At 65.2% G+C, this 43,090-nt stretch carries 41 protein-coding genes; 35 read left to right on the top strand and 6 right to left on the bottom strand.

Features of this window, described 5'->3' with window-relative positions:
- The 9 genes from Q0602_RS16770 to sthA all read left to right on the top strand — a co-directional run.
- Positions 1 to 1,157: Na(+)-translocating NADH-quinone reductase subunit A (locus Q0602_RS16770; RefSeq protein ID WP_298845703.1), on the top strand; the 1,157-nt coding region annotated here is incomplete at its 5' end.
- 2 nt (positions 1,158 to 1,159) lie between these two features.
- Positions 1,160 to 2,398: an NADH:ubiquinone reductase (Na(+)-transporting) subunit B gene (locus tag Q0602_RS16765; RefSeq protein WP_298845701.1), complete on the top strand. Its 1,239-nt coding sequence runs from the start codon at positions 1,160 to 1,162 to the stop codon at positions 2,396 to 2,398.
- The gene (locus Q0602_RS16760; protein WP_298845705.1) at positions 2,395 to 3,174 is read left to right on the top strand and encodes a Na(+)-translocating NADH-quinone reductase subunit C; all 780 of its coding nucleotides are present in this window, start codon (positions 2,395 to 2,397) and stop codon (positions 3,172 to 3,174) included. The genes Q0602_RS16765 and Q0602_RS16760 overlap by 4 nt, the downstream gene beginning before the upstream one ends.
- 2 nt (positions 3,175 to 3,176) lie before the next feature.
- The gene (locus Q0602_RS16755; protein WP_295036077.1) at positions 3,177 to 3,857 is read left to right on the top strand and encodes an NADH:ubiquinone reductase (Na(+)-transporting) subunit D; all 681 of its coding nucleotides are present in this window, start codon (positions 3,177 to 3,179) and stop codon (positions 3,855 to 3,857) included.
- Positions 3,850 to 4,470 (top strand): NADH:ubiquinone reductase (Na(+)-transporting) subunit E, encoded by a 621-nt coding sequence (gene nqrE / locus Q0602_RS16750; protein ID WP_110600158.1) that lies wholly within the window; start codon positions 3,850 to 3,852, stop codon positions 4,468 to 4,470. Before Q0602_RS16755 ends, nqrE begins: the two co-directional genes overlap by 8 nt.
- 63 nt (positions 4,471 to 4,533) lie before the next feature.
- Positions 4,534 to 5,766 (top strand): NADH:ubiquinone reductase (Na(+)-transporting) subunit F, encoded by a 1,233-nt coding sequence (gene nqrF / locus Q0602_RS16745; protein ID WP_298845698.1) that lies wholly within the window; start codon positions 4,534 to 4,536, stop codon positions 5,764 to 5,766.
- Complete coding sequence (locus tag Q0602_RS16740) at positions 5,763 to 6,803, top strand: FAD:protein FMN transferase (RefSeq protein WP_298845695.1); 1,041 nt, start codon at positions 5,763 to 5,765, stop codon at positions 6,801 to 6,803. The genes nqrF and Q0602_RS16740 overlap by 4 nt, the downstream gene beginning before the upstream one ends.
- An 11-nt stretch (positions 6,804 to 6,814) precedes the next feature.
- Entirely contained in the window at positions 6,815 to 7,072 is a 258-nt protein-coding gene (gene nqrM / locus Q0602_RS16735; protein ID WP_110600152.1) for a (Na+)-NQR maturation NqrM, read from the top strand.
- Between the two features lie 74 nt (positions 7,073 to 7,146).
- A complete protein-coding gene (gene sthA / locus Q0602_RS16730; protein ID WP_110600150.1) occupies positions 7,147 to 8,538 on the top strand; it encodes a Si-specific NAD(P)(+) transhydrogenase in 1,392 nt (463 codons plus the stop codon).
- Positions 8,539 to 8,602: 64 nt separating this feature from the next.
- On the opposite strand, the gene Q0602_RS16725 is transcribed toward sthA, so the two are convergent.
- From Q0602_RS16725 to Q0602_RS16715, 3 genes are all read right to left on the bottom strand, one after another.
- On the bottom strand, positions 8,603 to 9,514 hold the full coding sequence (locus Q0602_RS16725; RefSeq protein ID WP_298845689.1) for a DNA replication terminus site-binding protein: 912 nt from the start codon (positions 9,512 to 9,514) through the stop codon (positions 8,603 to 8,605).
- A gap of 146 nt (positions 9,515 to 9,660) precedes the next feature.
- Positions 9,661 to 10,560, bottom strand: coding sequence for a carbon-nitrogen hydrolase (locus Q0602_RS16720; RefSeq protein WP_298845687.1), 900 nt, complete (start codon positions 10,558 to 10,560; stop codon positions 9,661 to 9,663).
- Between the two features lie 9 nt (positions 10,561 to 10,569).
- Positions 10,570 to 11,622, bottom strand: coding sequence for an agmatine/peptidylarginine deiminase (locus tag Q0602_RS16715; protein WP_298845686.1), 1,053 nt, complete (start codon positions 11,620 to 11,622; stop codon positions 10,570 to 10,572).
- Between the two features lie 273 nt (positions 11,623 to 11,895).
- Here Q0602_RS16715 and Q0602_RS16710 point away from each other — a divergent pair, with 273 nt between their 5' ends.
- Together Q0602_RS16710 and Q0602_RS16705 are read left to right on the top strand one after the other, a co-directional pair.
- Positions 11,896 to 13,137, top strand: coding sequence for a lipoprotein-releasing ABC transporter permease subunit (locus Q0602_RS16710; RefSeq protein ID WP_295036084.1), 1,242 nt, complete (start codon positions 11,896 to 11,898; stop codon positions 13,135 to 13,137).
- Positions 13,130 to 13,846 (top strand): ABC transporter ATP-binding protein, encoded by a 717-nt coding sequence (locus Q0602_RS16705; RefSeq protein ID WP_295036085.1) that lies wholly within the window; start codon positions 13,130 to 13,132, stop codon positions 13,844 to 13,846. Before Q0602_RS16710 ends, Q0602_RS16705 begins: the two co-directional genes overlap by 8 nt.
- A gap of 109 nt (positions 13,847 to 13,955) precedes the next feature.
- Here the strand turns inward: Q0602_RS16705 and Q0602_RS16700 are convergent, their stop codons facing one another.
- Positions 13,956 to 14,486, bottom strand: coding sequence for a DUF2062 domain-containing protein (locus Q0602_RS16700; RefSeq protein WP_298845685.1), 531 nt, complete (start codon positions 14,484 to 14,486; stop codon positions 13,956 to 13,958).
- An 81-nt stretch (positions 14,487 to 14,567) separates the two neighbouring features.
- On the opposite strand from Q0602_RS16700, the gene Q0602_RS16695 reads away from it, so the two are divergent.
- From Q0602_RS16695 to murB, 7 genes are all read left to right on the top strand, one after another.
- Entirely contained in the window at positions 14,568 to 16,940 is a 2,373-nt protein-coding gene (locus tag Q0602_RS16695; RefSeq protein ID WP_298845683.1) for a DNA internalization-related competence protein ComEC/Rec2, read from the top strand.
- Positions 16,941 to 17,062: 122 nt separating this feature from the next.
- Positions 17,063 to 18,802, top strand: a complete 1,740-nt coding sequence (gene msbA / locus Q0602_RS16690; RefSeq protein ID WP_298845681.1) for a lipid A export permease/ATP-binding protein MsbA — start codon at positions 17,063 to 17,065, stop codon at positions 18,800 to 18,802.
- On the top strand, positions 18,799 to 19,812 hold the full coding sequence (gene lpxK, locus Q0602_RS16685) for a tetraacyldisaccharide 4'-kinase (protein WP_298845679.1): 1,014 nt from the start codon (positions 18,799 to 18,801) through the stop codon (positions 19,810 to 19,812). The genes msbA and lpxK overlap by 4 nt, the downstream gene beginning before the upstream one ends.
- A gap of 174 nt (positions 19,813 to 19,986) precedes the next feature.
- Positions 19,987 to 20,187 (top strand): Trm112 family protein, encoded by a 201-nt coding sequence (locus Q0602_RS16680; RefSeq protein WP_187775931.1) that lies wholly within the window; start codon positions 19,987 to 19,989, stop codon positions 20,185 to 20,187.
- Entirely contained in the window at positions 20,184 to 20,957 is a 774-nt protein-coding gene (kdsB, locus tag Q0602_RS16675) for a 3-deoxy-manno-octulosonate cytidylyltransferase (RefSeq protein WP_149434704.1), read from the top strand. Before Q0602_RS16680 ends, kdsB begins: the two co-directional genes overlap by 4 nt.
- Complete coding sequence (locus tag Q0602_RS16670; RefSeq protein WP_298845675.1) at positions 20,954 to 21,448, top strand: low molecular weight protein-tyrosine-phosphatase; 495 nt, start codon at positions 20,954 to 20,956, stop codon at positions 21,446 to 21,448. The genes kdsB and Q0602_RS16670 overlap by 4 nt, the downstream gene beginning before the upstream one ends.
- Positions 21,449 to 21,468: 20 nt before the next feature.
- A complete protein-coding gene (murB, locus tag Q0602_RS16665; RefSeq protein ID WP_298845673.1) occupies positions 21,469 to 22,482 on the top strand; it encodes a UDP-N-acetylmuramate dehydrogenase in 1,014 nt (337 codons plus the stop codon).
- 118 nt (positions 22,483 to 22,600) lie between these two features.
- Here murB and rne read toward each other — a convergent pair whose 3' ends face one another.
- Positions 22,601 to 26,077, bottom strand: coding sequence for a ribonuclease E (gene rne / locus Q0602_RS16660; protein ID WP_298845671.1), 3,477 nt, complete (start codon positions 26,075 to 26,077; stop codon positions 22,601 to 22,603).
- A gap of 776 nt (positions 26,078 to 26,853) precedes the next feature.
- On the opposite strand from rne, the gene Q0602_RS16655 reads away from it, so the two are divergent.
- Genes Q0602_RS16655 through sppA form a run of 3 tightly spaced genes read left to right on the top strand, consistent with a single transcriptional unit; the run spans position 26,854 to position 29,584 of the window.
- Complete coding sequence (locus Q0602_RS16655; RefSeq protein WP_149434708.1) at positions 26,854 to 27,801, top strand: RluA family pseudouridine synthase; 948 nt, start codon at positions 26,854 to 26,856, stop codon at positions 27,799 to 27,801.
- A complete protein-coding gene (locus Q0602_RS16650; RefSeq protein ID WP_298845669.1) occupies positions 27,791 to 28,483 on the top strand; it encodes an HAD-IA family hydrolase in 693 nt (230 codons plus the stop codon). The genes Q0602_RS16655 and Q0602_RS16650 overlap by 11 nt, the downstream gene beginning before the upstream one ends.
- A 36-nt stretch (positions 28,484 to 28,519) precedes the next feature.
- Complete coding sequence (gene sppA, locus Q0602_RS16645) at positions 28,520 to 29,584, top strand: signal peptide peptidase SppA (protein WP_298845667.1); 1,065 nt, start codon at positions 28,520 to 28,522, stop codon at positions 29,582 to 29,584.
- Here the strand turns inward: sppA and Q0602_RS16640 are convergent.
- Positions 29,572 to 30,180, bottom strand: a complete 609-nt coding sequence (locus tag Q0602_RS16640) for a nucleoside triphosphate pyrophosphatase (RefSeq protein ID WP_298845665.1) — start codon at positions 30,178 to 30,180, stop codon at positions 29,572 to 29,574. The genes sppA and Q0602_RS16640 overlap by 13 nt on opposite strands.
- Positions 30,181 to 30,336: 156 nt before the next feature.
- Here Q0602_RS16640 and Q0602_RS16635 point away from each other — a divergent pair, with 156 nt between their 5' ends.
- The 14 genes from Q0602_RS16635 to Q0602_RS16570 form a co-directional block, all read left to right on the top strand.
- Positions 30,337 to 30,864 carry a YceD family protein gene (locus Q0602_RS16635; protein ID WP_298845663.1) on the top strand — a complete coding sequence of 176 codons (528 nt, stop codon included), beginning with the start codon at positions 30,337 to 30,339 and terminating at the stop codon, positions 30,862 to 30,864.
- A gap of 30 nt (positions 30,865 to 30,894) precedes the next feature.
- On the top strand, positions 30,895 to 31,065 hold the full coding sequence (rpmF, locus tag Q0602_RS16630) for a 50S ribosomal protein L32 (protein ID WP_087719813.1): 171 nt from the start codon (positions 30,895 to 30,897) through the stop codon (positions 31,063 to 31,065).
- 26 nt (positions 31,066 to 31,091) lie between these two features.
- Positions 31,092 to 32,210 carry a phosphate acyltransferase PlsX gene (gene plsX, locus Q0602_RS16625; RefSeq protein WP_295040379.1) on the top strand — a complete coding sequence of 373 codons (1,119 nt, stop codon included), beginning with the start codon at positions 31,092 to 31,094 and terminating at the stop codon, positions 32,208 to 32,210.
- Between the two features lie 5 nt (positions 32,211 to 32,215).
- Positions 32,216 to 33,178 carry an ACP S-malonyltransferase gene (gene fabD / locus Q0602_RS16620; protein WP_298845660.1) on the top strand — a complete coding sequence of 321 codons (963 nt, stop codon included), beginning with the start codon at positions 32,216 to 32,218 and terminating at the stop codon, positions 33,176 to 33,178.
- 11 nt (positions 33,179 to 33,189) lie between these two features.
- Positions 33,190 to 33,930, top strand: coding sequence for a 3-oxoacyl-ACP reductase FabG (fabG, locus tag Q0602_RS16615; protein ID WP_295040375.1), 741 nt, complete (start codon positions 33,190 to 33,192; stop codon positions 33,928 to 33,930).
- 96 nt (positions 33,931 to 34,026) lie between these two features.
- Positions 34,027 to 34,260, top strand: coding sequence for an acyl carrier protein (gene acpP, locus Q0602_RS16610; protein ID WP_110600108.1), 234 nt, complete (start codon positions 34,027 to 34,029; stop codon positions 34,258 to 34,260).
- A gap of 357 nt (positions 34,261 to 34,617) precedes the next feature.
- A complete protein-coding gene (gene fabF, locus Q0602_RS16605) occupies positions 34,618 to 35,856 on the top strand; it encodes a beta-ketoacyl-ACP synthase II (RefSeq protein ID WP_295040372.1) in 1,239 nt (412 codons plus the stop codon).
- 3 nt (positions 35,857 to 35,859) lie between these two features.
- The gene (gene pabC / locus Q0602_RS16600) at positions 35,860 to 36,666 is read left to right on the top strand and encodes an aminodeoxychorismate lyase (protein ID WP_298845657.1); all 807 of its coding nucleotides are present in this window, start codon (positions 35,860 to 35,862) and stop codon (positions 36,664 to 36,666) included.
- A gap of 57 nt (positions 36,667 to 36,723) precedes the next feature.
- The gene (mltG, locus tag Q0602_RS16595) at positions 36,724 to 37,728 is read left to right on the top strand and encodes an endolytic transglycosylase MltG (RefSeq protein ID WP_298845655.1); all 1,005 of its coding nucleotides are present in this window, start codon (positions 36,724 to 36,726) and stop codon (positions 37,726 to 37,728) included.
- Positions 37,729 to 37,762: 34 nt separating this feature from the next.
- Positions 37,763 to 38,419, top strand: a complete 657-nt coding sequence (gene tmk, locus Q0602_RS16590) for a dTMP kinase (RefSeq protein WP_298845653.1) — start codon at positions 37,763 to 37,765, stop codon at positions 38,417 to 38,419.
- On the top strand, positions 38,410 to 39,393 hold the full coding sequence (locus tag Q0602_RS16585) for a DNA polymerase III subunit delta' (RefSeq protein ID WP_298845651.1): 984 nt from the start codon (positions 38,410 to 38,412) through the stop codon (positions 39,391 to 39,393). Before tmk ends, Q0602_RS16585 begins: the two co-directional genes overlap by 10 nt.
- Before the next feature lie 67 nt (positions 39,394 to 39,460).
- On the top strand, positions 39,461 to 40,267 hold the full coding sequence (locus tag Q0602_RS16580; RefSeq protein ID WP_298845649.1) for a TatD family hydrolase: 807 nt from the start codon (positions 39,461 to 39,463) through the stop codon (positions 40,265 to 40,267).
- A gap of 59 nt (positions 40,268 to 40,326) precedes the next feature.
- Entirely contained in the window at positions 40,327 to 40,860 is a 534-nt protein-coding gene (locus Q0602_RS16575; RefSeq protein WP_149434721.1) for a DUF1285 domain-containing protein, read from the top strand.
- Positions 40,857 to 43,090, top strand: a 2,234-nt coding sequence (locus Q0602_RS16570) for an ATP-dependent helicase (RefSeq protein ID WP_298845647.1), incomplete at its 3' end; no start/stop codon positions are given. The genes Q0602_RS16575 and Q0602_RS16570, both read left to right, overlap by 4 nt.

Below are 43,090 nucleotides of genomic sequence, written 5' to 3'. Positions count from 1 at the left end.
GGGTGCGCTATACCGCTCCCGGCGCCGGCGAAGTGGTTGCCATCAATCGTGGTGAGAAGCGTCGCCTGTTGTCGGTCGTCATCAAGCTCGACGAAGAAGAAGAGAGCGAAACGTTCACCGCGCATGGCGTGGACGGGTTGGCCTCGCTGACACGCCAGCAGGTGGTCGATCAACTGGTCGACTCCGGCCTGTGGACGGCGCTGCGCACCCGGCCGTTTTCCCGGGTCCCGGCGCTCGATGCGGTGCCGGCGGACATCTTCGTGACGGCCATCGACACGCATCCGCTGGCGGCAGATCCCAAGCTGATCATCGACGCCGACAGCGATGCCTTCCGCCACGGGCTGGCGGTGATCCGGCATCTGACACCCGGAAAACTGTTCGTGTGCCGCCGTGGCGACACCCCCTTGCCGGGAGATGACCTCGACGGCGTCGACGCCCAGGGCTTCGACGGGTTGCATCCCGCCGGGCTGGTGGGTACGCATATCCACTACCTGTCGCCGGTCGGCCTGCAGCGTCAGGTGTGGCATCTCGACTGCCAGGACGTGATCGCCATCGGCAAGCTGTTCGTCGAGGGGCAGCTCGACCCGACCCGCGTCGTCGCCATCGGCGGCCCGCGGGCCAAGAATCCCCGCCTGGTCCGGACGCGGCTGGGAGCGAGCAGCGAGGAGCTGCTCCAGGGCGAGATCGAGCAGCCGGAGGACACGCGGGTCATCTCGGGATCGATCTTCGGTGGCGCGCAGTGCGAGGGAAGCCGTCAGTTCCTGGGGCGCTTCCATCGCCAGTTCTCGCTGCTGGAAGAGGGCAACAAGCGGGCCTTCATGGGCTGGCTATCGCCCGGTCGCAATCGCCATTCGGTGATGGGGATCTACGTCTCCCAGTTCCTGGGTCTGCCCAACTACGCGCCCAACACCTCGACCAACGGCTCCGAGCGCGCCATGGTTCCGATCGGTGCCTATGAAAAAGTGATGCCGCTGGACATCATGCCGACCCAGTTGCTGCGCTCGCTGATCGTTGGCGACATCGAATCGGCCATGCAACTCGGCTGCCTGGAGCTGGATGAGGAAGACCTCTCGCTGTGCACCTATGTGTGCCCCGGCAAGTACGAGTATGGTCCCATCCTGCGCGACAACCTGACCATGATCGAGAAAGAGGCCTGACGATGGGGATTCGCAATACGCTCGACAAGCTGGAGCCTCATTTCGAGAAGGGCGGCAGGTACGAGAAGTTCTACGCCCTCTACGAGGCGGTCGATACGATTTTCTATTCGCCGCCCAGCGTCACCAAGAGCATGACTCACGTGCGCGACGGGATCGACCTGAAGCGCATCATGATCACGGTCTGGGCCTGTACTTTCCCGGCCATGTTCTTCGGCATGTACAACGCCGGCTACCAGGCCAACATGGCGATCGCCGATGGCTTCGGCGCGATCGGTGGCTGGCGCGAGACGTTGACCATGGCGCTGGCGGGCAGCCACGATCCGGCTAGCATCTGGGCGAACTTCGTCCTCGGCGCAACCTACTTCCTTCCCATCTACCTGGTCACGTTCGTGGTGGGCGGCTTCTGGGAAGTGCTGTTCGCGGTCAAACGTGGCCACGAGGTCAACGAAGGGTTCTTCGTCACCTCCGTGCTGTTCGCGCTGACGCTGCCGGCCACCATCCCGCTGTGGCAAGTGGCACTGGGCATCACCTTCGGTGTGGTGATCGGCAAGGAGATCTTCGGCGGCACCGGCAAGAACTTCCTCAACCCGGCACTGACCGGGCGTGCCTTCCTCTACTTCGCCTATCCGGCCCAGATCTCCGGCGACAGCGTGTGGGTGCCGGCCGACGGCTATACCGGCGCCACGGCGCTCTCCAACGCCGCGCTCAATGGCATGGAGGGCCTGCATCAGCAGTACAGCTGGTGGGATGCCTTCTTCGGCTTCATCCAGGGCTCGGTGGGAGAGACCTCGACACTGGCGATTCTGATCGGCGCGGCGGTGCTGCTGCTGACGCGCATTGCCTCCTGGCGCATCATGGCCGGCGTCATGCTCGGCATGATCCTGACCTCCACGCTGTTCAACTTCGTCGGCTCCGACAGCAATCCGATGTTCGCGATGCCGTGGTACTGGCACCTGGTGCTGGGCGGGTTCGCCTTCGGCATGGTGTTCATGGCCACCGACCCGGTGTCGGCATCCATGACCGACCGCGGCAAGCTGATCTTCGGTGCGCTGATCGGGGTGATGACGGTGCTGATCCGCGTGGTCAACCCGGCCTTCCCCGAGGGCATCATGCTGGCGATCCTGTTCGCCAACCTGTTCGCGCCCCTCATCGATCACTACTTCGTGCAGGCCAACATCCGGCGACGCCAGAAACGGCTCGCGAGCCTGGCGCCGGTGCCCACCGAGAAGGAGGCTGTCTGATGGCGAGCAACAACTCGATCAAGAAGACGCTGATCGTCGCATTCTCACTTTGCGTCATCTGCTCGGTGGTCGTCTCTTCCGCAGCCGTGGTTCTCAAGCCGAAGCAGGTTCAGAACCAGGAGCTGGATCGCAAGAGCAACATCCTCCAGGTGACCCAGCTCTACAAGCCGGGCGACGATGTCGAGGAGAAGTACGCTGAACTGATCACCCCGCGTGTGGTCGATCTCAAGACCGGCGAGTACTCCGACGACCTGGACCCGGACAGCTACGACCAGTTCGATGCCGCCAAGGATCCGGCGACCTCCCGCACGCTGTCGGGCGAGGACGACATCGCCGGGATCGGCCGTCAGGAGAACTACTCCACGGTCTACCTGGTGGGCGATCCCGACGATCCGGAGCAGATCGTCATGCCGATCCGGGGCCAGGGGCTGTGGGGCCTGATGGAAGGTTTCTTGTCCGTGCGCGGCGACGGCAATACCATCGTGGGGCTATCCTACTACGACCAGTCGGAGACGCCGGGCCTCGGCGGTGAAGTCGACAACCCGCGCTGGAAGGCCCAGTGGGACGGCAAGAAAATCTATGAGGGCGGTGATTTCCAGGACCCTCAGATTCAACTCGTGAAAGGCGGCGCCAGCGGCGAATACGAAGTCGACGCGCTGTCGGGAGCCTCGCTCACCAGCCGGGGCGTCACCAACATGTTGCGGTTCTGGCTGAGTGACGAGGGCTACGCCCCGTACCTCGCCCGATTCCACGACGATTCCCAAGGAGGTGCGTGAAGATGGCTACCGACTCCGTGAAAGACGTCGTCCTGTCACCGGTATTCAAGAACAACCCGATTGCCTTGCAGGTACTGGGGATCTGTTCGGCACTGGCGGTGACCAACTCCATGAGCGTATCGCTGGTCATGGGTCTGGCGGTGATCGCCGTCACGGCTTTCTCCAGCATGTTCGTGTCGTTGATTCGCAATCACATCCCATCGTCGATCCGCATCATCGTGCAGATGACGATCATCGCGTCGCTGGTCATCGTGGTCGATCAGGTGCTGCGCGCCTACGCCTATGACATGTCCAAGCAGCTGTCGGTGTTCGTCGGCCTGATCATCACCAACTGTATCGTCATGGGACGTGCCGAAGCCTACGCCATGCAGAACGGACCGGTGATGAGCTTCCTCGACGGTGTCGGCAACGGCCTGGGCTACGCGGTCATCCTGTTGATCGTCGGTTTCGTGCGCGAACTGCTGGGTTCCGGCAGCGTGTTCGGCCTGACGATCCTGCCCACGGTGCAGAATGGCGGCTGGTACGTGCCCAACGGCCTGATGCTGCTGCCGCCGTCCGCGTTCTTCGTCATCGGCCTGTTCATCTGGGTGCTGCGCTGGTTCAACCCGGAGCAGATCGAGAAGACGGAATATCGCATCGTTGCCAACAGCAAGGCCAAGATCAAGGAGACCGCCAATGTTTGAGCACTATCTCAGCCTGTTCGTGAAGGCGGTCTTCGTCGAGAACATGGCGCTGGCCTTCTTCCTCGGCATGTGTACTTTCCTGGCCGTGTCCAAGAAGATCTCCTCGGCCATCGGCCTGGGCATCGCCGTGATCGTGGTCCTGACGATCACCGTGCCGGTCAACAATCTGATCCTCAACTACCTGCTCAAGGCGGGGGCGCTGAGCTGGACCGGCCTGGAAGGGGCCGAGAACATCGACCTCAGCTTCCTGGGACTGTTGAGCTACATCGGCGTCATTGCGGCGATCGTCCAGATTCTCGAGATGTTTCTCGACAAGTTCGTGCCGGCGCTCTACAACGCCCTGGGTGTGTTCCTGCCGCTGATCACGGTCAATTGCGCCATCATGGGGGCCTCGCTGTTCATGGTGCAGCGCGACTACACCTTCGGCGAGTCGGTGATCTACGGCGCCGGCGCAGGCGCCGGCTGGGCCCTGGCCATCATGGCGCTGGCGGGTATCCGCGAGAAGCTCAAGTACAGCGATGTACCGGGCAGCCTGCAAGGCCTCGGCATCACCTTCATCACGGCAGGATTGATGTCGCTGGGCTTCATGTCCTTCTCCGGCATCCAGCTCTGACACCAACATGACCGGGTGGCGTCGTGACAGGCGCCACCGCAAACAGGGAAATAGGAATCCGACATGGTTGATACATCCATCATCGTGCTCGGCGTCGTCATGTTCACCGTGATCGTGCTGGGATTGGTGGCAATCATTCTGGCGGCGCGTAGCCGGCTGGTGAGCAGCGGCGACGTGGCGATCGAGATCAATGGCGACCCTGACAATACCGTGACCACTCAGGCCGGTGGCAAGCTGCTTCAGACCCTGGCTGCCAACGGTATCTTTCTCTCCTCGGCGTGTGGTGGCGGGGGCTCCTGCGCCCAGTGCAAGTGCCAGGTGAGCGATGGCGGCGGCTCGATCCTGCCGACCGAAGAGTCTCACTTCACGCTGCGCGAGAAGAAGGAAGGCTGGCGTCTCTCCTGTCAGGTGCCGGTCAAGCAGGACATGAAGATCCGCGTTCCCGACGAGGTCTTCGGGGTCAAGAAGTGGGAATGCGAAGTGACCCAGAACCCCAACGTCGCGACCTTCATCAAGGAACTCAACCTCAAGTTGCCGGAAGGCGAGGAAGTGGCGTTCCGTGCCGGCGGCTACGTGCAGCTGGTGGCGCCGCCCTACGACGTCAAGTTCTCCGACTTCGATATCGAGGAGGAGTACCGCGGCGACTGGGAGAAGTTCGGCCTGTTCGACATCTCTCACAAGAGCGACGAGGAGGTGATTCGCGCCTACTCGATGGCGAACTATCCGGAAGAGAAGGGGCTTCTCAAGTTCAACATCCGTATCGCCACGCCGCCCCCCAAGTCGAGCCATCCCCCGGGGCTGATGTCGACCTACGTGTTCGGTCTCAAGCCGGGTGACAAGGTCACCGTGATGGGGCCGTTCGGCGAGTTCTTCGCCAAGGACACCGAGGCCGAGATGGTGTTCATCGGCGGTGGTGCCGGCATGGCGCCGATGCGCAGCCATATCTTCGACCAGCTCAAGCGGCTCAAGTCCAAGCGCAAGATGTCCTTCTGGTACGGTGCGCGCTCCTGGCGGGAGACGTTCTACAACGAAGAGTACGACCAGCTGGCCGAGGAGTTCGACAACTTCGAGTGGCACTTGGCGCTCTCCGATCCTCAGCCGGAAGACAACTGGGAAGGGCCCACCGGGTTCATCCACAACGTGCTCTACGAGAACTATCTCAAGGATCACCCGGCGCCCGAGGACTGCGAGTACTACATGTGCGGGCCGCCGATGATGAACGCCTCGGTGATCAAGATGCTGACCGATCTTGGGGTGGAGCCGGAGAACATCATGCTGGATGACTTCGGCGGATGATCGGATCGCAACGGCGCCGGGCGACAGGGCCGATCCTTCTGGGGTTGGCCCTGTTGCTATTCGCACTGCTGGCCGGGTGCGAGCGCGAACCCGAGTCCTATCGGCTGGAAGGGCCGATCTTCGGTACCGGGTTCCATGTCACCTTCTACGGCGATTACGACGACGACCAGCTCGCCGAGATCGAGGGGTCGGTCAAGGCGGCGCTGGATCGGGTCGACCAGCTGATGTCGACCTACAAGACAGGCTCCGAGCTCTCGAGGTTCAATCGGGCACCGGTGGGAGAGCCGTTCCAGCTCTCGCCGCAGACCGCGGAAGTGATCCGCGAGGCCATTCGGGTGGGCGACATGTCCGCTGGGGCCTTCGACGTGACGGTCGGCGCGGCGGTGAACCTGTGGGGATTCGGGCCGGACAAGCATCCGGATCGCGTGCCCGACGACGACGCCATTGCCAAGGCGCTGAAAGAGGTCGACTACCAGGCGCTGAAGCTCGATGGCAACACCCTGACCAAGACCAAGCCGGTCTATGTCGATCTGTCGGGCATTGCTAAGGGATACGGCGTCGATGCCGTGGCGCGGGCGCTGGACGATCTGGGCGTGCAGCGCTACCTGGTCGAGGTGGGGGGCGAGATCCGGACGCGAGGCAGCAAGCCCGGCGACGAGCCGTGGCGGATCGCGGTGGAAAAACCGGTCTCGAACGAGCGCAGCGTGCAGCGTATCATTGAGTTGGATGATTCGGCCGTGGCGACGTCGGGCGACTACCGTAACTATTTCGAAAGCGACGGCAAGCGATACTCGCACACCATCGATCCGCGCACTGGCCGGCCGATCAAGCATCACTTGGTCTCGGTGACGGTGATCACGTCCGACTGCATGACGGCCGATGCGCTGGCCACGGCGATCGACGTCATGGGACCGGACGCGGGTTATGCCATGGCCGAGCGGGAAAACCTGGCGGTCTATCTCGTTGTCAAAACACCGGATGGCTTTGAAACCCGGGCCTCGACCGCGTTTCAGCGCTATCTGAAAGACTCGGATTAGGAGGGTCAGTCATGACGATCTGGATTCTGGCTTTTGCCATCATGCTGCTGCTGGTCGGCGGCATGGCGATCGGCGTCATTCTCGGGCGCAAGCCCCTCGCGGGCTCCTGCGGCGGCCTCAATACGCTGGGCCTGAAGAACGGATGCGAAATCTGCGGCGGCAACGATGAGGTCTGCGAAGAAGAGAGCCGCAAGAACCTGGCCGGAGCGCGTCGGCGCAGCGACGAGAACCGCGGTGCGGACCTGGGTTACAACGCCGTCAAGCGTTGAGCGACATGCCGGCCGCAGGTGTCGCCACGAGCCAATCGAATCGTAAGCCATCGGGTAAGGAGTAGGCGAAGCACATGGCAGTTCACAATTATGACCTCGTGGTCATCGGCTCGGGGCCCGCGGGAGAGAGTGCAGCAATCAATGCGGCGAAGCATGGCAAGCGTGTCGCCATCGTCGAGCGGCAGTCCTCCGTCGGTGGCAACTGCACCCACTGGGGGACGATCCCCTCCAAGGCGCTACGGCACCAGGTCAAGCAGATCATGCAGTTCAACACCAACCGCATGTTCCGCGATATTGGCGAGCCCCGCTGGTTCTCTTTTCCGAAGGTTCTGGAACGCTCCCGGGTGACGATCGATCAGCAGGTCGAACTCCGCACCAAGTTCTACTCCCGCAACCGCATCGACCTGTTCTTCGGCGTGGCGCGCTTTCGCGACGAGCACACCGTCGTGGTTCGGGACAATCACGAAGGGGCGGAAGAGCTCAGTGCACCGCAGTTCGTGATCGCCACCGGCTCCCGTCCCTATCGGCCGGCGGACGTCAATTTCCGTCATCCGCGGATCTACTGCTCGGACACCATCCTCGGCCTGTCGCATACGCCACGCACGCTGATCATCTACGGTGCCGGCGTGATCGGGTCCGAGTACGCCTCCATCTTCTCCGGCCTGGGCGTCAAGGTCGACCTGATCGACACCCGCGAGCGCCTGCTCTCCTTCCTCGACGACGAGATCAGCGACGCGCTCTCCTACGAGCTGCGCAACTACGGTGTGCTGATCCGGCACAACGAAGAGTATCGCAGCGTCGAGGGTGACGAGGCCGGCGTGGTGGTCAACCTGGAGTCCGGCAAGCGCCTGCGCGCCGATGCTTTCCTGTGGGCCAACGGACGTACCGGCAATACCGACGAACTGGGACTGGAGAACATCGGGCTGGAGGCCAACGGTCGCGGCCAGCTGCAGGTGGACGATCACTATCGCACGGCGATCCCGCATATCTACGCGGTGGGGGACGTGATCGGCTGGCCGAGCCTGGCGAGCGCGGCCTACGACCAGGGCCGCAGTGCCAGCGACGAGTTCCTCGGCGAGGATTTTCGCTTCGTCGACGACATTCCCACCGGGATCTACACGATTCCCGAGATCAGTTCGGTGGGCAAGACCGAGCGGGAGTTGACCGAAGCCAAGGTGCCCTACGAAGTGGCCCAGGCGTTCTTCAAGGATACCGCCCGCGCGCAGATCACCGGTGACACCGCCGGCATGCTCAAGATCCTGTTCCATCGCGAGACGCTGGAGATCCTGGGGATCCACTGCTTCGGCGACCAGGCGTCGGAGATCGTCCATATCGGCCAGGCCATCATGCAGCAGAAGGGCGAGGCGAATACGCTGCGCTACTTCATCAATACCACTTTCAACTATCCCACCATGGCCGAGGCCTATCGCATCGCGGCCCAGAACGGTCTGAACCGACTGTTCTGAAGCTGGCCAGCCAGCGCGCCTGGTCCACGCCGGGCGCGCCCAGCGTGGCTCCGGGCGGGCCGAATCAGGCCTTCTCCTGCTGTTTCTGACGTTCGAGAGCGATCTGCAGGGCCGGATTGCGATAGCGATAGACACGCAGACTCTTCAGAAAGACATCGTCCTCCAGCCGCTGGTCTGACCGGCGGGCACGGGTTCGCGTCTTCGGCGGACGTGCCGGTGGATCGTTGAGATGCGGTAGCTTCAGCGCCGGGTCGGGAATGAACAGCGGCAGCGGCAGGTTCATGGCCCGACGCATTCGCCCATCCTCCAGCGCCTCGCGGAAGAACAGGTTGGCTCGCATCACCGGCGCCTGCTGCTGGATCTGCGCCAGGGGTTCGTCGCTGGGGAGGTCGGCGAGCTTGCGCAGTTGGATCTGGATGTGCGATGCCGACAGATCCATCTGCTTCAACCGGGCCTCGGCATCGGCAACGCTGAGGCGCTTGATCGAGCGGCCGCTGGTGTACCAGGCAAGCCTGATTCGCGAGAGCGGCGCGTCGGCGATCGGAAGCTGGCGCCAGCACTGCTTGAGATGCAGGCGGGCCAGCCCCTGGCCCCGGAGGTGGTCGTGCAGCACCGGGTGTCGGAAGGGCAGGACGGCCTTGATCTCGGGGATCAGTTTCGGGGCGGAGTGACGGATGCGTTTCAGGGTCGCGGCAAATCTTGCCTTGACGCGATTGACCGCTTCGACGGCTTCCATGATTGACGGCCCGGCGACGATCACGCCGATGTAGTTGCGCGTTTCGCGGCCATCCTGTCCGTCCTGGTACCAGAAGTCGGTCAGGGCGCGACGGAGCCAGCTGGCGTCGACGATCGAATTGCCCAGTGCCCAGGCGGGGGTGGGGTCGTCGGCGTAGGCCTTCGCCAGATGCTCGACCGCATCGATCAGGTGGTCGAAGTCGGATTCCAGCTCGGCCAGCAAGCGATACTGCAGTTCCATGGATGGCCCCGAGAAGTGAATTTCGGTTTATACCGTTATCCTAGCTGTTGTGACAGCCCGCAGGAAAGGGGTGTGGCAGTGTCATGCCGGGCGCGGGTGGCATTCGCTGCCGCCGCTATTGGCGGCAGCGATTCGACGCAACCCGCTCAGCGGTCGCGGTAGCGGCGGGTCAGGTCGCCGTAGGCGTCGATACGCCGATCACGCAGGTAGGGCCAGATTCGACGCACGTCCTCGCTGCGCAGCAGATCCACCTCGACCAGCAGGTTCTCGCTCTGTTCTCCCGCCTGGGCCAGAAACTCACCCTGCGGACCACAGACGAAACTGCCACCCCAGAAATCGATGCCTTCGCCGACCCGGGACGAATCGGGTTCATGGCCCACCCGGTTGGCGACGAGCACCGGCAGGCCGTTGGCCACGCCGTGCGATCGCTGAATCAGCGTCCAGGCGTCCTTCTGGCGCTGCTTCTCCGCGGTGTCGTCGGACGGGGTCCACCCGATCGCGGTGGGATACAGCAGCAGGTCGGCGCCGGCCAGTGCCATCAAGCGAGCCGCTTCCGGATACCACTGATCCCAGCACACCAGCACGCCGAGACGACCGACCGAGGTATCGATCGGTTCGAACCCCTGCTCGGCATCCTCGTCGCCCGGTGTGAAGTAGAACTTCTCGTAGAAGCCGGGGTCGTCGGGAATGTGCATCTTGCGATAGTGCCCGACGCGGCCTCGGGCGCGATCCAGCACGATCGCGGTGTTGTGATAGAGGCCGGCAGCCCGGCGCTCGAAGATCGAGCCGACGATGACGATGTCGAGCTCTCGTGCGAGATCGGCAAGCTTTTGCCCGGTGGGGCCGTCCAATGGTTCGGCCAGGTCGAACAGCGCGGTGTCTTCGCACTGGCAGAAATAGTGGGTCGCGTGCAGCTCCTGCAGCAGTACCAGCTCGGCGCCCTGGGCGGCGAGCTCGCGGATGCCGGCTTCGCTCGCTTCGAGGCTGCGCTGTTTTTCCGGCCAGGCCTGCTGTTGCACCAGGCCGATTCTGAGCGTCTTGGACATCGTCTCTCCTTACCGTTGGAAGAGCGCGGGGTCGAGCGATCCGCGCGGCAGCTGCATGGTCAGGCAGTGCAGACTGCCATGCTGGCGAATGACGGCGCGGCAGTCGATGGGCACCACCTCTCGCCCCGGGAACGCTTGATCGATTACCTGGAGCGCCCGGAAATCGGCGGCATCGCCATAGGTGGGCACCAGCACCGCGCCGTTGATGATCAGGAAGTTGGCATAGGTTGCCGGCAGGCGGTGGCCATCGTCGGGGTCGAAGCAGGCCTTGGGCCAGGGTAGCGCCAGCAGGCGATAGGGCGAACCGTCCTCGCGGCGAAGCGCCTTGAGCTCGGTCTCCATGGCGGCCAGCGCTGCATGGTGCGGATACTGTGGGTCGTCGCAACGTACGTAGACGATCGTCGCGGGGTCGCAAAAGCGCGCCAGCGTATCGACATGGCTGTCGGTATCGTCTCCCTCGAGATGGCCGTGCTCGAGCCAGAGCATGCGAGCGATGCCGAGCTGTTCGCCCAGGCGAGCCTCGATGGCGTCACGATCGAGCCCGGGGTTGCGGTTGGGGTTGAGCAGGCAGGCGCTGGTCGTGAGCAGCGTACCTTCGCCATCGGACTCGATGGCTCCGCCCTCTAGGACCAATGCCTGCGATACCACCGGCGCCGCGAACACGCCCTGGGAGGCCAGCGACCGGGTCAGTGCGTCGTCCCGCGCCGCGGCGAACTTGCTCCCCCAGCCGGTGAACACGTAATCCAGGAGCTCGATACGGCCATCGCGCTCGACGGCGATCGGGCCGTGGTCACGGGCCCAGGTGTCGTCGCTGGGCGCCACCGCGAGATGGTAAAGGGAGGCATCGACCCCTAGTGACGTGAATCGGGCGCCCAGCCGAGCCCGCTGGCCATCGTCGTGGACGACGATCAGCACCGGCTGGTAGCGGGTGATGGCCACGACCATCGCTTCCATCGTCGCCTCGATCTGCCCGAGCAGCGGCGCCCAGTCGCTGGTCGGCGTTGGCCAGGTCAGTTGAATGGCGTCCTGCGGATGCCATTCGGGGAACAGACGCGGGGTCATGGTGTCTCCATTGCGCATAAGGGCCGATGTGCGTCAGGGCCGATGTCGAGGACGCGGCATTCTAGGGCCTGATCGTGGCGATGCAAGCTGGAATTCGTCGTTCGCGTCGCCGTCGCGCGATTCTCTGCCGCCATTTATCGCGCCATCTATCGATAGGGCGTCAGTGTAGCTCCAGGCGCGCGCGTGGCAAGCGGCAAACCGCTCGTCAAACTGGCGTTTTCGGGAACCGCCAAAACCCGTAACATGAGCCGCTGCTGACAAGGAACCAACCCGATGCTCGACCGTTTACCCTTTCTGGTGGGCCTGAGATACGTCCGGGCCAAACGACGTAATCATTTCATATCCTTCATCTCGCTCACTTCGATGCTCGGCCTGGCCCTGGGGGTCGCCGTCCTGATCCTGGTGCTGTCGGTCATGAACGGCTTCGACCACGAGCTGCGCACGCGCGTGCTGGGCATGGTGCCGCACACCCGCATCGAACAGCAGGGCGGCATGCAGGACTGGAAGGCGCTGGCCGAGAAGGTCGATCAGCACAAGGATGTGGTCGCCTCGGCACCCTATGTGCAGCAGCAGGGCATGTTCTCCGCCAGCGGGCGCACCCAGGGGGCGATGGTCACCGGGGTACAGCCGGACTACGAGCGCCACGTCTCGATCATCGACCAGCACATGCAGGCCGGTTCGCTCGACGACCTCTCTCCGGGAAGCTGGCACGTGGTGCTGGGCTCGCTGCTGGCGCGTAATCTCGGCGTCGGCGTCGGTGATCGCGTGACGCTGCTGGTGCCGGAAGCCTCCATCACGCCGGGCGGCGTCTTCCCACGGCTGAAGCGCTTCACCGTCAGTGGCATCTTCAAGGTCGGGGCCGATCTGGATGCCAACCTGGCCTATGCCAACATCGAGGACATGCAGACGCTCGCCCGTCTCGGCGACAAGGTCGATGGCCTGCGCCTGGAGCTCGACGACCTGTTCAAGGCCGGGCCGGTGACCCGGGACATCGTCTCGAACCTGGGGGCCGGGTACCGGGGCATGGACTGGACGTACACCCACGGCAACCTGTTCCAGGCGATCCAGATGGAGAAGCACATGATCGGCCTGCTGCTGATGGTGATCGTCGCGGTGGCGGCCTTCAACATCGTCTCGACGCTGGTCATGGTGGTCACCGACAAGCACGCGGATATCGCCATCCTGCGCACGATCGGGGCCAAGCCGAAATCGATCATGGGAATCTTCGTGGTGCAGGGGCTGGCGATCGGTGTCATCGGTATCGTGATCGGCGTCATCGCCGGGGTGATCCTGGCGCTGACGGTCTCCGACATCATCGCCTGGTTCCAGGCGGCGACCGGTATCCAGTTCCTCGATCCCAACGTCTATTTCATCAGCTATCTGCCGTCGCGGCTCGAGATGAGCGACCTGGGCGTGATCGTCTCCAGCGCCTTCGGGCTGACCTTCCTGTCGACGCTCTATCCGGCCTGGCGAGCGGCGCGTATCCAGCCTGCGGAGGTGTTGCGCTATGAGTGAGTCCAACTCTCGATCATCATCCGTCAGCGGAGACAACATCATGCTCGACTGCCGCCAGCTCACGCGGACCTACAGCGAAGGCCCGCAGGATCTTACGGTTCTGGATCGCCTGGACCTGCAGGTGCGGGCAGGCGAGCGGGTGGCCGTCGTCGGCAGTTCCGGCTCCGGCAAGACCACGCTACTCAACCTGCTGGGTGGCCTCGACCGGCCCACCGGCGGCGAGGTCATCATTGGCGGCCAGTCGCTGGCGGGTCTGGGCGAGGCGGCGCTGGGCAGTTTCCGCAACCGCTATATCGGCTTCGTCTACCAGTTCCACCACCTGCTGGCGGAGTTCACCGCGGCGGAGAACGTCGCGCTGCCGCTGATCATCCGGGGGCAGGCGCGCAAGGTTGCGGTCGACAAGGCGCAGAGACTGCTGGATCGCGTCGGAATGGCCCCGCGGGGCGCGCACAAGCCGGGCGAGCTGTCGGGGGGGGAGCGCCAGCGTGTGGCCATCGCCAGGGCGCTGGTCACCGATCCCAGCCTGGTGCTGATGGACGAGCCCACCGGAAACCTGGATCAGGACACGGCGGCCAATATCCTTGCCATGATGGACGAGCTGGCGGCGACCACCGACTGCGCATTCGTGGTGGTGACGCACGACCTGTCACTGGCGGCACACCAGGATCGTACGATGCGCCTGGACAGAGGCCAGTTGACCGCCGTCTGACATCGCCGGCTAAAGCTGAAGCCGCCCTGGACGATCAATAGTCCAGGGCGGCTTTTTTGTGCGCGTGCGCTCGGTGGGGATGGCATCGATGGTGCCGGCGAGGCGGGGTTCACTGCCGTTGCCGGCGCTGGCGCCGTCTGGCGCGTCTTCGCCAGCTACGGTAGATCTGGAATCGCCAGACCAATCGCACCAGGACGTTGCTGGTGATGGCCAGTATCACGCCGACGATGACCGAACCGACCGCCAGTGGCAGGACGATGTGAGCCATCTGCTCGGCGATCCACATGGTGGTGATGTGATCCGGCACCTGGCGCGCGGGGTAGTTCATGACCCAGGCGCCGACCCGATAGTTGAAGTAGAAGACCACCGGCATCGTCAGCGGGTTGGTCAGCCAGACGAGGCTGACGGAGAGCGGCAGGTTGGCGCGCAGGCAGTAGGCGCCGAAAGCCGCCAGCAGCATCTGGCCGGGGATGGGCAACATTGCCGCGAACAGGCCGACCATACAGGCGTTGGCGACACTACGGCGAGAGAGCACCCACATCGCCGGGTCGCCCAGCATGTGATGCATGAATCGCAACGAACGAGTGCGCTGCAGCCTCTCCTGGCTGGGGATGTAGCGTTGTAACCATCGACGAGACATGAGGCCGCTCGCTGGACGAAGAAGGCCCATTATCCATACAACCCCAAGGGCCCGCCATGTTAAGTCCTCCATCGAGAAGCCTTGGCCTTGCCGACCCTTGAGGCGGAGAGATGGGCCTGGATGCGGGCCCGTCGTGTCGGCTGGGCCATGCCGTTGGCCCTGGCCGCGATCGCTGGCGCTGTCGTCGGTTATCGCGTCGGCGGCGCTGAAGCGTCGCTCTGGGGTGTGCCGTGGGCCGTCGCGGCAGTCGGTCTGCTGCTGGCGCTGTGGAAACGGTCGCTGTGGGGAGGGCTGGCGACGCTGGCGTTCCTGGCTTGTGCCCATGATGTCGGTCAGCAGCGCCACGGCGTGCTGCCCCCGGCCCTGGCGGGGCACGAATTCGTGCTCTCCGGCCGCATCCTGTCTCTGGATGCCGATCAGCGCCGCTCCCGTTTTCTCTTCGACATCGACGCCTGCCGACCCGACGACCCGGACGACACCTGTCCCGCGGTCACGCGTGTCAGGTTGTCCTGGTACGGCGCACCCGAGCTGCAGCCGGGGGAGCGCTGGTCGTTCGTTACCCGCCTGCGCGAGCCGCTGGGGTTTGCCAACCTGGATACCTTCGATTACGGCGCCTGGCTCTGGCGGGAGGGTATTCAGGCGCTCGGCTACGTTCGCGACGAATCGCCACGGCGCCTCACCGGGGCCGCTTTCTCCGTGCGTCGGGTGGCGCTCGGCCAGTTGGACGAGATGGCGCTGTCGGCCAGAGGCAAGCGCTGGCTGGCGGCATTGACGCTCGGCGCGGGGGACCGGCTCGACGATGACGACTGGCAGTTGCTGAATGCCACGGGCACGACTCACCTGATGGTGATCTCGGGCCTGCATGTCGGCCTCGTCGCGGCGCTCGTGCTATGGCTGCTGCGGCGACTGGCGCGTTGGCTCCAGCCGCTGTCCTGGCGGATGACGGTCTGGCCGTGGATCGGGGCGGGGGTGGCGGCGTTCGCCTATGCCGGTCTGGCCGGCTTCGAGCCTCCCGCCACCCGGGCCGCCATCATGACCGCGATCGGGCTCTGGGCGGCCAGCGGGCGTCACGCCCCCGGATGGTGGCAGGCCTGGTGGCTGGCACTGGGGCTGATCGTGATCTGCGACCCCCTCGCGCCCTGGCGGCCGGGTCTATGGCTCTCCTTCGTGGCCGTTGCCGTCCTGATCATGGCGTGGTCGGGGCGCCCCCGTCCCACCGGTTGGAGAGGGTGGGTGATCGCGCTGCTGCGCAGCCAGTGGTTGCTGGCTCCCTTCATGGCGGCAGCGGTTCTTCTCGCCTTCGGACGGCTGTCGCCATTGGCGCCGCTGGTCAACCTGTTCGCGGTGCCGCTGGTCGGTAGCGTGATGGTTCCGCTCGGATTCGTCGGCTGGCTTTTCGGCGGCTGGCCGGCGGTGGCGAGCTGGGTCTGGTGGCCTTTCGACCACCTGGTGGCGGTGCTGGCCTTCGTGCTCGCCGGCGCCGCCGACGGCCTGCCGTTGTGGAGCCCTGCGCCCTGGTGGCGCTGGCCGATCGCGGCAGCCCTGGTGCTGTGGGGGCTGCTGTGGCTGTTACCCGGCGTGGAGCGCTCGACGCGGGCGTGGGTCTGTCCCACGCTACTGGCACTCGTCATGCTGCTGCGGGCGCCGGGCCTAGAGCGGAACCAGCTGGTGGTCACCGTCTACGATGTCGGCCAGGGGCAGTTGGTCGAGCTCGAGACGCGGGACCGACGCGTGCTGGTCGATACCGGCCCCCGTTTCGGTTCGGGGTTCATGCCGGCGTCGCTGCTGTGGCCGCCGGGTCAGCGATTCGACGATGTGGTCGTCACCCACAGCGATAGCGATCACTCGGGAGGGATCGCCGCGCTGCGCCGGGATCATCGGGTGGAGCATTGGTGGGCGCCTCGGGGCAACGATCTGGGGTTGCCATCGCGTCCCTGCGAGGCCGGTGGCGGTTGGCGGGACGGGGAGGCTGCCTGGCGGTTTCTCTCTCCGCCGGCCGGCGATGTCGCCACCAACGCCAACGACCGCTCCTGCGTCCTGCTGGTGACGCTGGGCACGCGCCGGGTGCTGATTACCGGTGACGCCGAGGCGGGGCGGGAGCGTGAGTTCGTCAAGTCGCTGCAGGGCGGCCCGCTGGGGGGCCGCCGCCTGGACGTGCTGGTGGCCGGCCATCATGGCAGCCTCACCAGCTCCTCGCCGACCCTGGTCGCGGCGACACGCCCACTCGAGGTGATCTTCAGCAGCGGACGCGGCAATCCGTTCGGTCACCCGGCGCCGGCGGTCGTGCAACGCTTCGTCGATGTCGGGAGCCGGGTCTGGAACACGGCCTATGATGGCGCGGTGCGTGTGGTGTTGACGCCATCCGGCCTCGAGGTTTCCACGCAGCGCCATCCGGGATGGTCTCGGCGGTCGGCTGTCGACCTCGGAGATGTTGGGGTAGAATCCAGCCCCTGATGGGCGCCGCGGGTGCGCAACGGCGGAGCGGGACTTCGTCGACGCCTGCCCGCCCGGCGCCCTGGCCGATCGGCGCGCGCAGCGCCGCGGGCCAGACCTTTTCCCAGTCGAACGGAGTTACCGTGTCGCAAGCTTCCAGTTTGGCACTCTATCGGCGCCTCCTAGAATACGTCCGCGTAGAGTGGCGATCGTTCGCCCTGGCGGTGGTCGGCTACGTCATCTACGCCGCCTCGAGCACGGCCCTGGCGGAGATGATGAAGCGGCTGATCGACGGCATACAGAACCCCGATGCCTCATTTCGCCTTTTTCTGCCGCTATTCGTGATCGGCATGTTCGCCTCCCGCGGTGTGGGTACCTTCCTCGGTACCTATTTCATGAGCAACGTGGCGCGCAACGTGGTGCACCGACTGCGGTGCAACGTCTTCAACCACATGCTGCACCTGCCGGGCCGTTTCTTCGACATGCACTCCAGTGGCCATCTCATTTCCCGGGTGACCTATCACGTCGAGCAGGTGACGGGCGCCGCCACCAATGCGATCACGATCATCCTGCGGGAAGGTCTTTTCGTGATCGGCCTGATCGGCTATCTGTTCTGGACCAACTGGCTGCTGACGCTGATTTTCATGTGCGTGACGCCGTTGATCGGGCTGGTGGTGCGCTACACCAGCAAGCGTTTCCGCAAGATTTCCCGGCGTATCCAGAACTCGATGGGGGACGTGACCCACGTCGCTTCCGAGGCGCTGACCGGCTATCGGGTCGTGCGCACCCACGGCGCGGAGGCGTACGAGAAGCGCCGCTTCGAGGCCGCCAGCAACTATAACCGCGAGCAGAGCATCAAGGAGGCGATGACCAAGGCGACCAGCACGCCTGTCATCCAGCTGCTGGTGGCCCTGGCGCTGGCGGGGCTGGTGTGGCTGGCGATGGCGCCGGAGTTGATGAACGCCATGACGCCGGGCGAATTCGTCGCCTTCATCACCGCGGCATCGCTGATGGCCAAGCCGATTCGCTCGCTGACCGACGTCAACAGCATCATCCAGAAGGGCTTGTCGGCGTCCCAGGAGCTGTTCGGACTGCTGAACCGCCCGACGGAGCACGACGAGGGCGAACGGATGCCGCAGCGTCTCAGTGGGGACGTTCGCTTCGAAGGGGTACGGTTCGCCTATGACGAAGATCAGCCAGAGGTGCTCAAGGGCATCGATCTCGAGGTGCCCGCCGGCCAGATGGTCGCGATCGTCGGACGCTCCGGGAGCGGCAAGTCGACGCTGATGTCACTGTTGCCAAGGTTCTATCGACCCACCGGCGGTCGCATCCTGATCGATGATGTCGATATCCAGGAGTATCGCCTGTCGCCGCTGCGTCAGCAGATCGCCCTGGTCTCCCAGCAGGTGACGCTGTTCAACACCACGATCGCCGACAACATCGCCTACGGCGTGCCCGATGCCGGTCGCGAGCAGATCGAGGCCGCGGCCAAGGCGGCCTACGCCCACGAATTCATCGAGCAGTTGCCGAAGGGCTACGACACCCTGGTCGGCGACAACGGCGTCATGCTCTCCGGTGGCCAGCGTCAACGTCTGGCCATCGCCCGGGCCATCTTCAAGGATGCGCCGGTGCTGATACTGGACGAGGCGACATCGGCGCTGGACACCGAGTCCGAACGCTATATCCAGCGCGCGCTGGAGGTGGTCTGCCAGGGGCGGACCACATTCGTCATCGCCCATCGGCTGTCCACCATCGAGCGCGCCGATCGAATCGCCGTCATGGATCAGGGCTGCCTGATCGAGAGCGGCACTCACGCCGAACTGCTGGAGAAAGGCGGCGCCTACGCCTCGCTGTACCAGCTCCAGTTCCAGGAGGAGGCGTGACCCCACTCGAGCGTGCCTGGTATCGCGACTCGGCCTGGCTCGGCCTGCTGGCGCCGCTGGAGTGGCTCTATCGCGCCGTCGTCGCGCGCCGGCGGGAAGCCTATCGGACGGGGCGACGGGCGGTATGGCAGCCGCCGGTGCCCGTGGTCGTGGTGGGCAACCTCTCGGTGGGCGGGACCGGCAAGTCCCCGCTGGTCGCCTGGCTGGTGCGCTGGCTGGGCGACAACGGCTGGCGGCCGGGCATCGTCTCCAGGGGGTACGGCGGCAAGTCCGAACGCTACCCGCTGGCGGTGACCGCGGAGACGCCGGTGGCGCAGAGCGGCGACGAGCCGCTGATGCTCGCTCGGCAGACCGGGGTCCCTGTGGTGGTTGACCCCGAGCGCTCCCGAGCGGCGCGCTGGCTCATCGAAGAGGCCAAGTGCGACATCGTGGTCGCCGACGACGGTCTCCAGCATTACGCCCTGGGGCGCGCACTGGAGCTGGTCGTCGTCGATGCCAGGCGCGGCTTTGGAAACCGGCACTGTCTGCCGCGGGGGCCGCTTCGGGAGCCCCTCCAGCGCCTGCGCGACGTCGATGCGCTGATCGGCAACGGCGGGGATGTCCCGTCCGCCGGCGATGAAGAGGGCGTGACGCCCCGTTTCTCGCTGACGCTCGCTCCCTTGTCATGGCGACATCTGGCCAGCGGCGAGCGTCATCCCGTCGAGCGTCCGCCGTTCGCGCCGACCGAGTCGGTGGCGGCGCTGGCGGGTATCGGCCATCCGCAGCGGTTTTTCGACACGCTGGAGGCCCTGGGGATCGCCCATGAGAAGCACGCTTTCGGCGACCACCATCGCTTCTCGGCGGCCGACCTGCCCAAGGACGCCTCGGTGGTGGTCATGACGGCCAAGGATGCCGTGAAATGCATGGATTTCGTCGACGAGCGCTGCTGGGCGCTAGACGTGGAGGCGATACCGGAACCGGCTTTCGTCGCCTGGTGGGCCGGCCGGGTCGAGGGTTGGAAGGGCGACTAGCGGACTGTACGCGCTATACGCCGTCGCGGCCGCGCGTACAGGGTGAACCGACCCTGGATTCGGCTCGCTCCTCTCTGGCGTATCGGCGACGATGGCGCGATCATGGTGGCATGTCCCGGCGCGCCGGTTTGGCGAACACGCCGAGGTACTCGGAATCTCCGATAAGGAATGATCATGGATAAGGAATTGATGACGATGTTGATCTGTCCGGTGAGCCATAGCGAGCTGACCTTCGATCGCGAACGTCAGGAGCTCAAGAGTTCGGTCAGCGGACTGGCCTATCCGGTTCGGGACGGGATCCCGGTGATGCTGGAGAGCGAGGCGCGTGTCATGTCGACCGAGGAAAAGCTCGGCAAGGCGGCCCCGACGTCATGAGCGATTTCGTTGTCGTGATCCCGGCCCGCTTCGGCTCCAGCCGCCTCCCGGGCAAGCCCCTGATGGAGATCGATGGCCTGCCCATGGTCCAGCACGTGTGGTTGCGGGCCAGGGAGAGCAGCGCTGCGCGGATCGTGATCGCCACCGATGATGCCCGTATCGAGCAGGCGGCGCGGGGGTTCGGCGCCGAAGTGGTCATGACGCGTGACGATCACCACTCCGGCACCGACCGTCTGGCCGAGGTCGGCGCCAAGCTGGCGCTGCCGGACGAGACCATCGTGGTCAACGTCCAGGGCGACGAGCCGCTGCTGCCCGCCGCGGTGATCGATCTCGTCGCGGAGCGTCTCGCCGCCGATGAGCGGGCGTCGGTATCGACGCTCGCCGAGCCGATTCACGATGTCGATACGCTGTTCAATCCCAACGTGGTCAAGGTCGTGACCGACTTGAGCGGACGGGCGCTCTATTTTTCCAGGGCGCCGATCCCCTGGGATCGCAATGCCTGGAAGACCCAGCCGCCGACACTGCTCGAGACGGACGCCTGGCTGCGCCACGTCGGCCTCTACGCCTATCGTGCCGGATTCCTGAGCGATTACGTCAACTGGCCACCGGCGCCGCTGGAGCAGCTGGAGCAGCTCGAGCAACTACGGGCGCTGCAGCACGGCCATCTCATTCAGGTGGCAACGGTCTCGTCGTCCCTGCCTGGCGGCGTCGACACCCTGGAAGATCTGGAGCGGGTGCGTCAGCATTTTTCTCAGCGGGAGAAGGCATGAGTGATTCGCGTCCCGTATTGCGTGTCCTGTTCGTTTGCATGGGAAACATCTGCCGTTCGCCGACGGCGGAGGGCATGCTCAGAAAGCGTCTGCAGGACGAGGGGATAGGCGATGACGTCGAGGTGGACTCGTGTGGCACCGGGGCCTGGCATGTCGGCCAGGCCCCGGATCCTCGCGCCATCCGCGCCGCGTCGGAGCGCGGGGTCGACCTGAGCGGCCTGCGTGGACGCCAGCTGACGCGAGAGGACTTCGCGCAGTTCGACGAAATCCTGGTGATGGACACCGATAACCTCGATCACGTGCTGGCGCTTCGGCCGGAAGACAGCTGTGCACGGGTCTCCCGCCTGCTCCAGTACGCCAACCAGCCGGAGACGGATGTGCCGGACCCCTATTTCGGTGGCGAGGCGGGGTTTCTCCATGTTCTGGATCAACTGGAGCTTGCCGTCGAAGGGCTGACGGCGTCGCTTCGGCAGCGTGTGGGCGGCGCCTGATGGCGGAGGCGATCCCTGGATTGCAAGTCGATCACGATCTAAGTCACGCCAACACCCTGGCGTTGCCGAGCCGGGCGGAGCGTTTCTGGCTCGCCCGTTGCGAGAGCGACGTCGTCCGAGGGGTGGAACTGGCCAATCGACACGACTGGGGTATCACGGTTCTCGGCGGCGGGAGCAACGTGTTGCTGCCGCCGCTGGTCGAAGGCCTCACGCTGCGTGCGGATCTCGCTGAGGTATCGTTCGCGGCGGGTGAAGAAGGCGTCGTGCATGTCGAGGTAGGCGCGGGTGCCGATTGGCATGCGCTGGTTCGACGCTGCGTGGAGCGCGAACTGTGGGGGATCGAGAACCTCGCTTTGATTCCGGGACTGGCCGGTGCCGCACCGATACAGAATATTGGCGCCTATGGTGTCGAGATTGCCGACGTGCTGGATTGGGTCGAGCTGGTCGACCGAAGAGACGGTCGGCCCCGCCGGTTGAGCCGGGAGGCTTGTGGACTGGGCTATCGCGACAGCGTATTCAAGCGCGAACTGGCCAATCAGGTCGTGATCACCCGGTTGGGTCTGATCCTCTCCACACGACCGTCGCCCAGGCTGGACTACGGTGCGCTGGGCGAGCGCGTTTCCGATCCGTCGAGCGCGCAGGCGATATTCGAGGCCGTCTGCGCCATTCGCCGGGAGAAACTACCCGATCCCGTCGTCACGCCCAACGCCGGCAGTTTCTTCAAGAATCCACTGGTCTCGCGGGCCAGGGCCGATGGGTTGCTGTCGGAGGCGCCCACGATGCCACACTACCCGCAGCCGGATGGCCGGGTGAAGCTGGCCGCCGGCTGGTTGATCGACCAGTGCGGGCTGCGGGGCTTGCGCAAAGGCGCGTTCGGCGTACACGATCGCCAGGCCCTGGTGCTGGTTCATTTCGGTGGGGGGACGCTGGCAGAGCTGTTGTCGTTCTCCGAGGAAATCGTCGACACCGTGCACGCGACTTTCGGGGTGGTGCTCGAGCGCGAGCCTCGCAGCATCCAGACCGCCGTCGCCTGAAGGGTGAAAGCGCTGTCGAGTGGCGAGAGCCGGCTCGGGCGCTGGAACCGATTCCGGAAGTTCGGCCAATGAAAAAGCCCAGACATTTCGTCTGGGCTTTTTCGTGGCTGGAGGCGACTCAGCTGTCGCTCTGGCCGGTCTCGCGGCGACGCTTCTCGCGCGGATCGTTGTGGGCGCGCCGACGACGCGGTCGTCGCGGTTCGCCCTCGTCGCCAGTCCTGCTGGCCGCCGGGCTCTCCGCGGCTTCGGCCGGACTCTCGTCGCTTTCGGCAGCGCCGGCCTGGTGGTGCGACTGCGCCTGGGTCGGAGTCGTGGCCCTGGTTTCATCATCCGACGAAGCGGGCGTTGCCGGCGCTTCGGATGCCGGTGTCGCCGGTGCGGTGTCGCGCGGCGCGCTTGCCACCGGCTCGGCCTCATCGACCCTGGTCACTTCGTCGACAGGCTTGTCTGCCGTCTCGTCCGTGTCCGGCTTGGCGGCGGCGGCCGACGAGGGGTTCTCCCCGGTCGCAGCCGTCGAATCGGCGGCCGACTCGTGACCCGGTGACGCTTCACCGCGCTCCGGTTGCGAGGTCTCTTCGCTGTGTGTCGCAGGGGTAGCGACATCGCTGGGCGAGGGGCTCGCCGTTGCCGGCGATCTGGCGGTGTCGGTCGCACTGTCCTCGGCGGATACCGGAGTCGCTGGCGCCTCGACAGCCCGTTCGGCGGATTCGGCCTTGGCAGCGACGTTGCTGTCGCTCGTCCGCTGGTCGGTTTCCGAACCGATCTCCGCTGAAGTGGCCGTCCGGCTCGCTTCGATCGATGCTTCGGGTTGCGCCTCGGCCGTGTGATGCTCGTCCGCGACGGAGGGAGAGGAGGCGCTCTCTGTCGTCGTCGGCTCGGGCATGGACTTGGCGGCCCGCTCCGGCTTCCGCGAGGAGGCCGCTTTTTCGGGTTCGGCTGTCTCGGACGCCTTGGCCGTGGACCGGGAGTCTTCCGGCTCGCTCGTGGTCGCGGTCGTCTCGACCTGCTCGGCACGAGGACCTTCGCGCTTCACGGCTTGGGTCTCGGCCGCCGGGGCGTGCCCCTCGGAAGAGGCCGTCTGGTTGTGGAGGGATTTGGCCTCGACAGACTCCGTCGGCTTCGCGTTGTCACCGGTATCGTTCGTCGCTGCCGCCTGCAGCTTCTGCTGCTCCTCGACGGCCGCCGGATTCAGGGCGTGCTTGCGCGAGCGGTTACGCGGATTGTTGCGTGTTCGCTTCGGCTTGCTCTCCCCGGTCTCCTTGGTGCCGCTGGCCGCGGGCGACGCGTCGCGGTTGTCAGTGCGCTGGGGTTTGACGTTGCCGGAGGGGCTGGTGCCATCGGCCTTTGCGGTATCGGCCTTCGCGGTATCGGCCTTGGCTTCGTTGCCGATCTTGTCGGCCTTGCCGCGACCCTCCTGACGGTTGTCCTGGCGCGGCTGACGACCCTGGCCCTGACGACTGTCGTTGCGGGTGTCGTTTCCACCCTGACGATCGTCCTGACCGCGACGGCGCCGGTTGTTGCCCTGGCGATTGCCATCGCCACCACGGGCGTTGCTGTCACCACGGGCGTTGCTGTCGCCACGGGTGTTGTTGTTGTCGCCACGGGCGTTGCCGTCGTTGGATCGGGACTGACTGTCGCTGCGTTTGCCGCTGCTGTCGCGATCGCTCTTCTGGCCCGTCGATCGGGAAGAGCGGGAGCTGGCCGAGCCGCTGCCCGTGCCGTTACCGCGGGAAGCGCCCGTGGACCGGTTGCCACTCTGGCCGCCCTGATCGCGCTGGCCGGAGGTATCGTGGGATCCCGGCACTTCCTCGTCGGCACGACGGCGCCCGAACAGACCCCGGAAGAGCTGCATCAGGCCGCCATTGGCCTGGGCCTGCGGAGTCGCCGCTGGCGTGGCTGCTGCACGCTCGGCGGCGGGCTGAGGGGCGGGCTGAGGGGCGGACTGAGGAGCGGGCTTCTCGGGTTCCTGATGCAGCGAGTCCGGAGCCGGGGCGGTGTGCTGGACCGTCTGCACGGCCGCCTGGGTGCGCTGGATCGGCTTGGCGAGCGTCGTTTCCGGCTCCTTGAACAGATCGCTATCGACGGAGAGTTCGAAGCTCGACTTGGTCTCGTCGCCATCTTCGGAGACGTGATCGTCACGGAGGCGCTGGACATCGTAGTGTGGCGTGTCCATCTCCGGATTCGGCAGCAACAGAACCTTGACACCCTGGCGGCGCTCGACATCGGAGAGAACGTTACGCTTCTCGTTGAGCAGGTAAGTCGCCACCGGCACCGGCAGAATGGCGCGAATCTGGGCGCTGCGCTCTTTCATGGCCTCTTCTTCGATCAGGCGAAGAATCGACAGCGCCATGGAGCGCACGTCGCGAATGGTGCCCTGGCCATCGCAGCGGGGGCAGACGACGCCACTGGTCTCGCCGAGCGAGGGGCGCAGCCGCTGGCGCGACATCTCCATCAGCCCGAAGCGCGAGATACGACCGATCTGTACGCGGGCGCGGTCGAGCTTGAGCGCGTCGCGAACGCGGTTTTCGACTTCGCGCTGGTTGCGTGCCGGCGACATGTCGATGAAATCGATGACCACCAGGCCGCCGATATCGCGCAGCCGCAGCTGGCGGGCGATCTCGTCGGAGGCTTCCAGGTTGGTCTGGAGCGCGGTTTCCTCGATGTCCGCGCCGCGAGTGGCGCGTGCCGAGTTGATGTCGATCGAGACCAGCGCTTCGGTGTGGTCGATAACCACCGAGCCACCCGAGGGCAGCTTGACCTCGCGCTGATAGGCGGTCTCGATCTGGGATTCGATCTGGAAGCGCGAGAACAGCGGAACGTCGTCGGTGTAGAGCTTGATCTTCTGCTGATAGGACGGCATCACCTGGCGGATGAAGCTCAGCGCCTCCTCGTGCACGTCCGCACTGTCGATCAGCACCTCGCCGATGTCCTGGCGCAGGTAGTCGCGCATGGCGCGGATGATCACGTTCGATTCGCGGTAGATCAGGAACGGGGCAGGGCGCTTGACCGCTTCGGTGGTGATCGCGTCCCACACCTGGACCAGGTAGTCGAGATCCCACTGCAACTCTTCCGGAGAACGGCCGATACCCGCGGTGCGCACGATGACGCCCATCTTGTCGGGCAGGGTCAATTGACCCATGGCATCCTTGAGCTGGCTGCGCTCATCGCCCTCGATCCGGCGGGATATGCCGCCGGCGCGGGGGTTGTTGGGCATCAGTACCAGGAATCGTCCCGCCAGGCTGATGAAGGTCGTCAGCGCCGCGCCTTTGTTGCCGCGCTCCTCCTTGTCGACCTGGACGATGACCTCCTGGCCTTCCTTCAGGACTTCCTTGATGTTGGGTCGGCCCGAAGGATCCTTGGAGAAGTACTCGCGGGAGATTTCCTTGAGCGGCAGGAAGCCGTGGCGTTCCGCGCCGAAGTCGACGAAAGCCGCTTCGAGGCTGGGTTCGAGGCGGGTGATTTTGCCCCGATAGATGTTGGCTTTCTTCTGCTCCCGGGCACCGGATTCGATGTCCAGGTCGTAAAGGCGTTGTCCATCCACGAGTGCGACGCGCAGCTCTTCCGGCTGTGTCGCATTGATGAGCATTCTTTTCATACGGTCTCGCTAATTGAGCGTGCCGGTGGAAGGCGTGCTGCAATCGGCGACGACGAACCGCAAGCGGTCGTGCTGTGCTCGCGCACATTGGTGAAGCGACCCGGCAGGGCAAGCAGGCGCATGGTGTGCCGGAACGGGCTCAGCGTGTCACACGTAAGGGAACCCGCGTCAGGAACTCGAGGGGAATGTCCGAACAACGCAGTTCGAGTCGCGCGATGCGGCTATCGGTGCGAGTTCGGGTCGACGCTCGTCGAGCCCAGTGGCGTGCTTGCTCATTACCATTACATCTTTGCTTTCATTACCTGCTTGCTAGGGACGCTACACGAACATGGGTTGAGTACGAAACGGTGGCAGGACATGTCACGGCGCGTTTTTCGTCGACGCATCCGGTCCTGCAGACTGCCGTCTATATCACTTGGCATTGTTCGGTTCGGCGACGCCTTCCACTGGTACCTGTGGATTTCCCGCGAGCATGGCGATCTGATGTCAGTCGCACGGTCGAGTCGGGGCCTGGCGTTCCAAACGTGTTTTGATCACTCCAGCAGCCGTGAGCGGTTGGCTTCGTTAACTCTCTGGAAGATCGAGACATTTTTTCACTTCGGTCAGCCTATGCAGTCGCTGACGCCTGAATGGGTGATAAACCCATCGAGTGAGTCCGCAATATAACAGTAATGCCGAGGCAGCGGCAATTGAGCTCGCGCTACCGGCTGCGTGCGTTAGAATGGCGCCCGGCGGCGCGCTGGTGTCGCCGCGCAGTGCCGTCGAGGGAGTCGAGCATGGCCGAAGGCCAGGAAGTACAGTTTATCGAGGTCAGCGAGTCCCAGCAGGGGCAGCGAATCGACAATTTCCTGCGGACGCGTCTCAAGGGCGCGCCGAAGTCGTTGATCTATCGCATCGTTCGCAAGGGCGAGGTACGTGTCAACAAGAAGCGCATCAAGGCGGACTATCGCGTTCAGGCCGGGGACGTGGTCCGCGTGCCGCCGCTGCGGCTGGCACCAGAGAGTGCGGTGAAGGAGGCCAGCGAAAGCCTGCGCAACCTGCTGGCTGGCAGCGTCGTCATCGAGGGCCCCGACTGGCTGGTCATCAACAAGCCTTCGGGGCTGGCGGTGCACGGCGGCAGTGGCGTCAAGATCGGCCTGATCGAGGCGCTGCGCCAGGTACGCGAGGACCTGGACTTCCTCGAGCTCGTTCACCGTCTCGATCGCGACACCTCGGGCTGCCTGCTGTTGGCCAAGAACCGCGAATCGTTGCTGTCGCTCAATACCGCGCTACGCGAGCGCCGCATGGAGAAGGGGTATCTGGCTTTGGTGCAGGGCCGCTGGCCGGCACGTCGCGACTACGTCAGCGCCCGGCTGGAGCGTTACGACGCCGGCAACGGCGAGCGTCGGGTGCGGGTCGACGACAATGGCAAGGTATCGCGGACCCGCTTCGCGGTGCGTGAAACGTTCCCGAAGGTGACGCTGATCGAGGCGGAGCCGGTCACCGGCCGCACTCATCAGATTCGTGTCCATGCCGCCCATGCTGGACACGCGCTGCTGGGTGACGACAAGTACGGCAGCGCCGAGGGGGCTCGCATCGCGAGGTCCCTGCGCCTGGATCGCCTGTTCCTGCATGCCTTGACCCTGACCTTCCCCGATCCCAGGACCGGGCGGCCCGTGCAGGCGAGAGCGCCGCTGGAACCCGGACTGGAGAAGGTGCTGGAGCGTGCGCGTCATGGCGGTTGAGGCGCTGGCGGGCAAAGGCGTGTCGCGGCGCTGCCGCTACTCGCTGGTGATCTTCGATTGGGACGGTACGCTGATGGATTCGGCGGCGCGTATCGTGGCTTGCATGCAGGCCGCTGCGCGGGAGTTGCAGTGGCCGGTGCCGAGCGATGCCGCCGTTCGCGATATCATCGGCCTGGGCCTGCCGGAGGCCGTCGCCATGCTCTTTCCGGGGGTGACGGATCCCGAGCGGGACCGCTTGCGGGAAGCCTACGGCCATCAGTTCCGGATCGCCGATCGGATACCGACCCCGTTCTTCCCTGGCGTGGTGGAAGGCATCGGGTGCCTGCGCCAGGATTCCCGCTGCCGGCTGGCGGTCGCGACCGGCAAGAGTCGTCGCGGTCTGGATCGTGTCTTCGGTCACGAATCCTGCGGCGGCTGGTTCGCGGCGAGCCGCACCGCCGATCTCACGCGTTCGAAACCGCACCCCCAGATGCTCGAGGAGCTGCTGGCCGAGTGCGATGTGCCCATCGGCGAGGCCGTCATGATCGGCGATACCGAATATGACCTGGAGATGGCCAGGGCCATCGGCATGGATCGCGTCGCGGTGACCTACGGCGTGCACGAACGCCAGCGTCTGCAGCACAGCGACCCCCGATTCGTCGCCGATGACTTTCCGTCGATCGTCGAGTGGTTGTTGGTGTGATGACCCCGAGTGCGGGATTTCAGCGAGGAGGCGGTGATGAGCGACGATCGACGTGATGACTGGACGCAAGGGCCGGAGTTGAGCGGGACGGAGGCGGAGCGGCGCAGGACCACGGGCGCGCCTCGCGATGGCGAGCCGGCCAGTGCCGATACGGTGCGGCTGGCCGAGGTGCAGATGATGGATCGTTGGGTCGGCGGGGTGCTCGCCGAGCAGCGACGTTCCCGGCGCTGGAAGATTTTCTTCCGGCTGCTGTTCGCGCTGATCGTGATCGCGGGGCTGTGTCTGAGCGCCTACGCCATGTTCCTGGCCCAGGGCGACGGCGGATCCGCCAGTCGTCGACATCTCGGTGTCGTCGAGGTCAATGGACCCATCGACGCCAACGGCCAGGCCAATGCCGAACGCATCATCGAGGGGCTGCAGCGGGCGTGGAGGGATCCCGGTGCCGATGCCGTGGTGCTGCATGTCAACAGCCCTGGCGGAAGCCCCGTCCAGTCGCAGCGTGTCTATGACGAGATTCGCTATCTCGAGGCCCAGGGCGACAAGCCGATTCTGGCCGTCATCGAGGACATCGGTGCCAGCGGTGCCTACTACATGGCGTCGGCGGCGGACCGCATCTACGCCTCGCCGGCCAGCCTGGTCGGTTCGATCGGCGTCATCAGCGCGGGCTTCGGCCTCGAGCACGCGATCGACAAGATCGGTGTCGAACGCCGTGTCTTCACGGCAGGGGACAACAAGGCCTTCATGGATCCGTTCTCGCAGATATCGCCGGGGCAGCGCGAGTTCTGGCAGTCCGTGCTGGATACCACCCACCGGCAGTTCATCGATGCCGTCAAGGCCGGTCGGGGTGATCGCCTGAGCGACGATCCGGAGCTGTTTTCCGGCCTGGTCTGGACCGGTGAACAGGCCAAGTCGCTGGGGCTGGTCGACGACATTGCCAACCTCGAGCAGCTGTCGCGGGCGCGCCTGGGGGAGGTGAGTCTCGAGGATTACACGCCGTCCCTCGATCCCTGGTCGCTGTTCTCCAACAAGCTCACCAGCGCGGCGGCCCACTGGCTGGGACTGGACAGCGCCGCTTCTCCGGTGCGCTATCAGCTGCCTTGAGGGGTTTCCCGGTGGTTCCCCAGCGGATTCACGCCAGCCTCCCTCAGTAGTTCGCACAGCTTGATGAGGGGGAGGCCGATCAGGGTGTTGGGGTCGTCACCCTCGAAGCGTTCGAACAGGGCGATGCCGAGTCCCTCCATGCGAAAGCTGCCCGAGCTGTCGTAGGGCTGATCGCGGGAGACATAGCCCTCGATTTCCTCGTCACTCAGCGCTCGGAACCAGACGTGGTAAGTGTCGTTAACGACGCGGTGGCGCCCGGTCCGGGTATCGATCAGGGCCAGGCCCGTCATGAAGCTGACCTTGTGGCCTGAAAAGCGGCGCAGGTTGGCGCAGGCCGTATCGAAGTCGCCGGGCTTCCCCAGTATGTCGCCGTCGAACAGCGCTAGCTGGTCGGAGCCGATGACCAGATGGGCCGGGTAGTCTGCAGCGACTGCCTGGGCCTTGGAGAGAGCGAGGCGGTGGGCCAGGGTAACTGCATCTTCGCCCTCGCGCCGGCTTTCGTCGATATCCGGCGCGGTCCATTGATAGGGGATCTCGAGCCGGTCGAGCAGTTGTCGACGGTAGCGGGAGCTGGAGGCGAGTACCAATCGAGACATGAGGGTCCTTGTCTTGAAGTCGAGGCAGAGGGTGGAAGTCGGTGCAGCGAACATGATGAAGGGCATGGGCGACGCGCGTATGCCTTGTCGAACAACAGAATAGCGCGATTCAAGCGCTTTGACAGAGGCCCGGTGAATCCCTATGATGTCGCGCCTATGTTGACCAGACGACTTCCCCCAACCGTCGAGCCTTACCGGGCAGCGGCTAACCAAGAAACGATCGAGGGGCTTGTCGACCTCGAGAAACTGGCACGCCTCGCAGCCGAGATCGGGCCGCAGCAGGGCAGCGCCGTCGTCAGGCTGCAGTTCGACGTCGATACGCAGCGTCGGCATCTGATCGACGGGGACCTGGAAGCGGATCTCATGATTCCGTGCCGGCGCTGTCTGAAGCCCATGGCGGTGTCGGTCGCCAGTCACTTCAAGTTGGCTGTCGTCAGCGACGATGCGTTGGCGGCGGCGGTGCCCAGCGACTATGAGCCGGTGCTGGTCGACAATGAACAGCTGGACCTGCTGGAAGCGATCGAGGACGAGTTGATTCTCAGTCTGCCCCAGGTGGTCTACCACGACGAGGCGGAGTGTGCCGTCTCCCGTGAGCAGTTGAGCAGCGGTGAAGCCTCGATCGAAGAGGCTGCCCGCCCCGACAACCCCTTTGACGTGCTGAAGTCGTTGAAGGGAAAACTCTGAACCCGAAGACATTGACGTTGGAGTCATATCATGGCCGTTCAACAAAATCGTAAGACCCGTTCCAAGCGCGGCATGCGTCGCGCACACGATGCCCTGACATCCCCGGCGCTGTCCCAGGATCAGGAAACCGGCACTACCCATCGCCGTCACCACGTGGCCCCCGATGGCTACTATCGTGGCCGCAAGGTCGTTGACGTTTAAACAGACGTCGGGCGTTTGGTAGAGCAATGCGCATCGCCATCGATGCCATGGGCGGGGACTTCGGTCCCCGCGCGACTATTGGTGGTCTGCTACTGGCGTTGAAACGCCATCCGGAACTCGAACCTTCGGTATTTGGTCCCAAGGCGGAGCTTCGCTCCCTGGTCTCGGAGTTGACCGGCGGGGAGGCGGAGGCGCCGCTTCTCGAGCGCATCGAGCTGGTGGATGCGCCACGGGTCGTGCTTCAGTCCACGCCGCCGATGGAGGCCTTCGAGGATCCATCGGCGACCAGCTTGTACGGCATGCTGGCGGCGGTGCGAGATGGCGAGGCCGATGCCGGCATCACCTGCGGCAACACGGGGGCGCTGGTAGCGCTGGCGCGGCGCGAGCTGGGGAGCGTCCCCGGCATTTCGCGGCCGGCGATCAGTACGGCGGTGCCGACCCGCAAGGGGGGGCGATGCTATCTGCTGGACCTGGGTGCCAGCGTCGATGTGCATGCCAGACATCTCGTCGACTTCGCCCATATGGGAGCATTGATGGCGCGGGTCGTCGATGGCGTGGCGGTACCCAGGGTGGCGTTGTTGAATGTCGGTATCGAGGCGAGCAAAGGCGTGGCCCGCGTGCGGGAGGCGGACGCGCTCCTGAAGAGCCGTGGCGGTAGCGACTTCGACTATATCGGCTACCTCGAGGGCGACGCGATCTTTTCCGGTTCGGCCGACGTGGTGGTCTGCGACGGCTTCGTGGGTAATGCCGTGCTCAAGGCGAGCGAGGGCGTGGCCCAGATGTTGATGAAGCGACTCCAGGAGACCTTCGAATCACACTGGTCGACACGTTTGGTGAGCCTGCTGGCGCGACCCGCGCTGATGCGGTTCAAGGCGCAGCTGGATCCGGTGCGTCACAACGGTGCCAGCCTGCTCGGCCTCAACCGCATCGTGGTGAAAAGTCACGGCAATGCCAGTGCCCAGGCCTTTGCTTTCGCCATCGATCGGGCAGTGCGTGAAGTCGAGGTCGGATTGCCGGACCACCTTCGCGCGGCATGGTCTCAGAACGCGGCGACGCCTGTTATCTCGTCGATCGTTACCGACGATCGAGTGGATAGCGGGTCTTGCGACACGACGGGATCCGACGGTCCATCATTTCAAGGGTGAGCGCGATGACGCAATCACTGGCTTTGGTCTTTCCGGGGCAGGGTTCACAGCAGATCGGCATGCTGCGTGAACTGGCCGAACGTTACAGCGTAGTTCGCACGACATTCGACGAGGCTTCGGAAGCGCTTGGCTACGACCTGTGGCATGTCGTCCAGGAAGGTCCCGAGGAGAAGCTCAACGCCACCGCCTGCACCCAGCCCGCGCTGCTGACGGCAAGCGTGGCGATCTGGCGCGTGTGGCAGGAGCTGGAGGGGCCGCGGCCCTGCATGATGGCGGGCCACAGCCTGGGGGAATACAGCGCCATGGTCTGTTCCGGTGCGCTGGGCTTCGCCGAGGGTGTCCGGCTGGTGCGGCTGCGTGGCGAGGCGATGCAGCAAGCGGTGCCCGCGGGCGTGGGCGCGATGGCCGCGATCCTGGGGCTGGATGATGCAGCGGTCGAAACGGCCTGCCGCGAGGCGGCCCAGTCGGAGGTGGTCTCTGCCGTCAACTACAATTCGCCGGGGCAGGTCGTCATCGCGGGCCATCGCGACGCCGTCGATCGGGCCATCGCCCTGTGCCAGGAAGCCGGGGCAAAGCGTGCGCTGCCTCTGCCCGTCTCGGTGCCCTCCCATTGTGCCTTGATGCAGCCTGCGGCCGAGGAGGTCGAGCAGGCGATGGGGGCGATGGAGTTCAAGCTGCCGCGTTATGCTGTCTATCAGAACGTCAATGCCCGGGTGCCCGAGACGACGGACGAACTTCGCCACCGGCTGGTCGAACAGCTCTACCGTCCGGTGCGCTGGACGGAGTGCGTTAACGCCATGTTCGATGACGGCGCTGCCGTCTTCATCGAATGTGGTCCGGGCAAGGTCTTGACTGGCTTGACCAAGCGCATCCAGCGGCAGGCCAAGGGGCTGGCGGTCAATGATCCCGATACGCTGACGGCTGCGCTCGAGCTGGCGCGTGAAACGCTGGACGTACAAGAGCCTTAAGGATGAATGACATGACCGAACGTAGAGTTGCGCTGGTCACCGGCGCGAGTCGTGGGATTGGGCGTGCCGTGGCGCATGAACTGGGCCGGCAGGGGCGTATCGTCGTTGCCACCGCCACCAGCGAAGCCGGCGCTGCCAGGATCGACGACGATCTCAAGGCCCAGGGCATCGAAGGGTTGGGATTGGCGCTGGACGTCACCGACCAGGCCAGTGTCGATGCGCTTTTCAAGCGCATTGTCGAGACCTTCGAGGCGCCGACCATCCTGGTCAACAACGCCGGTATCACGCGTGACAACCTGTTGATGCGAATGAAGGAAGACGAGTGGGATGCGGTACTCGATACCAATCTCAAGTCGGTCTATCGTGTCTCCAAGGCCAGTCTTCGGGGGATGACGCGGGCGCGTTTCGGTCGCATCGTCAACGTCAGCTCCGTCGTGGCGATGATGGGCAACCTGGGGCAGGCCAACTATGCTGCGGCCAAGGCCGGCATGGAGGGCTTCACCCGGGCGTTGGCGAGAGAGGTCGCATCGCGTGCGATCACGGTCAACGCCGTGGCGCCCGGCTTCATCGACACCGACATGACACAATCCCTGCCGGAAGCTCAGCGGGAGGCGCTGCTCGGGCAGATTCCGCTGGCCCGCCTGGGGCAGCCGGAAGAAATCGCCGCCGCCATCGGGTTTCTCGCGAGCGATGCAGCCGGTTATATTACCGGTGAAACGCTGCAGGTTAATGGCGGCATGAACATGCGGTAATCCTCCCGCGACGCGGGTTGCGTCGTCTGGGGGCGGTCTATAAACTACCCGCAGCTTTTTAGCTGGCGGATTCGTACCACTAGGAGTAACGACATAATGAGCACCATCGAAGAGCGCGTGAAGAAGGTTGTTGCCGAACGCCTGAACGTCAAGGAAGAGGACATCCAGAACACCTCATCCTTCACCGAAGACCTCGGCGCGGATTCGCTGGATACCGTCGAACTGGTGATGGCGCTCGAAGAGGAATTCGACACCGAAATTCCCGACGAAGAAGCTGAAAAGATCACGACCGTTCAGGAAGCGATCGACTACATCGTCGCTCATCAGTAAACCCGGTATTCTCCGCTGATGCGGAGAATACCAACGGGTCGGATGTGCCGATGTTTGGGAAGCCGCTCTCATGGAGAGCGGCTTTCTGCGTTTTGAAACCCGCTTTCCGTTTTGAAACCGCTTTCTGGAGAGGGCCGGGTAGAGTGCGTACACCGCGGCGACAGCGGTGCTGCAAGCCCATGACGTGGACAGGGTGACGACAGGTAGGGCAAAGTCACCGTTCGCGACACCCATCTCCAGGGTTGTTCAGGTATAATTCGCGCCAGTCGGGCCCAGGCGAAGTCCTCGGTCGCGTGGGGCAATAAGGCCTTCACGGAGTGTGCCTTCAGGGCCATCAGGAAGTTCGGAGGAGATTCGATGCCGCGCAGAAGAGTGGTGGTGACCGGGATGGGGCTGGTAACGCCAGTCGGTAACACGGTCGAGGAGAGCTGGAAGAGCCTCCTCTCAGGGAAGAGTGGCATCGCGCCGATCGAGCATTTCGACACGACCGGCTTCAATACCCGGTTCGGTGGTGCGGTCAAGGATTTCGATATCGGCGAGTATCTCAATCCCAAGGATGCTCGCAAGATGGATCTGTTCATCCAGTATGGTGTCGCGGCGGCGACGCAGGCGATGCGCAACTCCGGTATCGAATGCACCGAAGAGAACGCGCACCGGATCGGTGTCGCCATCGGTTCGGGCATCGGCGGCCTGCCCATGATCGAGCGCAACCACGATTCGCTCCACAAGGGTGGGCCGCGTCGCATATCGCCGTTCTTCGTTCCGGGGTCGATCATCAACATGATCTCCGGCAGCCTGGCGATCCAGCACGGCTTCAAGGGTCCCAATATCGCGATCACCACCGCCTGCACGACCGGTACGCACAATATCGGCTACAGCGCGCGAACCATTGCCTACGGGGATGCCGACGTGATGTTCTGCGGTGGCGCCGAGATGGCGACCACGCCACTGGGGCTGGGCGGATTTTCCGCGGCCAGGGCACTATCCACCCGCAATGACGATCCGCAGGCGGCCAGTCGCCCCTGGGATCGTGACCGCGATGGCTTCGTGCTCTCGGACGGTGCCGGCGTCATGGTGCTGGAAGAGTACGAGCACGCCAAGCGCCGGGGCGCCACCATCTATGCGGAGCTGACCGGTTTCGGCATGAGCGACGATGCGTTCCACATGACCTCGCCCCCCGAGGATGGCAGCGGTGCGGCGGCCTCAATGGCCAACGCCATCCGGGACGCCGGGATCGACCCCGCCGACATTCATTACATCAATGCCCACGGCACCTCCACGTCGGCCGGCGACGTGGCGGAGAGCCGGGCGGTGGAGCGGGTGATGGGTGATGCCGCGCGCCAGGTCGCGGTCAGTTCGACCAAGTCCATGGTGGGCCATCTGCTGGGCGCGGCCGGGGCCGTCGAGGCGATTTTCTGCGTGCTGGCCATTCGCGATCAGGTCGCTCCGCCGACGATCAACCTCGACAATCCCGACGAGGGTTGCACGCTCGACTATGTGCCCAACCATGCTCGGGAAATGCCGATCCGGACGACGCTGTCGAACTCGTTCGGCTTCGGCGGCACCAACGGCTCGCTGATCTTCACCCAGGTCTAGGCCATGCGCGATACGGCGCTTCCGATCGACGACCGTGGCTTCGCCTACGGCGACGGGCTGTTCGAGACCATCCTGGTTCGCGATGGTAGCCCGCTGCTGTGGAAATACCATATGGCGCGGCTGCAGTCGGGCATCGAGCGGCTGGCGTTTCCCCGGCTGGACCTCGCAGCGTTCGATGCCCTGCCAGCGCAGTGCGGGCCCGGCCTCAAGGTGCTGAAGCTGATCGTCACGCGGGGCAGCGGTGGCCGGGGCTATCGTCCACCGGCGCCGGCCGAGCCGCGGTGGCGGTGGACGGTCTCCGCCTTCCAGCCCTCCGCCGAACGCTGGTTCGGGGGCGTGGACGTTCGCTGCTGCCAGCTTCGGTTGGGTCTGCAGCCGCGTCTGGCCGGTATCAAGCATCTGGCACGACTGGAAAACGTCGTTGCGCGGCAGGAGTGGGGGGACGACGCCACTGCCGAGGGGCTGCTGCTCGATTCGGAAGGCAGTCTGGTCGAGGCCACCGCGATGAATCTGGTCTGGCGTCGACAGGGGCGCCTCGAGACACCGTTGCTCGATCGTTGCGGCGTCAGAGGGACGCTGCTGAGCGCGTTGGACGACACTCTCGAGCTCCATTGGCTGCGCGCGGGCCTCGAGACGCTGCTGGAAGCCGATGCGGTCTGGCTGATCAACAGCGTCCAGGGCGTTTGGCCCGTCCGGCGGCTGGATGACAGTGCCGGCAACTGTCTCAAGCGGTGGTCGCTCGAGGCGAGCGATGCCTTCCGGCAAGCGGCTCATCGACAGTTGGGATATCCGCTGAACTTCGGCGACTGACGCCCGTACCATGCCTGGAAGCCGCGTTCGCGGGGCTTCCGGCTATTAAGGATAGACATGCGTGTCCTCAAGGTTTTGATCGGGATACTGCTGATCGCCACGATCGTGGTCTTCGGCGGATTCCACTATTGGCAGAAACAGCTCGATGGGCCGATAGCGCTCGAGGAGCAGACCGTCTACGAGGTGCCGCGGGGCGCCGCGTTCACCCGAGTCATCGACGATCTCGTGAAACGGGGTGTGATCGACGCGGCCTGGCCCTACCGGCTACTGGCCCGCGTTGCGCCCAAGGCGACCCAGGGCTTGCGCGCGGGGGAGTTCGAGCTCGACCCGGGCATGAGTGGTCGTCAGCTGATCGCGCATCTCTCCAGCGATCAGGTCGTCACCTATCGGCTCACGATTCCCGAGGGGTGGACGTTTCGGCAGATGCGCGCCCTGCTGGACAAGGCGCCCAAGCTCGATCACCGGACGGCGGAGATGAGCGACGAGGAAGTCATGGCCGCGCTGGGACACGAGAAGACCTTCCCCGAGGGGCAGTTCTTTCCCGATACCTACCGCTACCACAAAGGCGTGACGGACCTCGAGATCCTGCGCCGCGCCTTCGACCGGATGCAACGGACGCTGACGACCGTCTGGGACGAGCGCGACGACGACCTGCCGATCGATTCGCCGTATCAGGCGCTGATCCTGGCGTCGCTGATCGAGCGGGAGACCGGGGTGCCGGCGGAGCGTGGCGAGATAGCAGGCGTCTTCGTCCGTCGCTTGCAGAAAGGGATGCGGCTGCAGACCGATCCGACCGTCATCTATGGCATGGGTGACAGCTATGTCGGCAATATCACTCGTGCCGATCTTCAGCGACAGAATGCCTACAATACCTATGTCATCGAAGGGTTGCCGCCGACACCGATCGCGATGCCCGGGCTCGGATCGCTCGAGGCTGCCGTCCATCCCGCCGCGGGCGATACCCTCTACTTCGTTGCCAAGGGGGATGGGTCGCATCAGTTCTCGCGGACGCTGCAGGAGCACAACGCTGCCGTCCGCCGCTACATCCTGAATCGCGATTGAGTTCGCGGTCCATTCACCGACGAGACGACACCGCATGAACGCAGGTGATACCGAACAGCGGCGCGGCCGATTCATCACGCTGGAAGGCGGCGAGGGTGTGGGCAAGACGACCAACGTCACCTTCGTCTGCGATTGGCTGGCATCCAAGGGCATCGACGTCGTGCGCACGCGCGAGCCCGGCGGCACGCCGGGCGCCGAGGCGATCCGGGAGCTCCTGCTGGACCCCTCGCGGGAAGAGGCCTGGAGCGACGACGCCGAACTGCTGCTGGTATTCGCCGCCAGGGCGCAGCATCTCGCCCAGCGTATCCGGCCCGCGTTGGCCCGAGGCGCATGGGTCGTCTGCGACCGGTTCACCGATGCCACCTTCGCCTATCAGGGCGGGGGGCGCGGACTGGAGCTTCAGCGCATCCGGACCCTGGAAGCCCTGGTCCAGGATGGATTGCAGCCCGACCTGACGCTGCTCCTGGACATGCCCGTCGGCGTCGCGGCGCAGCGGGTCGTCAGCCGGGGCGCCCGGCTCGACCGGTTCGAGCGCGAGCGAGAAGCGTTCTTCGAGTCGGTCAGATCGGCCTATCTCGGGCGGGCCCGTGACAACGAACGTTTCGCCATCATCGATGCTAGCCCCGCGCTGGGTGCGGTCCAGAACGAGATCGAGCGATGCCTCGAGCAGAGGGTGTCGGCATGGCTATGAGTCCGCTGCCGTGGCAGTACGATCGATGGCGGAAGCTGGTCGAGCTGCAGGATGGCGGTCGTCTTCCTCACGCCTTGCTGCTCTCCGGACCCAGGGGTATCGGCAAGCAGCCGCTGGCCGAGGCGCTGATCGCGCGTACGCTGTGTCGCGCCCCCGGAGAGCTCGCCTGTGGCGAGTGCCATAGCTGTCGCATGCTGTCGGCCGGTTATCATCCCGACCTGCTCAGCGTGACGCCGACCGAGAAATCGCGTCAGATCCGCGTGGACGCGATCCGCCAGGTCAACGGCTTCGTCGCCCAGACCGCCCAGCAGGGGGGCTACCGGGTCATCCGTATCGAACCGGGCGAGGCGATGAACGTTGCCGCCTCGAACGCCTTGCTGAAGAGTCTCGAGGAGCCGGGCGACCGGACGCTGTTCGTCCTGGTCTCCGATATTCCGTCGCGGCTGCTGGCCACCATTCGTTCGCGCTGCCAGCACTGGAGTTTTGCCGTGCCACCGCTCGAGGTGGCCGAACCCTGGCTGAGCGAGCGGTTGGGCAGTGACGACGAGGCCCGCTTCTGGTTGAGCGTGGCCGGGGGGCTGCCACTGCTGGCCGAGGAGCTGGCCGGCGCGGATGCGCGACAGTTGCGCCAGGACCTGCGCGAACTGTTCGATGCGCTGGTGCGCGGCGGCGAGCCCGTGGGCGAGGCGGCCAGGCTCGATGCGCAGTCGCTCGATCGCATACTATGGTATGGCATCTCCTGGCTGGAGGACCTGATCCGGCTAGGCCTGTCGGGAGACTCCCGACGCGTGCGCAACGCCGATCTGCTGCCGCTGTATCGCCAGGCGGTCAAGAATGCCCGCGTGCGCGACTGGTTCCGGCTGCTGGATTATGCCCGCGAGCAGCGTCGACTGCTGGCGGCAGGTGGTAATCCGAACCCGCAGCTGGTGCTCGAGGCCTGGCTGGTTCGGTGGTCGGCGCTGCTGAGATCCTGAGCGCGTCGACGTCGTCGATGATGACGTCGACGCGGAGCTTTCGTCTTCCTCTATCCTGGAAATTTTCATGTTCGTCGACTCTCACTGCCATCTCGATCGCCTCGATCTGACGCCCTACGACGGCGATCTCGACGCGGCCCTGGAGGCCGCCAGGAGTCGTGGCGTCCGGCGTTTTCTGGCAATCTCGACGTCGCTGGAAGGCGCGCCGCAACTGGCCGGGATTGCGCGGCGCCATGACGATGTCGACATCAGCATCGGCCTGCATCCGCTCCACGAGGTGGTCCAGGAGCCCGACAGCGAGGCGATCCAGGCATGTGCCGACCGCTACGGTGCGGTGGCCATCGGCGAGACGGGCCTCGATTTTCACTACGACAGCGTACCGCGGGAGATCCAGCGCCAGCGCTTCGCCGCCCATCTCCACGCTGCCCGCGAACTCGAGCTGCCGGTCGTGATCCATACCCGCGACGCGCGTGACGAGACGCTGGCACTGATCCGCGAGCATATCGATCCGCAGGTGGGTGGGGTGCTCCACTGCTTTACCGAAGACCTGGAGATGGCCCGGGAGGCATTGAGGCTGGGCTTCTACATTTCGCTGTCGGGCATCGTCACGTTCGCCAGCGCCGAGGCGCTGCGCGGCGTGGCCCGCCAGGTACCGCTGGATCGCCTGCTGATCGAGACGGACAGTCCGTTCCTGGCGCCGGTTCCCCATCGCGGCCGGCCCAACGAGCCACAATGGGTCGTCGAGGTTGCCGAGTGCATCGCCCGCGAGCGAGGTATCACCGTCGACGAAGTGGCGATGCAGACCCGGGCCAACTTCTATCGACTGTTTCCCGGCTGCGCACCGGACGGGCAGGCCGACAACCCGTTCGTGTGAGAGCGTTCACCGGCGACAATGCACGTAGCGGCGCTGGTGCGTCGTCCAAGGGGGGCACGATGAAACTCGACACGCTGTTCCAGCAGCTCGATCCGCAGTCGATTCCACCGCTGGCGCAGTGGGATCCGCCATTTTGCGGCGACATGGACCTGGTCATCTCGGCCAATGGCGAGTGGATCCACGAGGGGACGCCGATACGGCGCCCCGCGCTGGTCGATCTGTTGAGCCGGGTGCTGCGCCGGGAGGCCGATGGCGGCTACTACCTGGTCACTCCCGCCGAGAAGCTGCGCATCGGGGTCGAGGATCTGCCGCTGCTGGTGACCGACGCCGATCGGGTCGATGCCGGTTGGATCGCTGTCACCGCCGACGGCGACCGGGTGCCGCTGGACGCCACCCACCGTCTGACACTGGTGAGCGGTCCGGCGGGAGACCTCCTGCCGGCACTGCCCATTCGCCATGGCCTGCTGGCGCGCCTGCACCGCAACCTGTTCTATCGCTGGGTCGAGCTGGCCGAGCGGCGCGGCGGCGAGATCGGGCTTTGGAGCGGGGGTGTCTGGCAGGTGCTGGGCCGGATCGACGACGAGGCGTCATGAACGATCTGGTCCACTCGATGCTGCCGGACAGGGCGAGCGCCGACGGATTGACCGCCGAACAGCGTGCCGTGGTCTGCCATCGTCAGGGTCACGCGCGGGTCGCGGCGGTAGCCGGTGCCGGCAAGACCACGACCCTGGTCAAGCGGGTATTGCATCTGCTCGCCAACGGCGAGAATCCGCGGCGCATCCTGGTGCTGATGTTCAATCGCGCGGCGAGGGACGACTTCCGCGCCAAGCTGACCCGGGAGGCGCCGCCGAACGTCGCGCTGCCGGAGGTGAGAACCTTTCATTCGATCGGCCATCGCCTGACCCAGAGCCTGACACGCTGGGGATACCTGCCGCCGCGCCAGTTGCTGCAGGCGGACTGGCAGCGGGAGCGGCTGCTGCGGCAGGCGGTGATGCAGAGCCTGGAGTCGGCCGACGGCGAAACCCGCGAGGCGGCCCTGGATGCTGATCGGCTCGAGGCGTTCGGCCAGTTCTGCGACCTGGTCAAGGCGGAGGTCGCCACGCCGGCCGAGCTGTTCGAAAAGCTCGGCTATACCGCCAGCGAGCGGCACTTCGTCGACGCCTTCGAGGTGGTGGAATCGTTGCTCGAATCCGCCGGACAGATGACCTATGCGGATCTCCTCCATCGTCCGCTGCGGTGTCTCGAGAGCCACGCTGACGCGCGCCGCCGGGTCGAGGGTTTTCTGGGGCATGTGATCGTCGACGAATACCAGGACATCAACGAAGCCCAGCTACGGCTGCTCAAGGTCCTCGCCGGCCGGCAGGCCCAGGTCATGGCGGTGGGCGATGCCAATCAGTGCATCTACGAGTGGCGCGGTGCGCGGCCCGACGCGATGCTGGCACGCTTCGACGGGCTGTTCGGCAGCGCCAGCGAGTACCCGCTCTCCTATACCTTCCGCCATGGCCACGCCCTGGCACTGGCTGCCAACCACGCGATTCGGCACAATCGCCAGCGCTGGGACCAGCTCTGTCTGGCAGCGCCCGGCAACCCCTTGACCGAACTCCAAACCGGCGTCGGTGCCAGCGCGCTGCTGGAGACACTGCAGCGCTGGCACGCGGATGGCCGACACAGCGACGAGGCCTGCGTGCTGGTGCGCAGCTGGTCGTTGTCGGTCTCGGTACAGCTGCAGTTGCTGCGGGCCGGCGTGCCGTTTCGGCTGGCGCAGGAGGAGCGCTTCGTGTTCCGGTTGCCGCTGGTCCAGGCCCTGGCGGGCTATCTTCAACTGGCCCGCGAACCGCAGAGGCTGCACGATCCCGCCCATCTGGCGCTGCTGTTCTCGCAGCCGACGACCTTCGTGGCCCAGGAGCGCGTGCGCCGGCTGGTCGATGAGCTTGCCCGCACCCAGCATTGGCCGGCTCGCGACGCTTCGGTTCTGGCGGGTCTCAAACCCGGCCAGCGCCGGCACCTCAAACGGCGGTGGCAGCTGCTGTGCGAGCTCCCCAAACTGGCATCGTGGCCGCCGGCCAAGCTGCTCGAGCACGTGGTCGATGCCATCGACGCCGAGAAAATTCTGCGTCGCTCGGCGGCGCGACGCGAGAAGGGCGATGATGACGTACGCCTGCTCGATGTCCTGATCGAGCAGGCGGGGGAGTTGGCCAGCGATCCCGAGGCGTTCATCGAGCTGCTGCGCAATCCGGTCGAGAATCGCCCCGACGGCGTGTTGATCAGCACGGTGCACGGCGCCAAGGGGCTGGAGTGGCCGCTGGTTGCGGTGTGGGGGCTCAACGAGGAGGATTTTCCCCATTTCAGTCGCGACAATCCGCTCTCGCCGGAGCGGCTGGAGGAGGAGCGGCGGCTCTACTACGTGGCCATCACCCGAGCCAGGGAGCGGCTGCTGCTGGTTCAGGATGGCGGCGATCACCGGCCGAGCCGGTTCCTCGACGAGACCGCGGTAGAGGACTGCAGTCGAATCGACCGGGCGATCCGCGGCGGCAGCGAGACCGGCGTCGCGGTTCGCGAGCCGGAGATGATCGGCACCTATCTGGAGCGCATCGGCCAGGCGTGTGCGGATCTGGAGCATCTCGGGCGATCCCTCACGCTGCACGCCCGGCAGCCGGAGGCGCCATCCCCGGCGGCTGCTGCCGAGCCGGCCGGTGTGGCGCCGTGGCGGGTCGGAGACCGGGTGCGGCACGCCAGCTTCGGTGATGGCGAGGTGCTGGTGGTCGAGGGCAATGCCGCCAACCCGGTGATCGATGTCCGCTTTGTCTCGGCCGGTCGCCGCCG

Source organism: uncultured Salinicola sp. (assembly GCF_937921195.1).
GTDB lineage: Bacteria > Pseudomonadota > Gammaproteobacteria > Pseudomonadales > Halomonadaceae > Salinicola.
This window is presented reverse-complemented; position numbering and strand designations above follow the sequence as displayed.

Bases quoted from the DNA above. Each gene is read 5' to 3' on its own strand.
- Q0602_RS16765 (WP_298845701.1), top strand. From the start codon at position 1,160: ATGGGGATTCGCAATACGCTCGACAAGCTGGAGCCTCATTTCGAGAAG.
- Q0602_RS16755 (WP_295036077.1), top strand. From the start codon at position 3,177: ATGGCTACCGACTCCGTGAAAGACGTCGTCCTGTCACCGGTATTCAAG.
- nqrE (WP_110600158.1), top strand. From the start codon at position 3,850: ATGTTTGAGCACTATCTCAGCCTGTTCGTGAAGGCGGTCTTCGTCGAG.
- nqrF (WP_298845698.1), top strand. From the start codon at position 4,534: ATGGTTGATACATCCATCATCGTGCTCGGCGTCGTCATGTTCACCGTG.
- Q0602_RS16740 (WP_298845695.1), top strand. From the start codon at position 5,763: ATGATCGGATCGCAACGGCGCCGGGCGACAGGGCCGATCCTTCTGGGG.
- nqrM (WP_110600152.1), top strand. From the start codon at position 6,815: ATGACGATCTGGATTCTGGCTTTTGCCATCATGCTGCTGCTGGTCGGC.
- sthA (WP_110600150.1), top strand. From the start codon at position 7,147: ATGGCAGTTCACAATTATGACCTCGTGGTCATCGGCTCGGGGCCCGCG.
- Q0602_RS16725 (WP_298845689.1), bottom strand. From the start codon at position 9,514: ATGGAACTGCAGTATCGCTTGCTGGCCGAGCTGGAATCCGACTTCGAC.
- Q0602_RS16720 (WP_298845687.1), bottom strand. From the start codon at position 10,560: ATGTCCAAGACGCTCAGAATCGGCCTGGTGCAACAGCAGGCCTGGCCG.
- Q0602_RS16715 (WP_298845686.1), bottom strand. From the start codon at position 11,622: ATGACCCCGCGTCTGTTCCCCGAATGGCATCCGCAGGACGCCATTCAA.
- Q0602_RS16710 (WP_295036084.1), top strand. From the start codon at position 11,896: ATGCTCGACCGTTTACCCTTTCTGGTGGGCCTGAGATACGTCCGGGCC.
- Q0602_RS16705 (WP_295036085.1), top strand. From the start codon at position 13,130: ATGAGTGAGTCCAACTCTCGATCATCATCCGTCAGCGGAGACAACATC.
- Q0602_RS16700 (WP_298845685.1), bottom strand. From the start codon at position 14,486: ATGTCTCGTCGATGGTTACAACGCTACATCCCCAGCCAGGAGAGGCTG.
- Q0602_RS16680 (WP_187775931.1), top strand. From the start codon at position 19,987: ATGGATAAGGAATTGATGACGATGTTGATCTGTCCGGTGAGCCATAGC.
- kdsB (WP_149434704.1), top strand. From the start codon at position 20,184: ATGAGCGATTTCGTTGTCGTGATCCCGGCCCGCTTCGGCTCCAGCCGC.
- Q0602_RS16670 (WP_298845675.1), top strand. From the start codon at position 20,954: ATGAGTGATTCGCGTCCCGTATTGCGTGTCCTGTTCGTTTGCATGGGA.
- rne (WP_298845671.1), bottom strand. From the start codon at position 26,077: ATGAAAAGAATGCTCATCAATGCGACACAGCCGGAAGAGCTGCGCGTC.
- Q0602_RS16655 (WP_149434708.1), top strand. From the start codon at position 26,854: ATGGCCGAAGGCCAGGAAGTACAGTTTATCGAGGTCAGCGAGTCCCAG.
- Q0602_RS16650 (WP_298845669.1), top strand. From the start codon at position 27,791: ATGGCGGTTGAGGCGCTGGCGGGCAAAGGCGTGTCGCGGCGCTGCCGC.
- sppA (WP_298845667.1), top strand. From the start codon at position 28,520: ATGAGCGACGATCGACGTGATGACTGGACGCAAGGGCCGGAGTTGAGC.
- Q0602_RS16640 (WP_298845665.1), bottom strand. From the start codon at position 30,180: ATGTCTCGATTGGTACTCGCCTCCAGCTCCCGCTACCGTCGACAACTG.
- Q0602_RS16635 (WP_298845663.1), top strand. From the start codon at position 30,337: ATGTTGACCAGACGACTTCCCCCAACCGTCGAGCCTTACCGGGCAGCG.
- rpmF (WP_087719813.1), top strand. From the start codon at position 30,895: ATGGCCGTTCAACAAAATCGTAAGACCCGTTCCAAGCGCGGCATGCGT.
- plsX (WP_295040379.1), top strand. From the start codon at position 31,092: ATGCGCATCGCCATCGATGCCATGGGCGGGGACTTCGGTCCCCGCGCG.
- fabD (WP_298845660.1), top strand. From the start codon at position 32,216: ATGACGCAATCACTGGCTTTGGTCTTTCCGGGGCAGGGTTCACAGCAG.
- fabG (WP_295040375.1), top strand. From the start codon at position 33,190: ATGACCGAACGTAGAGTTGCGCTGGTCACCGGCGCGAGTCGTGGGATT.
- acpP (WP_110600108.1), top strand. From the start codon at position 34,027: ATGAGCACCATCGAAGAGCGCGTGAAGAAGGTTGTTGCCGAACGCCTG.
- fabF (WP_295040372.1), top strand. From the start codon at position 34,618: ATGCCGCGCAGAAGAGTGGTGGTGACCGGGATGGGGCTGGTAACGCCA.
- pabC (WP_298845657.1), top strand. From the start codon at position 35,860: ATGCGCGATACGGCGCTTCCGATCGACGACCGTGGCTTCGCCTACGGC.
- mltG (WP_298845655.1), top strand. From the start codon at position 36,724: ATGCGTGTCCTCAAGGTTTTGATCGGGATACTGCTGATCGCCACGATC.
- tmk (WP_298845653.1), top strand. From the start codon at position 37,763: ATGAACGCAGGTGATACCGAACAGCGGCGCGGCCGATTCATCACGCTG.
- Q0602_RS16585 (WP_298845651.1), top strand. From the start codon at position 38,410: ATGGCTATGAGTCCGCTGCCGTGGCAGTACGATCGATGGCGGAAGCTG.
- Q0602_RS16580 (WP_298845649.1), top strand. From the start codon at position 39,461: ATGTTCGTCGACTCTCACTGCCATCTCGATCGCCTCGATCTGACGCCC.
- Q0602_RS16575 (WP_149434721.1), top strand. From the start codon at position 40,327: ATGAAACTCGACACGCTGTTCCAGCAGCTCGATCCGCAGTCGATTCCA.